The sequence below is a fragment of the Pedobacter fastidiosus genome, from assembly GCF_014306625.1.
GTDB classification, from domain to species: Bacteria; Bacteroidota; Bacteroidia; order Sphingobacteriales; family Sphingobacteriaceae; genus Pedobacter; species Pedobacter fastidiosus.
In genome coordinates, this window is record NZ_JACRYL010000001.1 from 456,268 (window position 1) to 505,103 (window position 48,836).

Below are 48,836 nucleotides of genomic sequence, written 5' to 3' on the forward strand. Positions count from 1 at the left end.
AATTCTTTAGCCATCGTACTTCTATCAAAGAAACCTAAATCGCCACCATCTGCAGATGATCCTGGATCTTCAGAATAAGTTTTTGCCAGTACACCAAAATCATCGCCACCTTTTACCCTTAAGCGTAAAGCCTCAATTTTATCGCGAAATCTCTGCTTTTCAGCTCTCGTTAATTGAGGATCTAAAATTACCTCTCCAACTTCTACTTCTGTATTAAATTGCGGAATGCTATCGCCTAATGTTTTGAAATACTTTTCTACTTCCATCGGGGTAACATTAATATTCTCTGTAATTTTCGCCTGCATTTTTTGAGCAATTAGCTCATCTTTTACCGATGGCCTAATCTCATCTTTATATTGAAGTAAAGATTTATTTAAAAATTGCTCCAAACGCTCTTGTCCACCGGCACGTTGCATGCTAAAACGCATCCGTTTGTTCACTTCATCATCAACCTGGCTATCTTCAACCATAACAGAGTCGATCTCTGCCTGTTGTTTAAGCAATTTCTGGGTTAACGTGTTTTGTAAAATCTTACACTTAATTTCTGGATTTGCAGGGTTTCCCTGATAAAGATATTGTGTGTATTGTTGGTTTAAATCTGACAGTAGGATAATATTATTACCTACAACAGCAGCAACTTTATCGATGTTATGTTTGCCTGGTTGGGCATAACTATTTAAAAACAAGCAAATTAAAGCGGTTGCTACTAAAAAAACTTTCTTCATTCTATTTATTGTATTTTGCAAATTTAATATTAATGCTCAGATTATATTAAAACACATTGATTTACTATTTCGCAAGTTTTCTCAATTCGTTTTCGTTAATCTTAATCTGGTACTTTTCCTTAAGGCTTTTAAGCCAATTTTCTTCCAATGATTGTTGATAATCGGCAATAACTTGGCCTTTTATTTCACTCAAAGGTTTATTGTAGTTTTGTTGGTTTTTATTATAAAAATCTATTATTGCCTGTTCATCATCTTGAGCTTTGTTCCATATTTTTTGTTCGGAAACATTAAACATCAAAACACCTTCGCGGTATTCATTTATTAAATAATCGTGGTCTTTACCAATATTATTAATCTTTTTATGGGCGGTTAAAGCCTCTTCGTAGGTTTTAATTTCTTCTTGATAAATTGGATTTTTATCTAATCCCATTTCGCGAGCATCTAAAACCTTCAATTTAAAATTCACATACAAATTCAAATAAGCTTCTAAATTGCTGTAATCCGCAGTTGTATTTCCGTTGTGGCTTTTTTTGTAAGCCCAAAGAAACTCTTTGCTACTTAAAGGTTTACCGTTTATAACAGCTACGTTTTGCGCAAACGAAAAACTGTAAATAAAGCTGAAAACGAATAAGCAATAAGCCTTTCTCACGCAGATGAGTCTGTAAATTTTAAGGGATAAAAGTAACAATTAGCGACGCTATTATAAGATATTTAACTAATTTTAACAGAAATTATTATACCGCAAAAATACGAATGGAAAACCAGGTTACCAACAATGAGAACGCTTTACGCTTATTTTTTACTGAAGATGTTTTTCTTGTTGAGGATAAATCTGTAAAAATAGCACCTACAGTTATCGAAAAACCTGTTTTTGTGGATGCCAACATTCCTGTAAATGATCTTGCGGAATCTGAATCTATTGTTCAAAAGCCATTAATTATAGCCAATATCCCTTTGACAGAAGCTAAGATTTATCCTAAAGCTGTTGATATTCCGCAGATTATGGAAGAACCAACTGCACCAAAAGTGTTTAAATATTTGGGTGGAAACAAAAAATCCGTTTTAATTTTGGTTCACGATAATGCCAACGATGTAAGTACAGAACAGGGAAGAGAATTGCTCCGTAAAATTGTAAAAGCTGTAGAGCTTGGAACGGCCGATTTTGCCCTGCTGAACTATGCAAATTATCTGGGTGCCGATTTTATCGAGCTTCATCAATTTTTTAAGCCTCAAATTTTACTTTCTTTTGGAGTAGATATGCTGAACTTAAAGCTAAATTTAATTTGGAAAAATGAAATTATTCTTCATGAAAGTACCAAGATGATTTTTGCACCAAATCTTCATGACTTGGACAGTGATCTAAATGCAAAAAAATCACTTTGGGGCAATCTTCAAAAATTGAAATAGGCGCATAAAAAAATCTAACTTTTAATGAAAAAACTTGTATTTGCTACAAATAATCAACATAAAACAGAAGAAATTCGTTTTGCTCTTGAAGGAAAATATGAAGTTTTAAATTTAGAAGATATTGGGTGTTTCGTAGATATTCCAGAAACTGCTGATACTTTTGATGGTAATGCAACACTTAAAAGCAGTTATGTTGTGGAGCATTATCATTTAGATTGTTTTGCAGATGATAGCGGTTTGGAAGTAGAAGCTTTAAATAACGAGCCAGGAGTTTATTCTGCCCGTTATTCTGGGAGCAGAGATAGTTTAGAAAACATAAATCTAGTTTTAGAAAAACTTAAAGGGAATAGCAATCGTAAAGCTAGATTCAAAACCGTGATCTCTTTAATGCATAATGGGAAAAATCATTTATTTGAAGGTGTTGTAGATGGTGTACTTCGTGAAGAATTAAGTGGCACGAAAGGTTTTGGTTATGATCCAATTTTTCAACCAAACGGTTACAATGTTACTTTCGCAGAAATGGGCATGGAAGAAAAAAATAAAATTAGCCATAGAGCCATAGCGCTAGGTAAAATGATTGCTTTTTTAAAGAATAATTAAAAGATTTGTTATTCTGATTTCAGTTCGTGGAGACACGAACCAAGGCTTGATACTATTGAAAAGGTCGCCGTGTGTCATCGAACTAAAACAGTAAAAACTTTAAAATAATTTTCAAACACTGATGCCCTGGTTCGTGTCTCCGCGTACCATTCCGCTCAAAAAAATAATTAGCATAGATAATTTAGAAGCTCGCTTTTCGTTTCTTATTGCTTTGTCTGTTATCAATGAAAGTCACTATTTCTAATAATTCTTTTCTTGGCTTAACACGATAAACTACTGAAATGTGAGGAATTATTGTGCCTATATAAGTATGTTTGGTTTTGTAAGTTTTTCGCCCAATAAGAGGCTCTTGTGAAAGAGTTTCGAGGTATGAGAAGACCCTATTTAAAAATTTTTTTACTTCAACTTCAGTCCAGTTTTCTTTTAAATAATCAATGTTTTTTTGAAAAGTTTCTCCTGCTTTCTTTGACCAGATGATAGTCATTTAAAAATTGAATCTCTTTTTTGCATCCTCATGACTGAAATGGTCATCATGATCGAGTTGCTTAATGCCCTCAAGCACATCGTCTTGTTGTTTTTTGGTTAATCCATCAAACCAATCTAGTTCTCTATTTGATATTATTGCTTTAATGTCTTTAATTAAACTCAAATCATCAGAATTGATGATTGTATTAATAACATTTAATTTTTCTGCCTGTAAATCCATCAGATTAAATTTACTAATTAAATTCTAGAATATCTACTGTTTCTCAATCACTTTTTGAGTCTTATTTAAGGAATCTTTCTTTGGTAAAATTGGCTTAATATCAAGCTTAGAGGTATCTGCTTTTAAGGTTTGTTTTAATACTTCTACTTTCTTAATCGACCCATCTTTTAGGGCTTCCAAGCCTGGAGGTAAAATAGATGTCGGAGTTTTTACAGATTTGGTTGTGCTGGCAATTGGAGTTTTTGGTTTAGCCTTTGGCTTTGCCTTACCTGACGATCCTACTGCATCTTTTTTTGATTTCGGTCTTTCCGTTGGTTTCCAAGAAAATCCTTTTAAAACATTGTCTTTTGCTACTTTTACTTCAGGATTTAACGCACCTTCAACACCTTTTATATAAACAATATCATCTATATCATTATCCTTAAAAATAAACTTTATCCGGCTACTCAGCGTTTGGTTCATCTCTTTATAAACCTTTGTGCTGTCATCTTGTGTATAATAGATGCTTTCTGCATTACCATCTACATAGAGATTTTTCAGTTTTCCATCGTTAAAGAAACCAGTCATTAACCGTCCTTTAATCTGGTTAAAACGAAGAGAATCTTTTGGTGTATTTACCAAAAATGCATTCCGAAAGGCCTGAAGATTATTTAGCTTATTCTTTTTAAACTGAACATAAATGGTATCCCCAATTTGTTGTGAACCTTCCGACCAAATAATAGGATTGATAAAACACCGTAACGTAGAATCGGCACTGGTGTAAAACAAACTATCTGTTTTCGCTTGAATGTTGCTTTTAAAGATTTTAACGCCATGATAAGCCCTAATCACTCTAGCTTGAACGGTGTCAGCTGGATTAAATTTTGCTGTATCGTTTTTCAAACTATCTGTTTTCAACTTAGATAAAATAGTATTGATCCCATTTTTAACCGTTTTTTTATTGATGGTTTTAGCAAGGCTATCCACATTAACTTTGGGAATGTTTTTAGGAATTGCAGAAGCTTTCGTTACTAATTTTTTCTGCAAACTATCGGTTTTTATCTTCGGGAGATTTTTAATTAAGGAATCGGCCTTCGCCTTTAATATATTGCTTTTAACCAAGCTGTCTGGCTTAATCGATAAATTCTTGGCAAGCGAATCTACCTTAGTTTTTAGGCTATCAGGAATGTTGTCTGGCAAAATGGTTTTACTGTCATCCGCTTTATTTCCCTTTCTATTTTTCCTCGAACTTCTTGGGTCAATCGCTTTATCTATTAGAGTAGATTTATCGGTGTTGGCGCCACGTTTGGGAGCACCAATTTTTTCGTTTCCAGCTGATTTTCTTTCCTTGGCTCCACCATCTTCATCATCTTCTCCAACTTGATTATCGGCCTTAATGGAGATTTTTGGAATCAGCTTTATTGTTTTTTGTAAAACCATTTGCGTCTCCAATGTATCTGCGCCAAGCCATAAACTATCAGGACGTTTTTTATTTTTCACCAAAATAGAATCCTCAGTTCCGATGCCTAAATATGCATTTCTGGTGACTAACGTTCGCTGATCTTTTTTGTAATAGTAGCCTAAATCGCCGAACATCTTCATCTTATCTTTTGAATCAGAGAAAACGATGTTTTTTACTGCTTTACCATATCCAATTTTCCCGAAGTAATATAAGCTGTCGCCTTTTAAAGATCTAGTGCCTTGAGTATATAAATTTTTCTTCCCGAAGTAAGCATCTTCAGTCATGGTATTATAAGCACCATTTTCGGTGTAAAGATTATCGTCTTTGCCCTTTATATTGGTTGGGCCATAAAAATAAGTCCATTTTGTTTGCGTATTGTATCGAAGCGTATCCGATTTAATTGTTACCTGAGGCGTAACCACAACCACATTATGCCTAAAATAAGCATCGTTACTGGTGCTAAAGTAGTAACCGTTCTTACTGGTTAGCGTAACTTCTTGATTAACAATTTTACCACCACTGGTATAAGTTCCAATTTTGCTTAGCGTATTGTAATCTAAAATATTTGTGGTTAGGATGGCTGTTGGATCTTCCATTTTAACATTTCCAGTTAAATGGGCATGTTTTTTATTCCCATCATATTGTAATTGATCAGAATAAATATTAGTTTGAAGTTGAGTGATATGGACATGATTGTAGGCTTCAAAGTAATTTCGCTCACTGTAATAAACGGCACTATCACAACTTAATGTGGCATTATCTTGTTGGAAAACAGGTTTGCGCAGATAAGACACCTTTGATTTTGGAGCACCTGTAATTTGCTCAAAGGAGATGATTTTAATAATAGAAGGTTTTTGCTGACCGAATAAAATTGCGGGGCAAATCAATAAAAATAAAAAGACAAATATTTTTTGCACTCTACAAAGTTAGTTTTTTGTTCCGAACGTTCGGAATACCAGTTAAAATTAAATATTTTTGGTGGATGTTACCCTTAACGCAATTTCAAGATTTTATTGAACATAATAAGCTTTTTACTCCAGGTAACAAGATTCTTTTGGCCGTAAGTGGTGGTAAGGATTCCGTTTTAATGTTGCATCTTTTTAAGGCGATTGGAATTGATGTTGGAGTAGCGCATTGCAATTTTAATTTAAGGGCAGATGAAGCACAGCGTGATGAGAATTTTGTTAAAATGCTCGCCTCTAGCTTAAACTTACCTTTTTATGTAACGCATTTTGATACAAAAAAATATGCCATTGAAAATAAAATTTCTACGCAAATGGCCGCACGCTCATTGCGTTACCAATGGTTCGAAGAGTTGAGGGCAAAAGAAAATTACGATTACATTGCTTTGGCTCAACATCAAAACGATGCTGTAGAAACTGTACTGATCAATTTAACAAGAGGCACCGGAATTAGCGGTTTACATGGTATTTTGCCGAAAAGAGATCGATTAATTAGACCTTTGCTTTTTTTAAATCGCCAGCAGATTAACGAATTGATTGAGGAAAATGACTTAAGCTTTGTGGAAGATAGCTCCAATCTGAGTACAAACTATACTCGGAATAAAATTAGATTACAAGTTATTCCTCACTTGCAAGAAATTAATCCAAATCTTGAAAAAACTTTTGCCGAAAACATGGCTCGATTTTCAGACATTGAAGATTTTTTAGCGTTAAGGATAAAAAAAATTGCGGAGAAAATAATTATTAAAAAAGGTGATGGGATTTACATTTCTTTAAACAAGATTGCAAATCTAAACCCGCAAAAACTTCTTTTATTTGAGCTCTTAAAGTCCTATAACTTTACAGAAACTGTTATCACTGAAATATTAGCAAGTTTAAAAAGTTTAAGTGGAACGCACTTTTTTAGTGTAAGTCATCAAGCCATTATCAATAGAAATGACTTGGTTATTGTTAAAAAACAAGATGATATCCTTATCAATCAATATTTCCATCCGGTTACCAATACCATCAAATTTGGAGTGCACGAGATTTCTCAAATCTTTACGGATGATCTAAAATTTGAAGTTGATAAACAAAAGGCATTTGTTGATTTAGGCAAATTGATTTTTCCGTTGATTCTTAGAAACTGGCAAAACGGAGATAAATTTATCCCATTGGGCATGCGCAATTTTAAAAAGATAAGCGATTTTTTTATTGATGAAAAAGTGCCAATCCATTTAAAAACGAGTACACCGATTTTGATTAATGGGAACGGGGATGTAATATGGATTGTAGGAATGCGACAGGATAACCGTTATAAATTAACAGCCACAACAAAAAAAGTTGCTATATTCGAGCTCAAAATAAATTAAGTGGAAAGCAAGTTTGCCTATATCGAAAAACAATACATTGGTCGTGATTATGTTCGCATTTTCATTAGGCTTATAATGGCGGCATTTTGTTTTGCTGCTTATGTTTACGAACGCGATCGAGATAATACACAAGATTTATTCTTAGTAGTTGGCTTTGGGATAATCGGCGTATCTATGCTGTTGCTTTTTCTAATTCAGTATAAAATTGTTGTTGATAATAAAAGTTTAATCTTAGATGGCCTTTGGACAACCAAACGAGTTAAAATAGATTTAAATAGTATTGTTGATGTTCGCAAGGCAACCTATAGTCGGTATTTCTTTAATAACCCGGTTTATAATCTCCATACAAAAGGTACTATCCGTTTTTACTCTTCGGGTAAAGATGCAGTTGTTTTAACCGATCGCGATGGGCTTGAATATTTCATTGGTACACAGCGACCTAACGAATTATTTTTAGTAATTAAAGAAGAAATGAGGAATTTGAAATAATTTATTGGGGCATAATTTCCCCAAATTTCAACACTTAATTCCCCATAAAAATCCCACCCTTTAAATTGAGCCAATAAGAGCTGTTTTTTATTAGGCATCTTAATTGAATTATAATCTACAAATAGATTATAATGAAATACTCAATTCTCACTCTTTTTTCAGTTTTTATTTCGTTTTCGGTATTCGCACAAACTTACAATCCAAAGGTTTCTAAAGATTCTTTGAGTGTTTTAACTAATCGTGTGGAGGTACTTAAATCTAGTATAAAGGTTCTTGAACTTAAGATTAAGGAATCAGAAGAAGAAGGTGATGTAGAAAAGCTTAGGTTAAAACTGCTCGAAGCAAATGGCAATGCCAAAGCATCATCAGAAAAAAATAGCGGCAACATTAGTAATAGCGGTTCTATAGTCGATTCTAAAGCTGTCGAAAAACTTTCTAAAAAAGCTAAAAGTGATGATGAGGATGCTAAAAAAGCATTAGATCGTTATAATAAACAAATTGCGAAAGTAGAAGATATTCGTACGCAGATACAGGGCGAAGAACGAAAACTCAATTATAAAAAACCCTTAATCATTTACATATACAAATAATTTTTAGTCTTGTTTAATTGCGCTCCTTATGGAGCGTTTTTTTAATCATTAACCACTCAAAAACAATCCTCATGCTCCTAAGCCAAACCCCTAACCAATTTCCATTTCAAACTGAATGCAGTTCTATTATAGAAATTGCTATGGAAGTACACAGATCTTTAGGTAGGGGTTTTGATGATTCCTCCTACAAAGAGGCATTTAGCAAAATGTTAAAATTGAGGGGCATTTCTTTTGAAAGAGAAAAGAAATTTGGTGTAAACTTTTGTGGTATCTTATTGGAACATCAATTTTATGCAGATTTTGTGATCGAAGATAATATCATTGTAGAGGTTAGGTCGATACCAGAAAAAATAGAATACAATTATGTTGATGTATTTAAACAGCTTGTGGTAAATAAACCAAAACTTGGTTTAACCATAAACTTTTATGAAGAATTACTTAGGTTTAAACAAGTTGCATTAGTGGATAAATACGTGTCTTAATTGTACAAACTATCAGCCTTATCTTCATTGGTTTTTATTGCAATAGCCTTACACACATATTAGATATAAATGGGCTACATTTGCGTAACAACAATACATTTATAAATGAAGATAGGAATTGTTTGCTACCCCACTTTTGGCGGTAGTGGAGTAGTTGCAACAGAATTAGGTAAGGCGCTCGCTAGCGAAGGTCACCAAGTTCACTTTATAACCTATAGCCAGCCGGCAAGATTAGATTTCTTTTCTGCAAACTTGTTTTACCACGAAGTTTCCGTAAGAGATTATCCTTTGTTTGATTATGCCCCGTATGAATCTGCATTGGCAAGTAAGCTGGTAGATGTTGTTCGCTTTGAACAATTGGATGTTCTGCATGTTCATTATGCTATTCCACACGCATCCGCGGCATTTATGGCGAAACAGATTTTGGCCAGTTACGGTATTCATATTCCTGTAGTAACTACTTTACACGGAACGGATATAACTTTGGTAGGTAAAGATCCAACCTACAAACCAGTGGTTACTTTCTCAATAAATCAAAGTGATGGCGTTACAACGGTATCTCAAGATTTAAAAGACGATACCTACAATCACTTTGAAATTACGAAAGACATTAAGGTAATTCCAAATTTTATAGATTTTAACCGCTTCAGTCTGCAAGCGAAAGATCACTTTAAAAAAGCAATTGCACCCAATAATGAACGCATATTAATTCATACCAGCAACTTTCGTAAAGTAAAAAGAACGGCTGATGTGATTAGAATTTTTGAGAAAGTACAATCCGTAATCCCTTCTAAATTGTTGATGGTAGGAGATGGACCAGAACGAGCCTACGATGAACAGCTTTGTCGTACTTTAAATATTTGCGATAGTGTTCGCTTTTTAGGGAAGCAAGATGCCATTGAGGAAATTCTATCAGTATCGGATTTATTTCTAATTCCATCAGAATCTGAAAGTTTTGGTTTAGCGGCGCTCGAAGCCATGGCTTGCAAAGTTCCTGTTATTTCTACAAATGCAGGTGGCTTACCAGAGTTAAATGTAAACGGCTATTGTGGGTTTTTGGATAATGTTGGAGATATAGACGGTATGGCTGCACATGCAATTGAAATATTAAAAGACGACGATACACTTCAGCAATTTAAGGAAAATGCATTTGAGAGGGCTAAAGATTTCGACCTAAAAAAGATTTTACCATCTTATGTTAGTTATTATAAAGAGGTTATCGAAAATGCTCTCCAAGCGAAATATTAGTTTTACTCCCCATAATTTAGAGCACTTATTAAGCAATTAATAAGTGTTTTTTTGTTAGAATAGGATGCTATATTATGATAATATTAAATTTGAAACTTTCTCAAAATCAAATGATTATAAATCGTATCTTTGCGCCCTTGAAAAGATTGTAATCTCATAATGAGCACTTAACAAATACAATCCGATCATCAAATTAAAAACAAGATTGCCCAGATGAAAAAAATAGTTGATTATAGAAAGCTTTTGAACGTTGATAAGAATGCTGAATTAAAAGAGCTTAAAACGGTGTACCGTACATTGATGAAAGATTGCCACCCAGATAAATTTCAACAAGAAGAAGAGCGTTTAGATGCAGAATCGAGAAGTAAAGAAATTATTGAGGCTTATCATTTTTTAGTGAGTATTGCTCCAGAAACTCGCGATCAAAACCTTGAAACTTATACTCAAACCATTACAAATTCTAATATTCAAGATTTTGAATTTAAACAACAAGTATTAAATGTTACTTTTTTTGATGGAAGTGCTTACGAATATTTTGATGTTCCAAGAGCAATCTATGTAAAATTAGTAAATGCAGATTCTCCAGGCCGTTTTGCCCGTAGGCATATTTTTAGCGATTTTCCTTATAGAAATGTAGCTAGAGTAGCTGAAACAGCTTAAAATAAATTGGAAGACCTGCTTTTTAGCAGGTCTTTTTTATTGATATTGAAAATATTCAGACCATTGCAACTCTTCAGGAAGATGTTGCCTACTGAATTCTAAATGTATTACTCTTCTTCTTTTGTTGTTTATGGTTCTGCTCGAACTATGCAAAAGTAAAGGCCTCATAATCATTAATCCGCCTTTCTTTACACAACAGCTTTCCTCTTTTTCAGTTTTCCAGTTAATGGTATCTGCCCTGTAAATGCCCTTGCTCTGCGATTCGGGAATTACCTTTAATGCGCCGTTTTGCTCATCAGTATCATCAAGGTGGATTCGAATGGTAAAATTGTCTTCTAAAATATGGATTGGAGGTTGTACCGCAAACTGGTTTTGTTTGTGGGTGTATGGGCCAAAACCTTCTAGCTCAATTTTTTTGTTAACAGAGATGGTTAAATCCTGATGATAGGAAACAAACCAATTGGAAGATTCGGGCTTGTCGAAGTAAATAGATTTAACAAGAAAATAATCCGAGCTAAATAAATTCACAATAAGATCTTTAAGTCGATTGTTAAAAATAAGACCGATAACTTCAGGAACTTCTTTTAAAAATTGTCTAATCGCAAAAAGATCTTCAGACTTTCTGAATACATCCTTAGTCGTGTCGACTGATTCAATAATCATCAGAAGTGTCTCAACTTCTTCCTGAGTATAGATTTCTTCTACTGTGGTAAATCCGTTGCGCTCAAGCGCTTTAATTTTATTGAATAAACTCATTGTCCTAATTATTTAGCATAGGTTTAAAGCGATTATCCTTATTCCTCAAATCTAAGCCTCCCTCAAGAATAGATTTTAAATTAATTAAATAAAAACTCCATCCATTGTGGCAACCTAATCGAATATTTTTCTTCGATGATTCATCCATTGGGATATTTTTCTGAATGAGTTCTACAATTATATATTCAAATTCTTTTCGAAGCTTAATTTCTACAAAGCAGTTGCCCGCAAAAGTAAATTGTAAAAAATCCGATCCATTTGCTTCCGTAATTTTTCCATGCTCAACATCATCATATAAATACCAAATCCATTTATATCGATCACCTTTTAAAGCATTTGTTTCTTTACCGATCGAAATTTTATTTTCATCAGAAAATTCAGCTTCGCTCAAAAACCATTTTTCCAATTCAGTAGTTTTGGTCCATGCATCATAAATAGTTTTTAAATCGGCTTTGATGGCGATTTTTAAAGTAAACTTTGACCAATCAAAATTTTCCATCAAAGTTTATTTGGTAAAGACTAAACAAACTGGAGCGCCAACACTTATTTTTTTTCCGCTGTCAATTAATTTTCCAGTGATTTTATTCCTTTTAAAAATAACAACATCATTTGTGTATTGATGGGCAACCAATAAAAATTTACCACTTGGATCAATTGAGAAATTTCTTGGTCCCTTACCTAATGTGCTTACGCGTTCTACAAATTTTAAAATTCCGGTAGGTAAAATAGAAAATACTGAAATTGTGTTGGCATCGCCTCGATTACTTTCGTAAAGAAATTTTCCATCTGCAGAAACATGAATATCTGCACCATCTATTTTTCCGCTAAAATCTTTAGGAGTTGTTGTAATTTCCTGGATCTTTTTCAAAGTCCCATTAGAATATGCAAAGGCAGTTACGCTTCCGTTAAATTCGTGCGCCAAATAAGCGAATTTTCCATTAGGCGTGAAAGTGATGTGCCTTGGGCCTGTACCCGCATTTGTTTTTATCACATTTTTAATCGTTAAAATTCTCTCTTTGCTCGCTGGATTATAGTTGTATATATAAATTTGATCTTCACCTAAATCATTGCAGATTAAATATTTATGATCTGGAGTGAATTTTACCATGTGAACGTGAGCACTTTCTTGTCTTCCTTTTGAATCTATACTCTTTCCACTGTGTTTGATAATTTGTATGGCATCGGTTAGTGAGCCATCTGTTTTACGACTAAATACCGCTAAACTACCGCCACTATAATTAGCAACGATCACATTCTTATTATCTACCGTTATATAGCATGGGTCAGCGCCTTCACTAGCTACCTTATTTAAAAAAGTTAATTGGCCAGAAACAGAATTGTACTTGAATGCGCTAATAGTACTGGAGTTTCCGGTTTCGTTAACGGAATAAGCAAACTTTTGATCAGGCGAAATTGCTAAATAACTTGGATTGGCAACATCTTTAGTTATTGCTTTCAATGTAGTGGTTGCATACTTCGTATTGAAGTTGTAATCATAAATGCCCTCGCTTTTTCCTGCGGCTGTATAAGTGCCTATAACCAGATTATAGTTAATTTGTTGTGAAAATGCCAATGTGGAGAACACTAAGAATAGAATAGATAGGAAATACTTTTTCATTAAATGATTTTTTGCTGAGAAACAAAGATGATAAAAACTTTAGTTATTAGAACATTCATCATTTTAAGTGTTCTTAGAGTAATTAAACACTTAATTGTCGTTTTTATTCAAAATTCTAACTTATTGCTCTAATTATCATTAAAAATCAACGTATATTTTAGTTAATAACAAGAATTTATGTTTTTTTTATTAAAAATTGTAACTATTTTATTAGTTTTTGTAATTTTTAAAGAGTTTTTATTGGTTTTTTCTATTTATTTACGTTAAAAATGGCTTATGTGAATTTATTTATGTTAAATTATTCCTAATAATTGTTAAAGTTGATGTTTTACAATATATTTATCCCATTCAGGTCAATATATTACTAAACTAAACTAATTTTTATGAAAAAACTTCTACAAAGTTTGTTCGTAATCTTATGCATTTCGCTCAGTGCGTATGCTCAAGATCGAACGATCACTGGTACAGTTACTGCACAAGAAGACAATCTTCCCCTTCCTGGCGTGAGTGTAAAAATCAAAGGTGCCAAAGGTGGCGCGGTTACAGGCGCAGATGGCCGATATGCTCTAAGAGTTCCTTCTGGTTCAACAACTCTCGAATTCACCTATCTAGGCTATCTGTCAGAATCGAAAGTGCTGAATGCTACTTCGACTATCAATGTTCAATTGGTTGCCGATACCAAAACCTTAAGCGATGTAATTGTAACGGGTGTGGCAGCAGGAACGAGTAAGGAAAAATTAACAATTTCTGTTACAAAAATTGGTGAAGATCGCCTTAATGCTGTTACGGCATCTTCAATCGGTAACTCTTTAGTTGGTAAGGTTGAGGGTGTAAGAGCTAGTCAATCGGCTGGTACTCCAGGAACTTCCACTACAATTCAGCTTCGTGGAAACAACAATTTACCAGGCGTAACATCAAGCCCGCTAATTATTATAGATGGCATTATCTATAATGGGGATTTAAGTTCAATCAATGCAGATGATGTTGAATCGATGGAGATTGTAAAAGGAGCGGCATCGGCATCCTTATATGGTTCTCGTGCAGGTAACGGAGTTTTGGCCATTACCACTAAAAGAGGTAAGAATTTAAGTCCTAATTCGACCACTATAACAGTTAGAAACGAAATCACATTATCAGAGCTAAGCAAAAAACTTGATTTAGCTACGCACCATGCCTATAAATTAGCGCCAGATGCGGGAAATTTCATCGGTCAATATACCAAATATGCTGGGGTAACTTATCCGGCGGGTTATACAGGATCAGGTTATAATGCTGCTATTACAGGTACAAGAGGTTATGATACCGATCACTATGCAGATAACGACTTTGGTGTAGTTACCGATCAACAAGATGCTTTGTTTAAAACAGGAACAAACTTCACTAATTATGCAGCTATAGCATCAAGATCAGAAAAGGGCAACGTTTTTGCGTCATTCGAAAATAACCAACAAAAAGGTGTTGTTTATGACGCTCCTGGTTATAAAAGACAAAATTTCAGAATCAATGCAGATTATCAGTTGGCAAAGTGGTTAAAAGTAAGCACTTCTAACTTATACATTAATACCAGCAACAGTTCTAATGGTGGTTTCTGGACCGCAATTATTGCTGAGCCAGATGCAGATTTATTTCAGTTAAATACGGATGGGCAACCTTACTACATCCGTTTAAATCAGTTTAGTGGTGAGCAAACTAATCCATTGTATCCTAACTATAAAAATCAGAATAAAACGACTTATAGTACATGGCTTGGTGCGTATTCTGCCAATGTAAAATTTACCAAATGGTTAAATGCTGATATCTCTCATACTATTGAAATTCAGAATTATGATTACAAAAACTATAATCCAAAAGATACTTGGAATGTTGATGCTTCTGCCTATACTAATGGTGGTTTAAGATTAGATAATTCTAAAACAAATAATCAAAACACTCAAGCTACCTTAAACTTTAATGGTAAAATTGAAGATTTGATTATAAATGGTAAACTATCCTATTTATATGAAAATAGAAAATATGATTATTCTAGAGCAGATGGATCTGGTGGAATGTCTTATGCTGATATTCCTCAGTTAACCAACTTTATTACAACAACTTCTAGGTCATCTCAAGAGATAGAACGTGCGCAGAATTATTTTGCAATTGCATCGTTGGATTACAAGGATAGATACTTATTAGATGGTATGTTTCGGTATGATGGTTCATCTTTATTCGGTCCCGATTCTCGTTGGAATCCTTACTTCAGGGTTTCTGGTGCTTATCGTGTCAGTAAGGATGTTGATATTCCGGGGATTGATGAATTAAAGGTTAGAGGTGCCTATGGTACAGCGGGTATTCGTCCGGGTTATAACTGGCAGTACGAAGTTTACACTTTAAGCTCTGGTTTGGCAGCACCTTCGCAAGCTGGAAATAAAGCACTAAAGCCTTCAAAAACAACAGAATATGAAGTGGGACTTGATGTTAATTTCTTGAAGAAATTTTCTTTTGATGCAACTTACGCTAAATCAAAAACTACAGATCAATTTCTTAACTCCCCATTATTGGCTTTCTTAAGTGATGGTTTTACCAGTAGATACATTAACGCAGGAACGGTTCAGTCAAATACTTTTGAAGCTAATATGGCCGCTAAGTGGTTTACTAAGCCAGAATTTAGCTGGACATCTAATATTACCTTTACTAGAGTTAGACAGAAGATTACTTCGCTACCTAGAACACCGTATTTATATGGTGATACTGATGGTGGCGGCGCTCAAATGTTTTATATCAAAGAGGGTGAGGTTTACGGTGCTATGTACGGTAATACTTGGGTAACTTCTTTAGATCAAATGGCTTCGCAATTGCCAACAGGTAAAACAATTAACGATTATGTTGTAAACTCGCAGGGATTTGTTGTAGATAAAGGTACTGAAGGTTTGCTTACAGAAAAGGCTATTAAACTAAAAGATGCGACTGGAAATAACTGGTACGGAAAAATTGGTGATGGTAATTCAGATTTTAATATCGGCTTGTCAAACACATTCAATTACAAAGGCTTTAGCTTGTATTTCTTGTTAGATTGGAAACAAGGCGGAGATATTTATAACTCGAAAGCACAATGGAGTACAAGAGATTTGCGTAACGGAATTGTAGATCAAAGTGGTGTGGCTGAAGGTTCCAAAAAAACTGTAGATTATTACTTAAACTTTTATGATGTAAATAACATAAACAGTTACTGGGTAGAGGATGCAAGTTATTTGAAATTCAGAGAATTGGCAATCGGCTATTCAATTCCTAAAAAGATTTTAAACAATGCTTTTAAAGGAGTTGTAAAAGGAGCTACCGCTAAACTTATTGGTCGTAATTTATTTACGATTACAGGTTATTCTGGTTATGATCCTGAGGTTGGTTCTGTTGCCCAACCATATGATGGAATTAACAAATATCCAAATTACAGATCATTCGGTTTCTCACTTTCAGTTGATTTCTAGGGATTGATTTAAACATTATTAAGATGAAAAAAATAAAGATAATACTAACGCTTTCTGTTGCGCTATTACTTGCTAATGGTTGTAAGAAAGGTAGTTTGGATGTTGCCAACGTTAACGATCCAGATTTTGAAAAAGTGTATGCAAACGGAGATAATTTAATATCACAAGCGGCAAGTTTGTACAATACAGTTTTCTACAACTCGCATTATGAGGGAGGCTTACAGCCAATGCTTGCCGTGGCTGCAGATAATTCTACTTGCTCTTATGGTAACTTTGGTATGAGAGATATGTCTTGGGAGCCTAGAGATTTTGCTTGGACAAATACACCAGCATATTCTTATAATACACAGACTAATAATTACTTTAATGGTCAATATGCGGCAATTAATACGGCATCATTAATTATTAAAGCGATAAATAATGGAACAAATATAGCAGGTGGCGCAGGTAATGCCCGGGTTAAGGCATATTGCAGATTTATTCAAGGTGTAGGTTATGCCAACTTAGCATTAACTTTTGATCGTGCCTTTATAGTTGATGAAGCCTCTACCGTTGAAGGCAAACTGAGTAGCGCAGTGCCTTATACTACTGTGGCTACCGCCGCGTTAAAATATCTTGATGAAGCGATTGCGCTTTCTGCAGCCAATTCTTTTACCATTCCTCAAGCATGGTTAGGAAGCGATGCTGATTATTCTAGCGCTAAACTTGCGCAACTATGTAATACCTATGCGGCATCTTTATTGGCTTATTTACCAAGAAACAAAACTCAAAATGCAGCCGTAAATTGGGCTAAAGTTAAAACCTATGCCGATGCAGGTATTACAGCAGATTTTAATGTTGTATTAGATGATAACATTTGGTATGATTATTCTGCTTACTATTTGGGGGCAGGTAATTCTACATGGGCACGTACAGATATGTATGTGGTGCATATGATGGATTCGGCACAGCCAGCGCATTGGGATGATTCGCCAACTTTTCCAGCACCTCCAGCCTCGGTAAATCCCCAAGATAAAAGACTTTTAACTGATTTTGCTTATTTGTCATCCAATAGCTTTATTGCGGCAAGGGGCTATTATCATTTTTCTAATTATAGAAATAAGCGTTATGATTATATCTATGCTTCTACTTTTACAGGAATTAAACCTGAAATTATGAAAGCAGAAAATGATTTATTAAAAGCCGAAGCTAGGTTGTATTTAAATGATTTAGCTGGGGCTCAATCCATAATCAATGCAGGTACCCGTGTAACCAGAGGTCAAATGACCCCTACTGCTGCAACTACGGCGGCTTTGGTTGATGCAATTCATCATGAGCGTTGCATCGAATTAATTTTTACGGGTGCAAATATTGCATTTTACGAAATGAGAAAATTGGATTTATTACAAAAGGGTACGCCACTTCAAATGCCAATACCAGCTAAGGTTATGGAAAATTTAGGTGAATCTGCGCCATTCTACACTTTTGGTACTACAGCGAAAGCTGATGGAATAGGAACTTCCAACGCAGGTTGGAGATAATGGGTAGTTAAATTTAAAAGGGGGGATTGTAGACCCCCCTTTTTTTTTATTAATTATTCAATTTTTACAAGCAAAAAAAAGGGTAATCACTCGATTACCCTTTTTTAATATTATTTAATTAAATGCTTAATCTGAATAAGCTCATGCTCTTCAAGATAGCGCCATCTTCCTCTTGGTAAATCCTTTTTAGTTAGGTTACCATAAACAACACGGTCAAGTTTTTCTACATTATAACCTAAATGTTCAAAAATACGACGAACAATTCTATTTTTGCCGCTATGGATTTGAATACCAATTTCTTTTTTGGTTCCACCAGCAACATAAGAAATGTTATCAGGTTTAATTAGTCCATCTTCTAATTCTAAACCAAAAGCAATTTTATTCAAATCACCTTGTGATAAAGATTTATCCAATTCGATATTGTAAATTTTGGTAATTCCGTTTTTAGGGTGAGATAATTTATCTGCTAAATCACCATCGTTAGTCATTAATAATAAACCTGTAGTATTACGATCTAAGCGGCCAACAGGATAAATACGCTCACGACTTGCTTTATCAACCAATTGCATTACCGTACGACGTTCTTGTGGATCGTCCGTTGTGGTAATATAATCTTTGGGTTTGTTTAATAAAACGTAAACTTTTTTCTCGCGTTTAAGTAATTCGCCATTATAACGAACTAAATCTTTCGCTGGATCAACTTTATGGCCTAATTCTGTAACGGCTTCGCCATTTACAGTAATAATACCTGCGGCAATAAGTTCATCGGCCTTACGGCGAGAACAGATTCCTGCATTTGAAATGTATCTATTTAGGCGAATTAAGCCTTTATCTTCATTAGTTGTTCTACGGCCCTGAGCAATTACAGTTCTTTCCGGACGATTGAATTCTGTATCTCTTGGCTGGTTCTCTTCGCGACTTCTAAATGGTCTGCTATCTGCACCTTCTCTAGGTTTTACATCTCTTGAGCTTCCAGCACTTGGCTTAAAGTCGTCTGATTTGCCACTTCTAGATTTAAAGTCTTTGTAACCACCTTCTCTCGGTTTAAAATCTCTCGAATCTCCATCCTTAGATTTGAAATCGCGTTCTCCTGTTCTTGGCTTATAATCTCTTGCTCCACCTTCTCTCGGTTTAAAATCTCTATCTCCTGTTCTTGGTTTGTAATCTCTCGATCCACCTTCTCTTAGTTTAAAATCGCGATCTCCATCTTTAGAATCTCTTGATTTGAAATCTCTATCTCCTGTTCTTGGTTTGTAATCTCTCGACCCACCTTCTCTTGGTTTAAAATCACGATCTCCGCCTTTAGAGTCTCTTGATTTGTAATCTCTCGATCCACCTTCTCTTGGTTTAAAATCGCGATCGCCACCTTTAGAATCTCTTGATTTGAAATCTCTGTCGCCAGTTCTAGGCTTGTAATCTCTCGATCCACCTTCTCTTGGCTTATAACTACGTTCTTCTGGTTTTGAGTTTGAATCTCTAGATTTGAATTCACGATCGCCAAACTTAAATCCTTTCGGTTCTTCATCCTTAGATTTGAAGTCGCGTCCGCCTGTTCTTGGTCTTGAATCTTTTCTATCTCCGAAAGATTTTGATTTGAAATCTTTGTTGTCTGAGCTTCTAGGTCTGAAGCCATCTTTCGAGTCGGATGATTTTTTGAATTTACTATCTTTATCGTCTGATCTTTTTCTGTCAGACCCAGCAGAATTGCTTCTACCTTCCGTTTTCCGGCTGCCCGGTTTGGACTTGTCATCCCGACTGTTCCTGTTGTCTTTATTTATCATGATACGCTTTTAACCGCATCCTAAAATGCGGGTTGCAAATTTAGGCAAAATTGATGAACAATACAATTTTTGGAAGTGTAAAAATTTGATCAAAAAATAGCCTCTAAAATAGAAAAATTGGGGCGAAATTCAAAATTTAAAATCCACGTTTAAAGCACTTTAGAGCTCGATTTTTATGGTTAAATCTGTAACTATTTGATAATGTGGTTATTATTTTTTAGCTTTGCCGACGTTTTTATATAAGTTCACCAAAAAAAGGAGGAAGATGTTAAAGAAACACATAGTACCATTTGTAGTAATGGCAGCATTATTTATGATGGCAAAAGTGTTCGCTTACCAAATGCCCTTAGCACAAAAAAGTCTTTTAAAAGAAGAGAAATTAAACACTACAATACCCCCAACTGAAACCCAAATAGAAGAACCAGTTTCTTTAATGGCTCAGTTAAGTTTTGCGAAAGAAACCTTGCCTTTAGGCGATAAAAGAGTGGAACGCAAAATGAAAAAAATCCTTGCAGCTCATTCTTATGATAACCTGCAAACACATCGTTTACACAGAAGAGCGGCCGAATGGTTTCCCATTATCGAACCTATTTTAGCAGCTTATGGTATTCCAAACGATTTTAAATACCTAGCCTTAGTAGAATCGGGTATGCAAAGCGGAGTTTCACCAAAAGGTGCTGCCGGAGTTTGGCAATTTATGCCAGGAACTGCTCGTATGTACGGATTAAAAGTACACGGCGGAACAGATGAGCGCTACAATTTGCGTAAATCGACTATCGCGGCTTGCAAATACATTAAAGAAATGTATAAAGGTTTAGAAAGCTGGACATTGGTTGCTGCGGCATATAATGTTGGTGATGGACGCCTTCGCAAGCAAATCAATAATCAAAATCAGGATAATTATTACAAAATGAAGTTGAACCGTGAAACCGGTGGCTACGTTTATAAGGTAATATCTATGAAACAGATTATGGAGCACCCTGTACGTTACGGTTATGATAAACCGAAACAATTATTGGCGTATAACGCAGAATAATAATTAAAATAAAGACAAGCATTTGGTAAGGCGTCCCGAGATAATCGGGACGCTTTTTTTTTAAGATGACCCCGCACATTAGGAGATTCCAGTTATGAGGACGTCTTATCTTGCTCGCTTTAGTTTTCAGCTTTGGTTTTTAGTCTTAATTGTTTCGAGCTTTAGTCTTTAACCTTTGGTTAATCCTATTTTTTCGAGCTTTAGCCTTTTCGCTTTAGTCTTTCAACTTTGGTCTTTAGTCTTTTTTAAGCTTTCCGCTTTCAATTCAATTCCTTTTCTTTGCAATATGTTCAAATTGCGAATCGATAAAATAATTAATCAGCCGGGCGATAACATCACTTTTCAATTTGAAGAAATAGGAGAGCGCTACCCCAAATATTCAGCTGGTCAATTTGTTTCATTGGTTTTTGAGGGCAAACACAAAGAAATCAGAAGATCGTATTCTTTCAGTAGTTCTCCCGATGTGGATGAACCTTTGGCTATTACCGTTAAACGTGTAGAAAATGGAGAAATTTCTAGATTTCTTCATCATAAAACTTCGGTTAATGATATTCTATATGCTTTAGAGCCACAAGGTTTGTTTAGTTACCTTCCAGATGAAAACCTAGAAAGAGATCTTTTTCTGTTTGCTGCTGGAGTTGGAATAACACCTTTGTTTTCTATTTTGAAAACCGCATTGGTTCGGGAGAAGAAATCTTTGATCACATTAGTATATAGTAATCGCTCAAAAGATGATGCTTTATTTTATGATGAACTGATGGAGTGGCAAGATCTATATCCAGAGCGATTGAAAATTGTTTGGGTTTTTAGCAACAGTAAAAACCTAATGACGGCAAGGCTGAATAAGTTTTATATCGAAAGACTTTTGAAAGAACATTTACATTTCGATAGAAGCAATACGTTATTCTACACCTGCGGACCAATTATCTACATGGATTTATGTAGAATTACCTTATTGGGAATGGGTTTTGACATTCAACAAATTAAAAGAGAAACCTTTGTACTACCTGAAGATGAAGTGGATGAAGACGATAGCTCAGAAAGGGTTATAGATAAAAATACCTATTCTGTGATCTTAAATTTCCAGGGCAAAATTTATAACCTTGATATTCCTTGGCCAAAGCGGATTTTAGATGTTGCATTGGAGCACAAAATCAAATTGCCTTACAGTTGTCGCGGAGGGGTTTGCAGCACTTGCGTAGCCAATTGTACAAAAGGCAATGTGCGTATGGATTATAATGAAGTGCTTACGGATGATGAAATTGAAAGAGGTAGGGTTTTAGTTTGTACTGGGCATCCAACGGAAAATGGAACGACGGTGGAGTGGTAGAAACTCATAGTTTATTTACGCTCTAATATTTTTAATAATTTTTGATTGAGGTAAAGCTTTTCCTTTCCAACCTTAATTGATTGAAGAAAGCCACCATTTTCTAAATTTTTCAAATAATTTCCTACAGTTTTTGCATTTCCAATATTTTCATCAATCAGATTTTGGCGTTTAGTATAGGGCAAGCGGAATAAAATTTCAACCAAATCTTTTGAGTAAATTTTGGGTAATTTAGTCTTGATTTCATTGGCCGTTTCTTCAATTGCATTTGTAATTTCATTCAAGCGATTTAAACCTTTCAATGCAGTTTGTTCGATCATATCCATCATGTAAAGAATATAATCTTCCCAGCTTCCCTTTTCGGTTACTGCCATTAACTTAGTGTAGTAATCATTTTTATGTTGAATGATATATTCGCTCAAATAAATCGCAGGTACTTCAAGTAAACCTGAAAGTTTTAAGTAAAGTAATAGCAAAATTCTTCCAGTTCTACCATTACCATCAGAGAATGGGTGGATTGCTTCAAACTGGTAGTGTAATATGGCCATTTTTATTAATGGGTCAATTTCATCTTCTTCATTGATAAACTTTTCTAAGTTGCTCAATTTCTCTCTGATAAGTTCTTCTCCTGTTGGAGGAGTATAAATAATTTCTCCTTGATTATTTGCTAAAGCCGTTCCAGGGGTAACCCTTATCGATGCATTGTTTTTTTTAATGCATTGCACAATTCTGATACATAGATTTGTGGTGATGAAAGGTTTAGTTTTTAATTCCTCTAAGCCTAGCCACAGCGCTTCTTTATAACTTAAAACTTCTTTTGTAGCAGGATTTTCTACCTGCTTTTCGGCGATAAATGATTGGTAAAGGTCATCGTTGGTTGTTATAATATTTTCAACCTCCGAACTTGCTTTTGCCTCTTGTAAATATATGGTATCGATAAATAAAGTAGGGTTTGGTAAATTTAATAAGGTACCATTTAGCAGTGCCAAAGCACGGCCAGCAGAAATAGTTTTGCGTAATATATTTTTAGTTTCTATTTCTGCTTTTGGTGGCAGTAAAGGTAAATTGTTATATGGCGTTTTGCGATTAAACTTCCTCATTCTACGAAGGTAAATTTTACTTCTATTTTTTGTACGAGGGTAAAAATAAGCAAAATTTACTTCTGTTTTACTTACGAGTGTAAAATTTACTCTTGTTGAAAAGGTAAGTTTTAACTGGGTAATGAAAGGAAAATGGAATGACGGTGGAGTGGTGGGATTGGGTATGGTTAATATGAATTGTACAACCGTAAAAATGTATTATAACTCAAATTTATTCGTAGCTAAAAATTTAGTGATATTTTTAAGTATATTTCTTAAATAAATGATAACCTGTTTTTTAATATCTCGAAGATCTCCGATTGTGTAATTTCTCCCACATTCTGCGAATGATGTATTTCCATGAGCTAAACTATTTCGTTGAGTTTTGACTTGATGCAATTTGACACCATTATTTGCATTTCTATGTGTATTAGATGAAAAACCATATTTTGTTGCAAAGTCTCTAATCTTTAAACCATCAATATTTCCTTAAATTGATTTCGATGAATCGAATCGTATGTCAATAATTTCTTCTGTTAGGCCATTTAATGTATTAAAAATATTACGGGTTCCTTTATTTTTGAAATTCATATGCTTTTCATCTATCCAGATTTTTTTTATTTCATCTCTAACTTGTAGTATTGATTCTTTCAAACATCATAAATCTTACATCCTCATCGCTTTTGTCTGAAAGAGCAATCATTCTAATCGTAGAATTTTGAAATTTTCTTTGTCTAGATTTTAGCAAATCTTTGTAATGAAAGCCATTTAGACTAACTAAAATTTCTAGGTTTTTTAAGATCAACCTATTTGAAACGAAAGCTATTATTGTTCTAAGTCTTTGTGACCCATCAATTATTTCTAAACGACCGTCTGTATCTGCAGAAAATATATATGGAATTGGCAATCCCAAAATAATTGATTTTATAAATTTGGATTGTCGATCATTATCCCATAAAAAATTACGCTGATATGAGGGAATAAAAATATCATTCTCATCTGTTTCTAATCCAGTTAGGTATTTACTAATTAGTAATTCAATCGTAAACTCTTTTATGTCAAAGTCAACAAATCTTCTGTTTTTCAATTATTTGATCTTCTGCTTTCTGAAAGATATCCATTTTTTCGAGAATTTTATGGATGAAAGATATAAAATTTCTTTGATTTTGGCTTAGGAAAGAAGGTTATATAATCTCTGTGTCGTAAATAGTAAGGGGTTTCTTTGTGAATTTACAAAACCAACATTCATCTCACATCGTTTATCTGTTATGATGAAAACTTTCCTTTCGCTCTTCCTCTTTCTATTTGTTTCTCAACTTCATGCCCAAGATTCTTTAACTATCAAAAGAGAATTCGCCAATAAACAATACGTCAATCTTTACAAAGAAAATTCAGATTTGGCTTATACATCTCCTGCGGGAGAAATCGGTGCGCCATCTAAATATGTAATTAACGGTCGTTTAACTACAACTTACATGTTGCTCGGGAGTTATAAATCGCCAGTTGCTTTTTCTATTATTCCAGATTTTACCGTTCGCGTTCGGAATGAGTTTTCTGCTGGCGTACGTACACCAAGTTACAGGTTAGGTTTCGCTGTTTATGCTAGGCTAAATACAAATCCTGAAAATTATAAATATGGAGAATTGGCTTTTACTCATCACTCTAACGGGCAAGATCAAGATGCCATTAATGCCGATGGCTCGATTAATACCTTAACAGGGAATTTCAATGCCAATTATTTAACTGCATCTTATCGCTTTGGCCATTTAACGCCGACAAATCCAGATGAAAGCTATTATTCTTTTAATCATCGTATCGGCTTGCAATGGTTTAAGTTTTTTCGATATGAGCCAGCATTAGATTTAGGTTTTGGCTTTACACGGGTCTTGTATAATTTCTCTTGGCGCAAATATGATGAAATTGAAAAAAGTGCCCGAAATAAACCGAAAGTTAAAACCGAAAAAGAAACATGGCGTTTAAACACAGAAGTTTCCTATGCGGTAAATAAAATACCATCGAAAAATTTTGTAAATATTGGGAAGCGGTTAAATGCAGAAATCAATTTTAATTATAGCTTTCCGTTTATGAATAATGTGTTTTTAATGGCGGCGGTTGGTTATTATGGAGAGGATAATTACAATATCTATTTTCAGGATCATTATGGGTATATGCGTTTCGGATTATCTTCTGGTTTCCTCAGAAATAGAAGCCGGCATCATGACAATTAGCCTATCCAAGAATTATAGGAATCAACTACTTTCCAAGTGCCCTTTATCTTTTTAAAAATATAAGTTCCTCCCTGCCCACCAAGCATACAATTACAATCTTGTGTAATTTTAATTAGGACAGTTTTTTTATCTGCCGAAACAATTGGGTACGATATTCTATAGATCATATCATATGCTTGATGACAGTTTTTGATGATTTCTGCCTTATGAAAAGATTTTGTTTTCCGTGAATAATATTTGATTTTGTTATCTTCAAGTGAATTGATTTTCTGAATTAACTTTTGGCAATAAACAGAGATTTTGTCCACAAATGGAAATGAACTACAGTTATCTTCAAATATTTCAATTTCATCATAATATATACAGATTTTATTCCAATAAAAACCGTTATCCTTTCCAATTTCATTAATAATTTCATATCTGGCTTCGTTTGAAACATGCTCATAAAAATGATAAGCACTAACAATTGTAAACAATAGCAATATGGATCTGATTTTTTTTGATTTCAATACATTAGTCATGATTTTGCTTTTATAAATGATGTGGGATGCTGACGAAATCCATAATATCTAAGCTCATCTAAAATTATTGTTACTCGCTTTATTAAAATCAATATAAAACAGTTGTCATATTAACTGTGTTGTTCATAATAATTATCGTGAAATAGAAGCCGACATTATGACAATTAATCCTTAATACAGATTGAATTACACTTTCTTTTTGATAAAATTTTTAGCATTTTTGCAGATTGGAATTCGGGCTTATTTTTCGCCATAATTCCATCCAATTTTCAATAAAATATGAGCAACAAATCTATCGACCTTGGCGAGCAGAAAGAAGTAGAAGTTTACGGAGCTAGGGTACATAATTTAAAAAATATTGATGTGAGTTTCCCCCGAAACCAACTGGTTGTGATTACCGGTTTGAGTGGAAGTGGAAAATCATCTTTGGCTTTCGATACCATTTACGCTGAGGGGCAACGTCGCTATATGGAAACATTTAGCGCATACAGTCGCCAGTTTATGGGTGGTATGGAGCGCCCAGATGTAGATAAAGTTTCGGGTTTAAGTCCGGTTATTGCCATTGAGCAAAAAACCACCAGCAAAAATCCTCGCTCTACGGTTGGTACCATTACCGAGATTTACGATTTTATGCGTTTGCTTTACGCTCGTGTTGCCGATGCGTACTCGTATAATACGGGTGAGAAAATGGAGCGCATGAGCGAAGATCAGATTCTGCAGAATATCTTCAATAAATTTGATGGTTCTGCCGTGAATATTTTAGCACCTGTTGTTAAAGGTAGAAAAGGGCATTATCGCGAACTGTTCGAGCAGATCAGAAAACAAGGTTATGTAAAGGTTCGTGTTGATGGAGAAATTAAGGATATTTCTGCCAAAATGCAGGTAGATCGTTATAAAATCCATGATATTGAAGTGGTAATCGATCGCCTGATTGTTGATGATAAGGATAAAAAACGTCTATTAGATTCTGTGCAAACCGCCATGAAAATGGGTAAAGGGGTGATCAAAATTAGCGATAAAGATAATAACGTCGCCCATTTTAGCAAGTTTTTAATGTGCCCAACTACAGGGATTTCTTATGATGAACCTCAACCCAACAGTTTTTCGTTTAACTCGCCTTATGGTGCTTGTGAACGTTGCGACGGGTTAGGTTATATTTTCGTGGTAGATAAGGAATCGGTAATGCCGAATCCAAAATTGAGTATTTTAAACGGTGGTTTGGCTCCGCTTGGCGAATACCGCGATACCTGGATGTTTCAGGTTTTAAAGGCTTTGGCCAAAAAATACAGCTTCTCCTTATCAACCCCGATTGAAAAACTGAGTGACGAGGTAATTGATATTATTTTAAACGGCGCTCAGGATTTGATCAAGGTTGAGGTTGAATACAATAAATGGAACGTTCAAAATTATAACATCACTTTTGATGGAATCATCAAGATGTTGGAAGAACAGAACGAGAAAAGATCAGAAAGTGCTGTTGATGATATGGATGCTTTTAGGAAACTGAAAACTTGTCCTGAATGCCACGGAGCAAGATTAAAGAAAGAAAGTCTGCATTTTAAAGTGGATGGAAAAAATATTTTCGATCTGGCCTCGATGGATATTACCAATCTTCACGCTTGGTTCGAGCATGTTGATGAAAGACTTTCTGATCGCCAAAACACGATTGCTAAAGAGATTCTAAAGGAAATTAGGGCTAGAATTGTTTTCTTAACGGATGTTGGTTTAACTTATTTAACTTTAGATAGAACGGCTCGCACGCTTTCTGGTGGCGAGGCGCAACGGATTCGATTGGCTACACAAATTGGTTCGCAATTGATGAATGTAATGTACATTCTCGATGAGCCGAGTATCGGTTTGCACCAACGCGACAACGAAAGATTGATCAATGCCTTAAAAAATCTTCGTGATTTAGGAAACACCGTTTTGGTGGTAGAGCACGATAAGGATATGATTTTGGAGGCCGATTGGGTAATTGATGTTGGGCCGGGAGCAGGTATCCATGGCGGACAAATTGTTGCCGAAGGAACCGCGAAAGATATTCTGAAATCGAAAACCTTAACAGCCGATTATTTAAACGGTAAGAAAAAAATCGAAATACCAAAGGTTCGAAGAAAAGGTAATGGTCATAAATTATCCATTACTAAAGCTACAGGCCATAACTTAAAAGAAGTCTCTGTTGATTTTCCTTTGGGCAAATTCATCGCTGTAACTGGCGTTTCAGGTTCTGGTAAATCGAGTTTAATTACCGAAACGTTATATCCAATTTTAAACCATCATTTTTTTAGAGCGAAAAAAACACCACTTCCTTACGAGAAAATTAGTGGTTTGAAAGAGATTGATAAGGTTATCGAGATTGATCAAGCGCCGATTGGAAGAACTCCACGTTCAAATCCATCAACTTATACAGGTGTTTTCTCTGATATCAGAAATTTGTTTGTTCAGTTGCCAGAGGCGAAAATCCGTGGATATAAACCGGGTCGTTTCTCTTTTAACGTAAAAGGTGGAAGATGCGAAACTTGCCAAGGTGGTGGAATGAAAGTGATTGAGATGAATTTCTTACCCGATGTTCAGGTGCGTTGCGAAGAATGTGGCGGGAAACGATACAATCGTGAAACCTTAGAAGTTCGTTTCCGTGGGAAATCGATTAGCGATGTTTTGGATATGAGTATTGAAGATGCTTGTGTTTTCTTTGAAAATATTCCGATCATTTACCGTAAAATTAAAACCTTGAAAGATGTTGGTTTGGGCTACATCACGTTAGGCCAATCTTCTGTTACTTTATCTGGTGGTGAGGCGCAACGGGTTAAATTGGCAACCGAACTTTCGAAAAAAGATACAGGTAAAACTTTCTATATTTTAGATGAACCTACAACCGGACTTCACTTTGAAGATATTAATGTGCTGTTAGGTGTGCTCCAAGAATTGGTTGAAAAAGGCAATACTATTTTAGTAATCGAACACAATTTAGATGTGGTTAAAGTGGCCGATTGGGTTATCGATTTAGGTGAAGAGGGTGGAGCTGGCGGAGGAAGAATCCTTTTTGAGGGAACTCCAGAGGGCTTAATCCAAAATCCAATTAGCTTAACCGGAAAGTTTTTGAAGAAAGAGATGGCTTTAGAGTCTGAAGTTGGCAATAAGGATTCTGAAGACAAAAAGCCAAAGAAAATAAAAAGGGAAAGTCCAAAAGGTTAGGCTGTCGTCATTGCGAGGAACGAAGCAATCTTAAAGCAAAAGGTTGTTTTGTTCCTCTAAATCAGGACCAAAGCTGTAGATTAAATTTTCCATTTTCCATCAACCATCTTACATCACACCCATGTTATTTACCGATACCCACACCCATTTATATTACGAGCAAGATGCCGAAAAGCAAGTCCAATTAATGGATCGTTGTTTTGAAAACGACGTTAATCGTTTGTTTTTACCCAATGTAGATGTAAAATCAATTGCAATGATTGATGATTTGGTGGCTAAATATCCAGAGAATTGTTTTGCAATGGCGGGTTTACATCCTTGCGATGTTAAGGAAGATTATCTTTCACTTTTGGATGAGATTTACAAAAGTATTTCGGGTAGAAAAATCTATGCTATCGGCGAAATCGGAATTGATTTATATTGGGATAAAACCACATTGGCCATTCAGCAAGATGCCTTTCGCAAACAGATTGGCTGGGCAAAAGATCTAGGTTTACCAATTGTAATCCATTGTCGTGAGGCTTTTGATGAAGTTTTTGAATTGCTGGAAAGTGAACGCGACGAAAAACTGCGTGGGATTTTTCATTGTTTTACCGGAAATGTTGCTCAAGCGAATCAAGCGATCGATCTAAATTTTTATTTGGGAATCGGTGGCGTGGTTACTTACAAAAAATCTGGTTTGGATGCTGTACTTTCTGAAATTCCTTTAGCTAATTTAGTTTTAGAAACCGATTCGCCTTATTTGGCACCAACACCTTTTCGCGGTAAGCCTAACGAAAGCAGCTACCTAATCTACATCGCACAAAAGCTAGCCGATATTTATGGCGTTTCTGTTGAAGAGATTGCGAATGTAACGACTGAGAATTCGAAGAAAGTTTTTGGGGTTTAAGTGTTCCAAATATTTCCCGCTGATTACGCGAATAACGCAGATTTTTTCTTTGCGAAAATCACCCTGATCTTTGGGAGATAAGTTCAAGGAGGATTTTGGCATAAAGTTCTTCTCACCTCATCGTCATTGGTGCTGGGTTTGTCATTCTGAATGCAATGAAGAATCTCATTCCATGAAAAACTACCGCAAATATACCGCCGTAACAGAATGGTGGGTTAAACTCAAGAACTGCTAATCGGTTGCAGATTCTTCATTGCATTCAGAATGACAACAATATTAGGATTTGGAGTTGCTTGTTTTTCGTGCCTTTGTCTCCAAGCAATTTCTTTGTGGTAAAAGCCTCGTATAAATACAAATCTTTTACGTTCTTTTGCGGTGAGCAACCTTTACCAACCAAATGACCAAGATCCTAATAATTTATACCGGTGGAACCATCGGTATGGTTAACGACCCTAGCAATGGAATGCTAGTTCCTTTCGACTTCGAGCAGATCAAAGAGAACGTTCCCGAGCTGGCCCGTTTAGATTATCACTTAGATGTGCATTCCTTTAATCCTGTTTTGGATTCATCAAACATGGATCCCGAAATTTGGAAAACTTTGGCCGAACTGATCTACAAGAAGTACGATCAATATGATGGTTTTGTAATTCTTCACGGTTCGGATACGATGGCTTTCACAGCGTCTGCGCTAAGCTTTATGTTGGAGAATTTGGATAAACCTGTTGTATTAACAGGATCTCAATTGCCAATCGGCGAAATCAGAACGGATGCAAAAGAGAATTTAATCACTGCATTAGAAATCGCCGCAACCAAAGAAGATGGCAAAGCTTTATTTCCTGAAGTTTGTATTTATTTCGATTCACAATTATTCAGAGGGAATCGTTCTATTAAATATAATAGTGAAAAATTCGAAGCTTTCCGATCACCAAATTATCCAATTTTAGCCGAGGCAGGCGTTCATCTTCAATTCCACAGAAACTATATTCTAAAACCCACTGAAGGGAAATTAACCATTCACACCAACTTCAATTCGAACATTGGAGTGCTTAAATTATATCCTGGAATTACGCCACAAGCAGTTCAAGCGATTACGGATTCAAAGGTCGATGCCATTATTTTAGAAACTTTTGGCTCTGGAAATACCACAACTGCTCAGTGGTTCTTGGATAGTTTGCGACAAGCAATCCTCAACGGAAAAATTATAATTGATATCTCTCAATGTAAAAAGGGGTCTGTTCAATTGGGCCGTTATGAAACCAGTAGAGAATTACAGAAAATGGGTATTTTAAGTGGTTACGATTTAACTTTTGAGGCAACCGTTACCAAACTTATGTTTGTAATGGGCTTAGGTTTAAGTCACGAAGAGAACCGTCAGCTAATGGAAGAATCACTCCGTGGCGAACTTACGAAAGATTAATTTTCTTTTTTGAAAAGCAATTGCAACGGCATTTATTAATGTTACTCCCGCTGTTTGTTTAATCTTTTTGTTAAGAGTTGAATGTTTTTTGCAACAAAAAGGATTCCACTGCCATCGAGTTTAAATGGCCAAAAAGTGCAAATAACTTCCATCTTGCATCCATCCTAAAATATCAATAAGTAAAACTTCTGCAATTATGACTGCCATCATTTCGGTTATTCGTATTTAGCCCTATTTTTGTTGAAAAGATATAGGATATAAGTTCTTGATACTTGATCCTCATTACTTGATACTGGAAAATGAAAATAGAACAAATATATACAGGTTGCTTAGCAGAAGCTGCATACTACATTGAAAGTAATGGCGAAGCGGCAATTATAGATCCGCTTAGAGAAGTTTCTACCTATTTAAAGAAAGCCGAAAAAGCCGGGGCGACAATCAAATATATTTTTGAAACTCATTTTCATGCAGATTTCGTTTCTGGTCATGTAGATTTAGCGGAGAAATCTGGAGCTGAGATTATTTATGGTCCAACAGCCAAAACAGAATTTAAATCGCACATTGCTAAAGATGGGGAGCGATTTAAAATTGGTAATGTAACTATAACTGCTCTGCATACCCCTGGTCATACATTAGAATCCACAACCTATCTATTGACTGATGAAAATGGGAAAGATCACTGCATTTTTAGTGGAGATACCCTTTTTATCGGCGATGTTGGAAGGCCGGATTTAGCACAAAAAGGAAATTTAACGATGGAAGATTTAGCCGGAATGCTTTACGATTCGTTGAATGATAAAATCAAACCTTTGGCTGATGACGTAATCGTTTATCCCGCTCATGGCGCAGGTTCGGCTTGTGGCAAAAGTATGAGTAAAGAAACTTTTGATACTTTAGGTCACCAAAAAGAAGTGAACTATGCCTTAAAAGCCGAAACAAAAGAACAATTTATTGCTGAAGTAACGGATGGGATTATGCCTCCGCCACAATATTTTGCCAAAAATGCGGCGATTAATAAAGGTGGTGTAGAAAGCATTGAAGATGTTTATGAAAAGGGTTTAAATGCTTTAAGTCCTCAAGCTTTTGAAGAAACTGCTAACCAAACTGGTGCAATTATGCTGGATACTCGAGATCCGCAAGTTTTTGCAAAAGGATTTATTCCAAATTCTATAAACATTGGTTTGAATGGACAATTTGCACCTTGGGTTGGTGCTTTAATCACCGATTTACAACAACCAATTTTATTAATCACTGATCAAGGCAAAGAAGAAGAAACCATTACTCGATTAACCCGAGTTGGTTACGATAGTACAATCGGCTACTTGGATGGTGGTTTTGAAAGGTGGTCAGATGCAGGGAAGGAAATCGATACTATTGAATCTATTTCTGCCGAAGCTTTTGAAACAGCCTCAAAAGATTCAGATATTATTGCACTTGATGTTCGTAAACCTGGAGAGTACGAATCGGAACATTTAGACTTTACTTTAAGCCGGCCGTTAGATTTTATTAACGAGTGGACAGGAGAAATCAACCCAAAATCAACTTATTACATTCACTGCGCTGGAGGTTATCGTTCTATGATTGCTGCTTCGATTTTAAAATCGCGTGGAGTAGAAAACGTAATTGATGTAGCTGGAGGTTATGGAGCAATCAAAAATACAGGTTTAAAAAGAACCGATTTTGCTTGCCCAAGTAAAGCAATGAAAGTTTAACGCTATCGTCATTGCGAGGCACGAAGCAATCTCAATCGATAGATAAAATTTAAATGAAAAATCAAAACCATTACGATGTATTAATAATTGGCGCTGGCCCCATCGGTATGGCTTGTGCCATAGAAGCGCAAAAGGCAAACCTCTCTTACATTATCGTAGAAAAAGGCGCTTTGGTTAATAGCTTATTCAATTATCCGGTTTTTATGACTTTCTTTTCCACTTCTCAAAAGCTGGAGATTGGAGGTGTGCCATTTGTAACCATTAGCCCAAAACCAAACAGAAACGAAGCGGTAGAATATTATCGTCGAGTTGCAGAAAAGTTTAGTTTAAACATTCATTTATTCGAAAGTGTAAATCAAGTTGTGAAAAAGGAAGATGGTGTTTTTGAAATCTCAACTTCAAAAACCAGCTATACAGCCAGCAACGTAATTGTTTCTACTGGTTTTTATGATGTTCCTTTATTGATGAATATTCCAGGTGAAGATTTACCAAAAGTTACACATTATTATAAAGACCCACATTTATACGCTTTCCAAAATGTAGTTGTGGTTGGCGCAAATAATTCTGGCGTAGATGCTGCTTTAGAAACTTATCGTAAAGGCGCAAATGTAACTTTGGTAGTGCGAAGTGGAGATCTTGGTCCGCATGTTAAGTATTGGGTTCGCCCAGATATTCAAAATAGAATTAAGGAAGGAGAGGTTAAAGCACTTTTCAATTCAGAGTTGGCTGAAATAAGAGATGGCGAAGTGGATATTAAAACCCCTGAAGGAATTGTTACCATTCCAAACGATTTCGTTATTGCCATGACAGGTTATCAGCCTGATTTTTCCATGCTCAGGAAATTTGGAATCGAATTGCCAGAAAGTCTTTGCCCTGCTTATAACGAAGAAACCATGGAAACAAATGTTAAAGGCTTATATCTAGCAGGAGTGGTTTGTGGTGGATTAGATACGCACAAACTTTTTATCGAAAACTCTAGAGTGCACGCCGAAATGATTGTTAAAAATATTTTAGCCTAACCAACTTACAAAGTTTGGTAGATTGTGTGATTGGTAAGCTTCGAAAGCTTTCTAAAATCAATTTAATTCTTAAAACTTTCGATGTTTCTAAGCGCTCCATAACCTTCAACAATCATAAGTTGATTTACTCGTACTTTTCGAAAATTCCCTTATCAAAAGGCGTCCAGAAACAACATTTTTGCCCGCAAGCTTTTAATGCATCGTTAGCCCAAGTATTGCAGGTTTTAAAAATATTATATTTTCCATTTGCCTCATAAAAAGCATCTGAATTGCTATAATTGGCATTTGTTTTTATATTAATGAAATGATTATTTGCGTCTTTTTTAAAACTATCCTGAATGTATTTTATTAATCTGAGGTATTGGTCTCGACTAATTAATATTTTCCTACAGGTTTTACTTTCAACCATTTTAGAGTGATACGTAGCATGAATGGCTGTTGTGCTTAATGCAAAGGCAGCTTTAAAGGCAACCGAAGCTTTCAAGTCAGACCAGTTTGGTGTTTCAAGGTAAAAACCCTTATCTCCCCAACCCATAGCTAAGTATTCTGAAGCAGAATCTAACGATTTTGCATTGGTATATTTTACTTCCTTACTCCAATCTATTTCTTTGGTTTTGGTAGGAACAACAACATCAGTGTGCACACCATTGGTTATGATATAAATGGTGTAGTCTTGTTTGGTATCGGCCTCTTTCGAAATTGTAATTTTAGGAAGTAGATAGGTACAAAGAGCATAAATTAAAATAAAGCCGATTAAAGCTAATAGTACCTTCCCAATAGTTTTGAGCGTCTTTTTCAATTGTATTTTATTAAAGTTTTCTAGGATGTATCAACGATAATTATCGAAGATTTCAAGCAACTAGAAGAAATTTCTAGTTAACCAACTCAGGGATGAGTAGGATCAAACATATAAAAAAGAAGTAACAAATGCTATTTCTTTTTTGGATACAAAATTCCCAAACCTTTATAAATACTATTGTGAAGAATCGTTAAATGATTTTCATCTGGAAGCGGTAAAAAATCTAATTTTATGTTCGTCTTTTGATTTAATATTTCAGCAAGTTTCTTGGCATCACCTTCCATTACTTTTCCTTCAGCACCAACAGAGAGGTAAACTTTTAGACCGGGTTTCGTCTGTTTTTCTAAATATTTTGGAGCCTCAGTCAAAAGAGATTCATTATCCCACCATAAACTCGGACTGATAATCATATAATTTGTAAAAAGTTGAGGCTTCTTCAATAGAATTTCTGTCGCCAATAAACCGCCTAGCGATTGCCCAATAATGGTTTTATTTTCGTTTGTTTTGTATTTCTTTTGAATAAAAGGTTGAAGTTCTTTTTCTATAAACGAAATAAACTTCTCTGATTTTCCCGTAGTTGGAAAATCCTTTAAATCTTCTTTAACCGTTGTTGGGAAGGTGAAATCTCTTTTACGATCCACATTGGCAATGCCGACAACAATAGATTTTGGCATGATTTCAATCATCGTTAAATACTGAACCAAACCAACAATGTGGATGAAATCTTCATTCGCAGAACCATCCAGAAGGTAAATTACAGGGTAGGTTTTAGCGGAATCGGCAGAATAACCTTCGGGTAAGTAAATGTTTAAGGTTCTGGTTTCTTTTAGCATTTCGGAATTAATTTTTTCGACTTGGCCTAAAACGAAAGGTTGTTGTGCAAATGAATTAATGCTTGCGACTAACAAAAATAAAGGGAGAAGGAATTTCATTAATGGAGTATAATAAATGGTGTAATCTGATGTGGTACTTTGAGAAACTTGTGGTGGTTTTTGGTGGATTATCAAATTTTTTCCTTCAAAAGATTTCCAACAAAACTATCAATAGACGTTTCAACACTTGGTAAATCTTTTGAAGTTATATAAGATCCCAAAACGTGATTTCCACCATTTGGAATGGCTATTTTTTGTTTTAAATCTATTGGAGTACCGAGCTGATCAAACATTTTCAGCATCGCATTTACTCGAACAACAGGATCTTGCTCCAATTCATTTTTATAGAAATAAAGCATTAACACGGGTTGTTTTACTTTCTCAAAGGTAGTTTTTAGCATCGTACTTTCAATAAACTCTTGCAACTCTACAAGTGATTCTAAACGATAATTGGTGTACCAATATTTTTTGTATTCTTCCGTTCGTCCATCTACTTTACGCTCATCGCCACCAACAACTTTTCTGGCAATTTGCAATCCCCACGGATCATTTAACAACCAAGCATTTTTATCGTTGATTGCTACATTGGGCGATAATAAAATTAAGCTGTTAATTTCTGGGTAGGTTGCCGCCAGCTTTAGCGCAACGGTTCCACCGGTAGAGGTGCCAACCAAAATAACTTTTTTACCCAATTTTTTCCCAATCGCATAAGCTTGCTTACTGGTTTCCCAAAGTTTATCGGCCGTAAAATATTGCATGGGCGAAATGGTATCAATTCCATGATCGGCCAACCGTGCTAAATATAAATTGGCATTAAGTTTCTTTGCCAGATGCAAATGAACTGGGTTTCCTTCCATTTTAGAAGCCGAAAAACCATGTAAATAAACAATTGCATATTCGGTTTGCTGATGACTAGAATCTGCCCAAACAATTTCTGCTTCATTACCAGGCTTTAGCTTATGGCTACTTTCTATGGTTTTAACATAATTATCTAAGTCTTTTAAATCGGGAACTTTAATGGGCTCTTCGCTGTAGAGTGGTTTTTTTGGCCTCGGGCCGGCCAAATATGCGCCAATTATTAAAACAGATAGGCCTATTAAGATTTTATAGCGTTTTTTCAATGCAATGTTTTTATTAAATGTAAAGTTTTATAGGAATTTAACCTAAGTTTGCAATCAATTTTTTTCCAATAATGCCGGGAATCGAACAGATAAAAAAACCTATAGCAACAGACATTAAAGCGTTTGAAAAAACCTTTAAAGAATCTATGCACAGCGATGCACCATTGCTAGATCGGATTACCCATTACATAGTTAAACAAAAAGGGAAGCAAATGCGTCCTATGTTTGTCTTTTTTGCCGCCAAACTTTGTGGTGGCATTACCGAATCTACCCATCGCGGTGCAGCCTTGGTAGAACTTTTACACACAGCTACTTTAGTGCATGATGATGTTGTGGATAATGCTTACGAACGTCGTGGTTTTTTCTCCATTAATGCTTTATGGAAAAATAAAATTGCCGTTTTGGTTGGCGATTATCTTTTAGCTAAAGGTTTGTTGCTTTCGGTAAACAATAACGAACATCGTTTGTTACAAATTGTATCAGAAGCTGTAAAGCAGATGAGTGAGGGAGAACTTTTACAAATAGAGAAAGTTAGGCGGATGGACATTTCCGAAGAACTTTATTTTGATGTAATCAGACAGAAAACAGCTTCTTTAATAGCATCTTGTTGTGCTGCGGGTGCGGCTTCGGCTGGCGCTGATGATGCAACTATTGAAAAAATGCGTTTGTTCGGAGAGAAGGTTGGTATCGCTTTTCAAATTAAAGATGATACTTTCGATTTCGGAACCGATGATGTTGGTAAACCCTTGGGCATAGATATTAAAGAGAAAAAAGTAACCTTACCTTTAATTTATGCACTTAATAAAGCCGAAAAAGCTGAACGTAAAAAAATGATCAATCTGGTTAAAAACCATCAAGATCATCCAATTAAAATTCAGCAGATTATAGATTTTGTTAATGAAAAGGAAGGTGTTTTTTATGCCAACCGAAAAATGCAGGATTATCAAAAAGATGCATTTGATATTTTACACCAATTTGAAGCCGGAGAAGCAAGAACGGGATTAGAACAACTCGTGCTCTACACTACGGAACGAAAAAAATAAATGAGTAACGAATTAATCTTTAGCATCGGTTTCCTTTTATTTATTGCCCTTATTCTTGCATTAGATTTAGGTCTTTTTAGCAGAAAGGAGCATATCGTAAGCTTAAAACAAGCTGGCGTAATGAGTTTAATCATGGTGGCAATGGCCATCGGGTTTTACTTCATCTTAATAACCGAAGGGCAAGAACTCCACGGAATTAAAGATTTTGCTCATTTAAAAGAAATCGTAGTTCGGCATCAACACAACATTACCCTCATTCCCAATAACTTTCAAGAGAGCTTGATGCTCTACAAGCAAAATCTCGGTCTCGAATTCCTAACTGGCTACGTTATAGAATATGCACTTTCTGTCGATAATATTTTTGTAATTGTATTAATCTTTTCTGCGTTTGCCGTTGAAGAAAAATACTATCACCGCGTATTGTTCTGGGGCATTTTAGGTGCCATCATTATGCGTTTCATTTTCATATTTGTAGGCGCAGCATTGATTGCGAAATTTGGCTGGATTCTTTACATCTTTGGAGCATTCCTGGTTTTTACAGGAGTTAAGATGTTTTTCAGCAAAGATGGAGATGATAAAATCGACCCTGAAAATCATCCTGTAGTAAAATGGGCTTCCAAAATATTTTCCATTCACCCTAAATATGAGGGCAAACATTTCTTCGTAAAAATTAATGCCAAGCGTATGGTTACGCCCTTGTTTTTGGTGTTGTTAATTGTAGAATTTACCGATTTACTATTCGCTGTCGATTCTATCCCAGCAATTTTTGCGGTTACTAAGGATCCATATATCGTATTTTTCTCTAATATTTTTGCCATTATGGGCTTGCGATCTATGTTCTTTTTATTGGTAAATATTATCCATAAATTCCACTATTTAAAAACGGGTTTAGCAGTTTTGCTTAGTTTTATAGGCTTAAAAATGCTTGGGCATATGTATCTAGAAAAATGGGGCTTTACTACCGAACATTCATTGATAGTGATTTTAAGTATCTTGGTGATTAGCATCGTAGCTTCTCTCGTTTTCCCTAAAAAGAAAAGCCACGCTTCAGCATAGTTTTTTAGGGCTCATTAAAAGATAACTCCTAAATCTCAATTTTTTTTGAAAAGCTTGGTTCGGTAATTCTTTGTTAACTGTATTCCTGCTTTACGTTTTACTCCATTGCATTTCGTGTTCACTCCAATCAGGTTTAAATAACAAGCAAGTGGTTCTTGGGTTAACTTGCAGTACGCCATAAAGCAAAATAAACGTTACAGCATACTAACTCTATCTAAAATTTGTACTTTCAGCATATAAAATATTTATAATGAAATACATTTTTTCAACTGCTTTGATTTGTGCCACTTTATTTGCAAATGCTCAGGATAAATTCGGCAATGTCTTTAATAAAATAAATGCAGAAGTTCAACAAAATTCCAAAGCCTACCAAACCCTTAAGTATGAAACAGAAACAATCGGACATCGTTTAACAGGTTCTACAAATGGAGCAAAGGCAGAACAGTATGCCTACGATTTATTAAAATCTTATGGTTGCGAAGTTAAATTTCAGCCCTTTGAAGTGGAAAGCTGGAGCAGAAAAACCATCAGCGTAGAAATTGGTGCAGATAAAAATAGCTTAGTTAAAGTGAAAGCTGTTACACTTGCTCATTCTCCAGTTAGTGCAGATATTACGGGCGATGTTGTTGACGCTGGAAATGGATTGGAAGTAGATTATCAGGCAAATCCCGAAAAATTTAAAGGTAAAATTGCTTTAATTTATCTTGGTGTTTTACCAGGCTCTCCTGCTGGAACAAAATCACTGCATCGATCAGAAAAAACAGCTATAGCAACTAAGTATGGAGCAACGGGTGTAATTATAATTAATACTGTAAAAAATGGCGTTTTACTAACAGGAACGGCATCAGTTACAGGTAAGCTAATCCCAATTCCGGCTGTTTGTATAGGTTTGGAAGATGGAATAGCGCTAAAGGAAAAATTAAAATCTCAACCTCAAATGGCACACATTGCAATGACCAATTTCTCCGGAATGATCAATGCTAGAAATGTTGTTGCAACTTTTAAAGGAACTGAATTGCCAAAAGATAAAATTGTAGTTGGCGGACATTTAGATAGTTGGGATTTAGCAACAGGAGCAATAGATAACGGAATTGGTTCTTTCGCCATTATGGATATGGCACGTACTTTTAAAAAACTAAATTTAAAAACTAAACGAACTGTAGAATTTGTTTTATTTATGGGCGAGGAGCAGGGATTGTTAGGTTCAAAGGCATATATCGATCAGGCTAAAAAAGATGGAAACTTAAATCAGGTTAAGTTTATGCTTAATTACGATATGACTAACGATCCAAAAGGTTTCTCAACCTCAAGAGCAGAAATGAAAGATTTGTTTACCGCTTGGGGTGCAGATATTGTTAAAATAGATACAGGCTTTAAAAATCTGTTTAATGCAGGTGCAGGTCTGCATAGCGATCATCAACCCTTTATGTTAGAAGGTATTCCAACTGGTGGCGGTTTTGGAGGTAAATTGCCAAATAATTCTGGCCCTTTCTACCACTCAGATGGCGATTTGTTTAAACTTGTGGATGAACAAGAACTAAAAAATACCGTTCGATACAGTGCAATGCTAACTTATGCTTTAGCCAATACACCTAAAATTCCGGTAGGGGTTCAAGGCGAAGAAGAATTGAAAACTTTCTTGGAATCACAGAACTTAAAAGAGCCATTAACTATTGCAGGAGAATGGAGATGGAAGTAGGTGATCAAAATTAACATATAAGAAGAATTAAAAAGTTATGTGAAACAGTCGTTTAGGTTGATTATTGTCAATAACAATTTGACAATAATCTTCAAAATCCGTAGTATTACAGATACAAAAAATAGGATTATCTTAAATTTTATTTTAGATTTGTAACTATGAGAACGGTAATCTATACAATCACATTTATCTTTTTGGGTTTAAGCTACTCGGCTTATGCTCAAAATGTTGCTCCTATTACTGCAAATCAAGTAAATGGAAATGATGCAATTGAAAAGTTGCGTGATGCGAGATATAGTTTTAACAAGAGTATTATTAAAAGCAAAAAAGCTCAACTAAGTTATCTTCCAAAATCAGAATACATTTTCGATAAGCCAGGTACCCACACGGTATTGTTCGAAGGTGTGAAATTTGTTATAAAAGAAAATAACGTTGTATCCGTAAACGGAATAACGGCTTCTAGTGAGGTATTGGCAATGGTTACAGAAAAATTAATGACATTAGATAGGTTGCAATATTTTTACAGCGAAAAATCTAATCAAGAATATCTAAGTTCAGTAAGAAGTTTGCCATACATTTATAACTCTGACAGGCAGTTTTTTTCTACTTTGAGAATTTTAAGTACAACGGTTAGGCATATCGCTGCGTTGGCAAAACCAAAAACTTCAAGTATCGAATTTGAACTCGGAATTGCAAAACTGCGTGAACCAAATATCGATAGAACAATATTAACCGACGAATATAAAACGACAAGCCTAACGGCAAAGTAGTATTTCGTTTCTTAAATTTCAAATCGATGGTTAATCGGCTATCCGCTGATATAGCTTTCTAACTGAGAAATAGTCTGTTTCTGATCTGCAATAATAAATTTCACAACATCGCCAATAGAAACCATCCCTTTTACTTCGTTGTTTTCTACAATTGGTAAATGGCGAATGTGTTTGTCGGTCATCAATTCCATGCAATAATCAATTGTATCGCTTAAGCTAATCGTGATGGGATTTGCGGTCATCGCCTCGCTAATTAAGGTATCTTTCGAAGATTTCCCGTGGAGAATGATTTTTCTCGCATAATCGCGTTCAGTAAAAATACCCGAAAGCTTATCGTTCTCCATTACCAATACCGCACTGATGTTTTTATCCGTCATTACTTTTAAGGCATCTAAAACTGAAATATTTTCTGTTACCGAGATTATTCTCGCTTGCTTTGTATCAAGCAGGTGTTTAACTGATTTCATAATTGTTTAATTTGGTTATAACAATTTATGAAATAAATAACTGAAAATCAAAGTTTTATTTTCCTAAAATATGGACTGCGCTTTTTTCAGTTCATCATCATTTATCAAATTTGTTCTATTTGAAACCAATTATTTAAAATTAAAGGAAAAACTGTATATTTGTGGCGTTCCTGAAAGCTTCCACTTTTCAGGAATACTAGAGCCTTTCAGCAATGAGGGGCTTTTTTTATGCCCTAACCATTCGTTAAAGCATTAGAGTATAAGTTTAACATCCTGATTAAAAATTGTTAAGCCCTAAAATTTGTGCTCAAAATCTTAATTATTTTACAATTAGCAAACCACGTGGCTCTTTTAATTATTTGACTTTCACAAAGCTATGGCGTAACTTTGCTTCACATTTAAAAACAAATAATTATGTCATCAGTAGAGACGTAATCTGCGTTTTTACAGCATTTCATAAAATCACATAAAATAAAATTATTGCTGATTATCAATTAGTTAAAATAATTATTAACTCACAAAATTTTATCTAATTTCTTAAATGTTTGCAAATTGTTTGCGCACTTTAAAATTTGCAAACATTTTCATTCTAAAAATCGTAAGTTTATTTTATGGCAAATTGCAATCTCTACCTCGACAAAAGACGTCCTAAAAAGAATACTTTATACCCTATAAAGATTAGGGTTACGCATGAACGTAAAAGCAAGTTTTTTGAAACAATATTTAGTGCCGATGATGCAGAATATGCAAAAATTTTAAGTGGTCTTAGATTGGATGCCGATCAGAAAAAAACCAAGGGTAAATTAGATGAATTACTTAAGAAGGCAAATGATATTATTGATGATTTAGAAGTTTTCAGCTTTGATACTTTCACCATGAGGTTTAGGAATACTGGAGATAGAAACAACTTACTTGATATCATAAGAGAAAAAGCAACTTTACTCAAAACGGAGGAGAATTTTGCTAATTCTAGATTGTATTTTCAAGCTGCTGATTTAATAGAACGTTTTAATCTAGACCAGAAAAAATCAAAAAGCCTATTTGTAAGAGATCTTTCACCAGATTATTTGAAGGCTTTTCAGAAATGGGCAATTGGGACAAACTACATTATCGATAAAAATAAAGAAAAACTGATTAAAACATATTCTGTTACCACCCTTAATATGTATTTAACCAGAATTAAAGCTGTAGTTAATTCTTTAGTAGAAAGAGGTGAGCTCCACATTTCAAAAAACCCATTTGGTAAAGGAAAATATATCATTCCTAAATCAAGAAGTGCTAAACGCCCTTTGGAGCATGAGGAAATTATGTCAATTGTAAATTATCAAACTGATAGTGATAGTGAGATTTTTGCAAGGGATATGTTTGTTTTCTCGTACGTGGCGAATGGTATGAATTTCTACGACATCTTTAAATTGAAATGGTCGGATATAAAAGGAGATGCTTTTTATTTCATTCGTCAAAAGACTTCTGCGAAATTGCCAGATAAACAGATAAGGGTTTTTCTAAACCCAAAAATTCAATCTATTATCGATACTCATGGAAGCAGAAAACTTGGAAATAATTACATTTTCAATATTGTACCTTGGGGTGCTACAAAAGATGTTGAACAAAGAAAAATACGTTCTAGCATTAGTACCGTAAATATGAAATTAAAAAAGATAGCAACGAGTTTAGGGATTACCTCTGATATAAGTACTTATTTTGCACGCCATACATTCGCCACAATGATGCATGATTTAGGGGCATCAATCAATACGATTAGAGATGTCATAGGGCATGAGGATATCAAATCAACGCAAAGCTATATTGGTTCTGAAAATAAGGAAAGGTTGATGGAATTACAGGGTAGGTTATTAAAGTAAAAAGGCATATTTCAGCCTTTCTAATTTTGAATATTTAAGTTTAATTCTTCAGAAAATTTACGTGCCTTTTTATCTATTACTATATTGACAAATTTATCCATTTCTTTAGAAGACATTATATCAAATAAGGGCATATTATCTTTTTTTAAGATGTTATACAAATCATTATAGGAGATTTTATTGCCCTTGTATGGATCTACAATCAAACAAAATTTATGGTCACTAGATAATCCCTTTGAAACAGCTAGTATTTTCAATCTTTCAATAACACTTTCAAAGTCACTAATGTCATTTCTAATTTGACCAAGCTGTCTGTTAGAATTGAAATCAATAGCTTTAGCGGCATAAAGACTTCCGTTAACTCCTAGCCCGTCAAAATGAAAATCAAAAAATAACGTTTCTATTTGTTTTTTCTTTAGAGTGTAATCAATATCAATTACATCCTTTAGGGGAGTGTAAAGCTTTTTCTCGATTACTTTTTTAAAGTTTGATACAATTTCCTTTTCTTCAAAAACAAGTTCTTCTCCTATAAATTTTCTAAAATAATCATGAAATGTATTATAGGAGATGGCAGAATTTATAGCCTCTGGCTTTGAAAACTGCAGAATTCCATTATTATAGTCGTAAAGTCTATGAAGAAATTGTTTATTTAGATGTTTCTCTGATTTAAACAAAAACATACATTCATCAACGGTTTCCTTTTTAACAAAACTTTTAAAGTTATTTAGAGAAAATTCTAAAAGTTTAAAATTTTTAGGATTTAGCTTTTTCGCCAATTCAAGTTTTTGATGAGACAAATGAAAATAAACCTGTTCATCAGCAATAACAACAAGCCCTAAAGCAATTATTTCATTGCTAAGAGGATTATTTACATATTTCAATATGCTGTAAAAACTTTTCATTATTTTAAATAAGACAAAAAATGTTCAATAATTGTTTTGTTTCGAGCTTCGTCGGAAAAAAAAGATTTTAAATGCTCTTTTGATTTTTTACCTAGACCCCAACTACTTGGTACTTGGTCAAAAATAAAATCAAGATTTCCTATTGTATTGTTTATACAATCGTTGATGTCATTTTTAAGGTTTTTAATGTCTTCATGAGTTACAAAGCTACTAATTGTTTTAGCTAATATAGTTGATAATATGCAATTTTTCGGTTCTATATGTAATAAAACTTCTCTAACTTCTTTATAATTAGTTAAATATGCAAATGCAGCGGCATGGTCAATGGGATGAAAATCAAATAAACCATTCTCACTACCAATCAAAACGTTTGGATTTTCAGGCTTTCTATCCTTGTTTCCTACCCATAAATCGAATGCTCCAATTTTAAGAAAATCCATTGGATTTGAGAATAGTTTCAAATCTCTTTTAGAAACATTTATAAATTGTTCCAGTTCAGTTGCTGACCATACCTGCTTTGAACCAAACAATATATTTTCATAAAAATTAGGGCTATAAAAGTCAGACATTTTTTCAATGCCTTGCAAATAGCTATCAACAACTTCTTTAGAAATCATTGCTAGGCAAAATTCAGGCACATGTAATGACCAGCATTGAGCAAAATAACCACATAGTAGTTCATTTATAATTTCTGCGGATGGATTTTTTTGGTTTGTAGTCTTAACAAAATAAGTATTGTCATCTATGCCATATGTAAATAATGGCGCACTTCCCTTTGTTGTTGTTTCTTTAATTATTTTTGATATTTCTATCGTTTTTATTGGCTGGAGCATGTCAATATTGGTGATTTCCTCAAATATTTATGTATTGTTAGATATATATGAAGAAAATTTTCTCAAAGTGAAAAGTAAAGAATTCTTTTGAATAATACTCATTAGATTGCAATTATCATGAAAATCTATTTATAATGTTAGACTAAATAAACGTTTTAAAATAATCATAATCAATTTATCATCTTTACGGGAAACCGTATTTCAAATTGCTTGTAATATGTTAATTTAAATATCTTGAATTAAGCTAGGCAAATTGTATTAGTTTAGGATATTAACAAAAAGAAGTAATTTAACCCTCTCAAAAAAACTTAGATGCAATTAAAAGAACTGAACCCTCGTAAAGCGATTAACAAAGCATTCTTAAAAGTAAAACCAAATAGAACTGACATAGAACTTTTCAAAGCAAATCTAATTCAGCTTTTAGATAGGATTAATGATAAGGAAAGCGAGGAGTTTCATAAAAACATCGTAAGTGATTTTATGAAAAAAACCTATTACGAGCCAAATAACTTCATCAATACCAAAGGCAGAAATGATTTAGTAATTCATAATGGTAACACAGCAAAGAGTTCTGTAGGTGTAATTATCGAAGCAAAAAGTCCTGTTAATAAATCAGAAATGGTTAGTGTAACTAAGTTAAACACTAAGGCATTTCAAGAATTGGTGCTGTACTATTTAAGAGAGCGGATAACACATAAAAATTTAGAAGTTAAGAACCTAGTAATTACTAATATTTACGAGTGGTACATTTTCAATGCTAAAACATTCGAACGCTTATTTGCAGAAAACAAAAGCTTAGTTAAACAGTTTGAAGATTTTGAAAATAATCGGCTTTCTGGAAGTACAACTGATTTATTTTATTCGAACATAGCAAAGCCTTTTATAGATGGATTAACAGACGAAATTGAGTTTACTCACTTTGATATTAGAGATTACAAAAAAATTGTAACCAATAATAATAGTGAAGATGATAACAAACTTATTGCGCTATTCAAGCTACTTTCTCCTGAGCATTTACTTAAACTGCCGTTTACAAACGATAGTAATACATTAGATAAACGTTTCTACAGTGAGCTATTGCATATCATCGGCTTAGTTGAAACTAAAGATGGTGGTAAACGCTTAATAGAGCGAAATAAAGATGGGCAACGACATTCTGGAACTATTTTAGAAGATACCATTATTCATCTAGACAGTTTAGATAAAATTAGCAGGTTAAGTAAGGCATTTATTTATGGCGAAACCCATCAAGAACGCTTGTTTAATGTAGCACTCGGATTAAACATTACTTGGATAAATCGAATTCTGTTTTTAAAACTTCTAGAAGCTCAATTAATAACTTATCATAAAGGCGATAAATCTTATGCTTTCCTAAACTTAGATAGGATAAAAGAATATGATGATTTAAATAGTTTATTTTTTCAAGTATTAGCGGTTAAACATGAAAACAGAAATGAAGATGTAAAAAAGTTATTTGAAAAAGTTCCTTATTTGAACAGTTCTCTTTTTGAACCAACTGAAATCGAACATCAGACACTTTTCATCAGTAATTTAAAGGATGATAAAACCATTCCAGTTCTATCAACTACTGTATTAAAAGATGAACAAGGTAAAAAGCGGACAGGTAGTTTAACCACTTTGGCCTATCTTTTTGAATTTTTAAATGCTTACGATTTTAGTAGTGAGGGGTCTGAAGCCATACAAGAAGAAAACAAAACTTTAATTAATGCATCTGTTCTCGGCTTAATCTTCGAAAAAATTAATGGCTACAAAGATGGTTCATTCTTTACCCCAGGAATGATAACTATGTATATGTGCCGTGAAACACTACGCAAAACGGTAGTGCAAAAATTTAATGATATAAAAGGCTGGACTTGTGTAGAATTTGATGAACTATATAATAAAATTGAGGATAAAAAAGAAGCTAACCAGATTGTAAATAGCGTAAAAATATGCGACCCTGCTGTTGGTTCTGGTCATTTTTTGGTATCAGCTTTAAACGAGTTAATTGCTATTAAAAGTGATTTGAAAATTCTTCAAGATAAGGATGGTAAATTGCTAAAATATTATGATGTAGAGGTTGAAAATGATGAAATGATTGTAACTGACGAAGAGGGACATCTTTTTGAATACAATCCAAAAAATAAAGAAAGCCAGCGCATTCAGGAAACATTATTTAATGAGAAGCAACACATCATTGAGAACTGTTTATTTGGCGTAGATATTAATCCAAATTCTGTAAAAATATGCCGTTTACGTTTATGGATAGAATTATTGAAAAATGCATATTATAAAAATGCAACAGAATTAGAAACGCTACCGAATATTGATATTAACATTAAAAACGGGAACTCGTTAATCAGTAGGTTTGCTTTAGATAGTGATTTGAAAGTTGCATTAAAAGGGAAGCAAATCTCTATCGATGATTATAAAAATGCTGTTTCAAATTATCGAAATGCAAAAAGTAAAGAAGAAAAAAGGGAGTTAGAAAACCTCATCAATGAGATTAAAACCGACTTTAAAACGGAAATTAATAAAAACAGTAAAGAAAGTCAATCGCTACAAAAATGGAAAGCAGAACACTTTACCAAGTATGGAACTAACCAATTATTTGAAACGACTTTAACCAAAGCACAACAAAAAGACAAGAAAGACATTGAAATTAAAATTAAAAAGGCAGAAGATTTTATTCAAGAAATTAAAAGCAACAAAATTTATGAAAATGCTTTTGAGTGGCGTTTTGAATTCCCAGAGGTTTTAAATGACGAGGGAGATTTTATAGGTTTTGATGCAATTATTGGTAATCCGCCTTATATTCAATTGCAAAAAATGGGTGCAAGTAGCGATGCATTAGAGAAAATAGGTTACGAGACTTTTGCACGCACAGGAGATATATACAGTTTGTTTTACGAATTAGGACATCGAATTTTAACTAATAAGGGATTACTAACTTTCATAACCTCTAACAAGTGGATGCGAGCGGGTTATGGTGAAAGTTTACGTAAGTTTTTTGCAGAAAAAACAAACCCTTTAGTATTAATTGATTTTGGAGGAACACAAATCTTTGATACTGCATCTGTTGATACGAATATTTTAATGTTCGCAAAGGATAAAAATAGACAGCAAACTTTAACCTGTATTATCAAAGATAAGGTGTTAAATAATTTGAGCGTTTATGTTAGACA

The 48,836-nt window shown here is 34.5% G+C and carries 43 protein-coding genes (1 of these 43 running past the window's edge); 24 read left to right on the plus strand and 19 right to left on the minus strand.

Going from position 1 to position 48,836, the window contains the following annotated elements; translation table 11 throughout:
• Positions 1-725, minus strand: the 5' portion of a protein-coding gene (locus H7U22_RS01920; RefSeq protein WP_187069647.1) for a peptidylprolyl isomerase. The gene continues 640 nt to the left of window position 1, outside the view; 725 of the gene's 1,365 nt are visible here — the first part of the coding sequence; the start codon lies at positions 723-725; the stop codon falls past the left edge of the window.
• Positions 726-789: 64 nt separating this feature from the next.
• Positions 790-1,413, minus strand: coding sequence for a hypothetical protein (locus H7U22_RS01925; RefSeq protein ID WP_222621776.1), 624 nt, complete (start codon positions 1,411-1,413; stop codon positions 790-792).
• A gap of 65 nt (positions 1,414-1,478) precedes the next feature.
• Here H7U22_RS01925 and H7U22_RS01930 point away from each other — a divergent pair, with 65 nt between their 5' ends.
• Both H7U22_RS01930 and H7U22_RS01935 read left to right on the plus strand, forming a co-directional pair.
• Positions 1,479-2,132 carry a hypothetical protein gene (locus H7U22_RS01930; RefSeq protein WP_187069649.1) on the plus strand — a complete coding sequence of 218 codons (654 nt, stop codon included), beginning with the start codon at positions 1,479-1,481 and terminating at the stop codon, positions 2,130-2,132.
• A 24-nt stretch (positions 2,133-2,156) separates the two neighbouring features.
• Entirely contained in the window at positions 2,157-2,732 is a 576-nt protein-coding gene (locus H7U22_RS01935; RefSeq protein WP_187069650.1) for a non-canonical purine NTP diphosphatase, read from the plus strand.
• A gap of 181 nt (positions 2,733-2,913) precedes the next feature.
• On the opposite strand, the gene H7U22_RS01940 is transcribed toward H7U22_RS01935, so the two are convergent.
• Genes H7U22_RS01940 through H7U22_RS01950 form a run of 3 tightly spaced genes read right to left on the minus strand, consistent with a single transcriptional unit; the run spans position 2,914 to position 5,796 of the window.
• Positions 2,914-3,216, minus strand: a complete 303-nt coding sequence (locus H7U22_RS01940) for a type II toxin-antitoxin system RelE/ParE family toxin (RefSeq protein WP_187069651.1) — start codon at positions 3,214-3,216, stop codon at positions 2,914-2,916.
• Positions 3,217-3,438, minus strand: coding sequence for a hypothetical protein (locus H7U22_RS01945; RefSeq protein ID WP_187069652.1), 222 nt, complete (start codon positions 3,436-3,438; stop codon positions 3,217-3,219). It abuts the gene before it with no gap.
• Positions 3,439-3,471: 33 nt separating this feature from the next.
• Positions 3,472-5,796, minus strand: a complete 2,325-nt coding sequence (locus H7U22_RS01950; RefSeq protein ID WP_187069653.1) for an OstA-like protein — start codon at positions 5,794-5,796, stop codon at positions 3,472-3,474.
• 65 nt (positions 5,797-5,861) lie between these two features.
• Here H7U22_RS01950 and tilS point away from each other — a divergent pair, with 65 nt between their 5' ends.
• The 6 genes from tilS (at position 5,862) to H7U22_RS01980 (ending at position 10,662) form a co-directional block, all read left to right on the plus strand.
• The gene (gene tilS, locus H7U22_RS01955; RefSeq protein WP_187069654.1) at positions 5,862-7,193 is read left to right on the plus strand and encodes a tRNA lysidine(34) synthetase TilS; all 1,332 of its coding nucleotides are present in this window, start codon (positions 5,862-5,864) and stop codon (positions 7,191-7,193) included.
• Entirely contained in the window at positions 7,194-7,682 is a 489-nt protein-coding gene (locus tag H7U22_RS01960; RefSeq protein ID WP_187069655.1) for a hypothetical protein, read from the plus strand.
• 131 nt (positions 7,683-7,813) lie between these two features.
• Positions 7,814-8,272: a hypothetical protein gene (locus H7U22_RS01965; RefSeq protein WP_187069656.1), complete on the plus strand. Its 459-nt coding sequence runs from the start codon at positions 7,814-7,816 to the stop codon at positions 8,270-8,272.
• A 71-nt stretch (positions 8,273-8,343) separates the two neighbouring features.
• Positions 8,344-8,754, plus strand: coding sequence for a GxxExxY protein (locus tag H7U22_RS01970; protein ID WP_187069657.1), 411 nt, complete (start codon positions 8,344-8,346; stop codon positions 8,752-8,754).
• 105 nt (positions 8,755-8,859) lie between these two features.
• The gene (gene bshA, locus H7U22_RS01975) at positions 8,860-10,002 is read left to right on the plus strand and encodes an N-acetyl-alpha-D-glucosaminyl L-malate synthase BshA (protein WP_187069658.1); all 1,143 of its coding nucleotides are present in this window, start codon (positions 8,860-8,862) and stop codon (positions 10,000-10,002) included.
• Positions 10,003-10,215: 213 nt separating this feature from the next.
• On the plus strand, positions 10,216-10,662 hold the full coding sequence (locus tag H7U22_RS01980) for a KTSC domain-containing protein (protein WP_187069659.1): 447 nt from the start codon (positions 10,216-10,218) through the stop codon (positions 10,660-10,662).
• 36 nt (positions 10,663-10,698) lie between these two features.
• Here the strand turns inward: H7U22_RS01980 and H7U22_RS01985 are convergent, their stop codons facing one another.
• Genes H7U22_RS01985 through H7U22_RS01995 form a run of 3 tightly spaced genes read right to left on the minus strand, consistent with a single transcriptional unit; the run spans position 10,699 to position 13,036 of the window.
• Positions 10,699-11,418, minus strand: a complete 720-nt coding sequence (locus H7U22_RS01985) for a phytanoyl-CoA dioxygenase family protein (protein ID WP_187069660.1) — start codon at positions 11,416-11,418, stop codon at positions 10,699-10,701.
• Between the two features lie 4 nt (positions 11,419-11,422).
• Positions 11,423-11,917 (minus strand): SRPBCC domain-containing protein, encoded by a 495-nt coding sequence (locus H7U22_RS01990; protein ID WP_187069661.1) that lies wholly within the window; start codon positions 11,915-11,917, stop codon positions 11,423-11,425.
• Between the two features lie 6 nt (positions 11,918-11,923).
• Positions 11,924-13,036, minus strand: a complete 1,113-nt coding sequence (locus H7U22_RS01995; protein WP_187069662.1) for a lactonase family protein — start codon at positions 13,034-13,036, stop codon at positions 11,924-11,926.
• Between the two features lie 383 nt (positions 13,037-13,419).
• On the opposite strand from H7U22_RS01995, the gene H7U22_RS02000 reads away from it, so the two are divergent.
• Positions 13,420-16,500, plus strand: coding sequence for a SusC/RagA family TonB-linked outer membrane protein (locus tag H7U22_RS02000; protein ID WP_187069663.1), 3,081 nt, complete (start codon positions 13,420-13,422; stop codon positions 16,498-16,500).
• A gap of 23 nt (positions 16,501-16,523) precedes the next feature.
• The gene (locus H7U22_RS02005; protein WP_187069664.1) at positions 16,524-18,020 is read left to right on the plus strand and encodes a RagB/SusD family nutrient uptake outer membrane protein; all 1,497 of its coding nucleotides are present in this window, start codon (positions 16,524-16,526) and stop codon (positions 18,018-18,020) included.
• A 110-nt stretch (positions 18,021-18,130) separates the two neighbouring features.
• Here H7U22_RS02005 and H7U22_RS02010 read toward each other — a convergent pair whose 3' ends face one another.
• A complete protein-coding gene (locus tag H7U22_RS02010; RefSeq protein WP_187069665.1) occupies positions 18,131-19,801 on the minus strand; it encodes a pseudouridine synthase in 1,671 nt (556 codons plus the stop codon).
• 298 nt (positions 19,802-20,099) lie between these two features.
• Between H7U22_RS02010 and H7U22_RS02015 the strand changes: the two genes are divergently transcribed.
• Complete coding sequence (locus H7U22_RS02015; protein ID WP_248284650.1) at positions 20,100-20,837, plus strand: lytic transglycosylase domain-containing protein; 738 nt, start codon at positions 20,100-20,102, stop codon at positions 20,835-20,837.
• 286 nt (positions 20,838-21,123) lie between these two features.
• Positions 21,124-22,167: a 2Fe-2S iron-sulfur cluster-binding protein gene (locus H7U22_RS02020; RefSeq protein ID WP_187069667.1), complete on the plus strand. Its 1,044-nt coding sequence runs from the start codon at positions 21,124-21,126 to the stop codon at positions 22,165-22,167.
• 11 nt (positions 22,168-22,178) lie between these two features.
• Here H7U22_RS02020 and H7U22_RS02025 read toward each other — a convergent pair whose 3' ends face one another.
• The 3 genes from H7U22_RS02025 to H7U22_RS02035 all read right to left on the minus strand — a co-directional run bounded on the left by H7U22_RS02025 (position 22,179) and on the right by H7U22_RS02035 (position 24,330).
• Entirely contained in the window at positions 22,179-23,264 is a 1,086-nt protein-coding gene (locus tag H7U22_RS02025) for a Fic family protein (protein WP_187069668.1), read from the minus strand.
• Positions 23,265-23,462: 198 nt separating this feature from the next.
• Complete coding sequence (locus H7U22_RS23465; RefSeq protein ID WP_187069701.1) at positions 23,463-23,726, minus strand: MAE_28990/MAE_18760 family HEPN-like nuclease; 264 nt, start codon at positions 23,724-23,726, stop codon at positions 23,463-23,465.
• A 145-nt stretch (positions 23,727-23,871) separates the two neighbouring features.
• Positions 23,872-24,330, minus strand: a complete 459-nt coding sequence (locus tag H7U22_RS02035) for a DUF262 domain-containing protein (RefSeq protein WP_187069669.1) — start codon at positions 24,328-24,330, stop codon at positions 23,872-23,874.
• A gap of 181 nt (positions 24,331-24,511) precedes the next feature.
• Here H7U22_RS02035 and H7U22_RS02040 point away from each other — a divergent pair, with 181 nt between their 5' ends.
• Positions 24,512-25,471, plus strand: coding sequence for a hypothetical protein (locus tag H7U22_RS02040; RefSeq protein ID WP_187069670.1), 960 nt, complete (start codon positions 24,512-24,514; stop codon positions 25,469-25,471).
• Here the strand turns inward: H7U22_RS02040 and H7U22_RS02045 are convergent.
• Positions 25,468-25,947 (minus strand): hypothetical protein, encoded by a 480-nt coding sequence (locus H7U22_RS02045; RefSeq protein ID WP_222621778.1) that lies wholly within the window; start codon positions 25,945-25,947, stop codon positions 25,468-25,470. The two genes, H7U22_RS02040 and H7U22_RS02045, sit on opposite strands and share 4 nt — an antisense overlap.
• Before the next feature lie 324 nt (positions 25,948-26,271).
• Here H7U22_RS02045 and uvrA point away from each other — a divergent pair, with 324 nt between their 5' ends.
• The 5 genes from uvrA (at position 26,272) to H7U22_RS02070 (ending at position 34,224) form a co-directional block, all read left to right on the plus strand.
• Positions 26,272-29,187 carry an excinuclease ABC subunit UvrA gene (uvrA, locus tag H7U22_RS02050; protein ID WP_187069672.1) on the plus strand — a complete coding sequence of 972 codons (2,916 nt, stop codon included), beginning with the start codon at positions 26,272-26,274 and terminating at the stop codon, positions 29,185-29,187.
• Positions 29,188-29,308: 121 nt separating this feature from the next.
• The gene (locus H7U22_RS02055; protein ID WP_187069673.1) at positions 29,309-30,076 is read left to right on the plus strand and encodes a TatD family hydrolase; all 768 of its coding nucleotides are present in this window, start codon (positions 29,309-29,311) and stop codon (positions 30,074-30,076) included.
• A 397-nt stretch (positions 30,077-30,473) separates the two neighbouring features.
• Positions 30,474-31,493 (plus strand): asparaginase, encoded by a 1,020-nt coding sequence (locus H7U22_RS02060; RefSeq protein WP_187069674.1) that lies wholly within the window; start codon positions 30,474-30,476, stop codon positions 31,491-31,493.
• A 299-nt stretch (positions 31,494-31,792) separates the two neighbouring features.
• Positions 31,793-33,205, plus strand: a complete 1,413-nt coding sequence (locus H7U22_RS02065) for an MBL fold metallo-hydrolase (protein ID WP_187069675.1) — start codon at positions 31,793-31,795, stop codon at positions 33,203-33,205.
• Between the two features lie 53 nt (positions 33,206-33,258).
• Positions 33,259-34,224, plus strand: a complete 966-nt coding sequence (locus H7U22_RS02070; protein ID WP_187069676.1) for a YpdA family putative bacillithiol disulfide reductase — start codon at positions 33,259-33,261, stop codon at positions 34,222-34,224.
• A 124-nt stretch (positions 34,225-34,348) separates the two neighbouring features.
• Here the strand turns inward: H7U22_RS02070 and H7U22_RS02075 are convergent, their stop codons facing one another.
• From H7U22_RS02075 to H7U22_RS02085, 3 genes are all read right to left on the minus strand, one after another.
• Positions 34,349-35,023 carry a TIGR02117 family protein gene (locus tag H7U22_RS02075; protein WP_187069677.1) on the minus strand — a complete coding sequence of 225 codons (675 nt, stop codon included), beginning with the start codon at positions 35,021-35,023 and terminating at the stop codon, positions 34,349-34,351.
• A 131-nt stretch (positions 35,024-35,154) separates the two neighbouring features.
• Positions 35,155-36,030 (minus strand): alpha/beta hydrolase, encoded by an 876-nt coding sequence (locus H7U22_RS02080; RefSeq protein ID WP_248284651.1) that lies wholly within the window; start codon positions 36,028-36,030, stop codon positions 35,155-35,157.
• A complete protein-coding gene (locus H7U22_RS02085) occupies positions 36,027-37,016 on the minus strand; it encodes an alpha/beta hydrolase (RefSeq protein ID WP_187069678.1) in 990 nt (329 codons plus the stop codon). The genes H7U22_RS02080 and H7U22_RS02085 overlap by 4 nt, the downstream gene beginning before the upstream one ends.
• 71 nt (positions 37,017-37,087) lie before the next feature.
• Here H7U22_RS02085 and H7U22_RS02090 point away from each other — a divergent pair, with 71 nt between their 5' ends.
• The 4 genes from H7U22_RS02090 (at position 37,088) to H7U22_RS02105 (ending at position 41,584) form a co-directional block, all read left to right on the plus strand.
• On the plus strand, positions 37,088-38,059 hold the full coding sequence (locus tag H7U22_RS02090; RefSeq protein ID WP_187069679.1) for a polyprenyl synthetase family protein: 972 nt from the start codon (positions 37,088-37,090) through the stop codon (positions 38,057-38,059).
• On the plus strand, positions 38,060-39,115 hold the full coding sequence (locus H7U22_RS02095) for a TerC family protein (protein WP_187069680.1): 1,056 nt from the start codon (positions 38,060-38,062) through the stop codon (positions 39,113-39,115).
• Positions 39,116-39,365: 250 nt separating this feature from the next.
• The gene (locus tag H7U22_RS02100) at positions 39,366-40,814 is read left to right on the plus strand and encodes a M20/M25/M40 family metallo-hydrolase (RefSeq protein WP_187069681.1); all 1,449 of its coding nucleotides are present in this window, start codon (positions 39,366-39,368) and stop codon (positions 40,812-40,814) included.
• Positions 40,815-40,972: 158 nt separating this feature from the next.
• Positions 40,973-41,584, plus strand: coding sequence for a hypothetical protein (locus H7U22_RS02105; protein WP_187069682.1), 612 nt, complete (start codon positions 40,973-40,975; stop codon positions 41,582-41,584).
• A 38-nt stretch (positions 41,585-41,622) separates the two neighbouring features.
• Here the strand turns inward: H7U22_RS02105 and H7U22_RS02110 are convergent, their stop codons facing one another.
• Positions 41,623-42,051, minus strand: a complete 429-nt coding sequence (locus H7U22_RS02110; RefSeq protein ID WP_187069683.1) for a CBS domain-containing protein — start codon at positions 42,049-42,051, stop codon at positions 41,623-41,625.
• 611 nt (positions 42,052-42,662) lie between these two features.
• Here H7U22_RS02110 and H7U22_RS02115 point away from each other — a divergent pair.
• Positions 42,663-43,916 carry a tyrosine-type recombinase/integrase gene (locus H7U22_RS02115; protein ID WP_187069684.1) on the plus strand — a complete coding sequence of 418 codons (1,254 nt, stop codon included), beginning with the start codon at positions 42,663-42,665 and terminating at the stop codon, positions 43,914-43,916.
• Positions 43,917-43,936: 20 nt separating this feature from the next.
• Here the strand turns inward: H7U22_RS02115 and H7U22_RS02120 are convergent, their stop codons facing one another.
• Complete coding sequence (locus H7U22_RS02120) at positions 43,937-44,818, minus strand: hypothetical protein (protein ID WP_187069685.1); 882 nt, start codon at positions 44,816-44,818, stop codon at positions 43,937-43,939.
• On the minus strand, positions 44,818-45,651 hold the full coding sequence (locus tag H7U22_RS02125; RefSeq protein ID WP_187069686.1) for a HipA family kinase: 834 nt from the start codon (positions 45,649-45,651) through the stop codon (positions 44,818-44,820). Before H7U22_RS02125 ends, H7U22_RS02120 begins: the two co-directional genes overlap by 1 nt.
• A 312-nt stretch (positions 45,652-45,963) precedes the next feature.
• Between H7U22_RS02125 and H7U22_RS02130 the strand changes: the two genes are divergently transcribed.
• Positions 45,964-48,836: DUF7149 domain-containing protein (locus H7U22_RS02130; RefSeq protein WP_187069687.1), on the plus strand; the 2,873-nt coding region annotated here is incomplete at its 3' end.

Excerpts from the sequence above, each read along its gene's own strand:
- H7U22_RS02070 (WP_187069676.1), top strand. The coding sequence starts at position 33,259 with ATGAAAAATCAAAACCATTACGATGTATTAATAATTGGCGCTGGCCCC.
- H7U22_RS02015 (WP_248284650.1), top strand. The coding sequence starts at position 20,100 with ATGGCAGCATTATTTATGATGGCAAAAGTGTTCGCTTACCAAATGCCC.
- H7U22_RS01985 (WP_187069660.1), bottom strand. The coding sequence starts at position 11,418 with ATGAGTTTATTCAATAAAATTAAAGCGCTTGAGCGCAACGGATTTACC.
- H7U22_RS01990 (WP_187069661.1), bottom strand. The coding sequence starts at position 11,917 with ATGGAAAATTTTGATTGGTCAAAGTTTACTTTAAAAATCGCCATCAAA.
- H7U22_RS02055 (WP_187069673.1), top strand. The coding sequence starts at position 29,309 with ATGTTATTTACCGATACCCACACCCATTTATATTACGAGCAAGATGCC.
- H7U22_RS02005 (WP_187069664.1), top strand. The coding sequence starts at position 16,524 with ATGAAAAAAATAAAGATAATACTAACGCTTTCTGTTGCGCTATTACTT.
- H7U22_RS01935 (WP_187069650.1), top strand. The coding sequence starts at position 2,157 with ATGAAAAAACTTGTATTTGCTACAAATAATCAACATAAAACAGAAGAA.
- H7U22_RS02095 (WP_187069680.1), top strand. The coding sequence starts at position 38,060 with ATGAGTAACGAATTAATCTTTAGCATCGGTTTCCTTTTATTTATTGCC.
- H7U22_RS02040 (WP_187069670.1), top strand. The coding sequence starts at position 24,512 with ATGATGAAAACTTTCCTTTCGCTCTTCCTCTTTCTATTTGTTTCTCAA.
- H7U22_RS01930 (WP_187069649.1), top strand. The coding sequence starts at position 1,479 with ATGGAAAACCAGGTTACCAACAATGAGAACGCTTTACGCTTATTTTTT.
- H7U22_RS02000 (WP_187069663.1), top strand. The coding sequence starts at position 13,420 with ATGAAAAAACTTCTACAAAGTTTGTTCGTAATCTTATGCATTTCGCTC.
- H7U22_RS02065 (WP_187069675.1), top strand. The coding sequence starts at position 31,793 with ATGAAAATAGAACAAATATATACAGGTTGCTTAGCAGAAGCTGCATAC.
- H7U22_RS01940 (WP_187069651.1), bottom strand. The coding sequence starts at position 3,216 with ATGACTATCATCTGGTCAAAGAAAGCAGGAGAAACTTTTCAAAAAAAC.
- H7U22_RS01945 (WP_187069652.1), bottom strand. The coding sequence starts at position 3,438 with ATGGATTTACAGGCAGAAAAATTAAATGTTATTAATACAATCATCAAT.
- H7U22_RS02020 (WP_187069667.1), top strand. The coding sequence starts at position 21,124 with ATGTTCAAATTGCGAATCGATAAAATAATTAATCAGCCGGGCGATAAC.
- H7U22_RS02025 (WP_187069668.1), bottom strand. The coding sequence starts at position 23,264 with ATGAGGAAGTTTAATCGCAAAACGCCATATAACAATTTACCTTTACTG.
- H7U22_RS01965 (WP_187069656.1), top strand. The coding sequence starts at position 7,814 with ATGAAATACTCAATTCTCACTCTTTTTTCAGTTTTTATTTCGTTTTCG.
- uvrA (WP_187069672.1), top strand. The coding sequence starts at position 26,272 with ATGAGCAACAAATCTATCGACCTTGGCGAGCAGAAAGAAGTAGAAGTT.
- tilS (WP_187069654.1), top strand. The coding sequence starts at position 5,862 with ATGTTACCCTTAACGCAATTTCAAGATTTTATTGAACATAATAAGCTT.
- bshA (WP_187069658.1), top strand. The coding sequence starts at position 8,860 with ATGAAGATAGGAATTGTTTGCTACCCCACTTTTGGCGGTAGTGGAGTA.
- H7U22_RS01970 (WP_187069657.1), top strand. The coding sequence starts at position 8,344 with ATGCTCCTAAGCCAAACCCCTAACCAATTTCCATTTCAAACTGAATGC.
- H7U22_RS02115 (WP_187069684.1), top strand. The coding sequence starts at position 42,663 with ATGGCAAATTGCAATCTCTACCTCGACAAAAGACGTCCTAAAAAGAAT.
- H7U22_RS02090 (WP_187069679.1), top strand. The coding sequence starts at position 37,088 with ATGCCGGGAATCGAACAGATAAAAAAACCTATAGCAACAGACATTAAA.
- H7U22_RS01995 (WP_187069662.1), bottom strand. The coding sequence starts at position 13,036 with ATGAAAAAGTATTTCCTATCTATTCTATTCTTAGTGTTCTCCACATTG.
- H7U22_RS02100 (WP_187069681.1), top strand. The coding sequence starts at position 39,366 with ATGAAATACATTTTTTCAACTGCTTTGATTTGTGCCACTTTATTTGCA.
- H7U22_RS02125 (WP_187069686.1), bottom strand. The coding sequence starts at position 45,651 with ATGCTCCAGCCAATAAAAACGATAGAAATATCAAAAATAATTAAAGAA.
- H7U22_RS02010 (WP_187069665.1), bottom strand. The coding sequence starts at position 19,801 with ATGATAAATAAAGACAACAGGAACAGTCGGGATGACAAGTCCAAACCG.
- H7U22_RS02060 (WP_187069674.1), top strand. The coding sequence starts at position 30,474 with ATGACCAAGATCCTAATAATTTATACCGGTGGAACCATCGGTATGGTT.
- H7U22_RS02120 (WP_187069685.1), bottom strand. The coding sequence starts at position 44,818 with ATGAAAAGTTTTTACAGCATATTGAAATATGTAAATAATCCTCTTAGC.
- H7U22_RS02110 (WP_187069683.1), bottom strand. The coding sequence starts at position 42,051 with ATGAAATCAGTTAAACACCTGCTTGATACAAAGCAAGCGAGAATAATC.
- H7U22_RS02105 (WP_187069682.1), top strand. The coding sequence starts at position 40,973 with ATGAGAACGGTAATCTATACAATCACATTTATCTTTTTGGGTTTAAGC.
- H7U22_RS01980 (WP_187069659.1), top strand. The coding sequence starts at position 10,216 with ATGAAAAAAATAGTTGATTATAGAAAGCTTTTGAACGTTGATAAGAAT.